We start from the raw sequence: 49,047 nt of genomic DNA, 5'->3' as shown, positions 1-49,047 counted from the left end.
CCCGCGTTTTGTTCAACCCCGACTCCCGAAGCGCGAATTTCATGGTGCCTGGGCTCATCGGCGTCATCCTGCAGGTGGTTGCGGTGGCTCTGACGGCTTTCTCGTTGGTGCGCGAGCGAGAACGGGGCACGCTGGAGCAACTCATGGTTACCCCCGTCGGCAAGGTGGGACTGATGCTCGGCAAAATGTTGCCATACGGGGTGCTCGGCTTCGCCGAGGTGATCACCGTGCTCGTGGCCGCGCGCTTGGTCTTTAATGTGCCAATCCACGGAAGCGTGCCGCTGCTTCTACTGATGTCACTCACGTTCCTCGGGGCTGCGCTCGGGCTCGGCCTGCTGATCTCCACCGTGGCGAGAACTCAGGCGCAGGCGCTAATGGGCACTCTCTTGATCATGCTCCCGTCCGTCCTGCTCTCGGGATTCATGTTTCCACGGGCTTCGATGCCGGCCATCGTGTACTATTTCAGCTTCCTGATCCCTGTCACGCACTTCCTAGAGATCCTTCGCGGCATCATCGTGCGTGGCGCGGGGTTCGGCGACCTCTGGCCATGGATGGCGTCACTGGTGACAATGTCGGTGGTAATCGTCGCCATCGCCTCGGCGCGCTTCCGCAAGTCGCTAGCCTAAAAACTCAACATGTTGAAGAGGCACCCGACATACTGATCCACCCGTCAACACAGCGACCGGCCAAGAATCAACAGATTTTCCTAACGAGGCCTTGACACGCCACGCGTTGTGTGATATGCTTGCCTAGCATCAATATATGGCGGTAGGCCTAGCACCGTGAAATGTCCCTATTGTGGTCACGATGATGACCACGTCCTGGACTCCAGACCGGTAAGGGAAGGCTCGGCGATACGCAGGCGTCGGGAGTGTCTGGGATGCGGCCGACGCTTCACCACCTTCGAGGAGATCGAAGAGAAGCGCCTCATGGTGATCAAGAGGGACGGTCGGCGCGAGCCATATTGTAGAGATAAGCTGCTCCGCGGGATGGAAGTTGCGTGCAGGAAGCGACCCATCGCGGTCGCGGTCCTTGAAAAGGCAGTGGACGATATCGAGAGTGCGCTGTTCAACAGCGGAGAGCCCGAAGTGCCGTCCACCGAGATCGGCAATCTGATCATGGAGCGCCTGGCCCTCATGGACCCCGTCGCCTATGTGAGATTCGCTTCGGTGTACCTGCAGTTCGAGGACGCAGCGCAGTTCCGAGACATCGTCGAGAACATGCGCAAGGGAAGGCGGTCGGCCACCTAGGCCGGTCACGCAAGCGGAGATTGGTTCAGGGGGCTGTATGTCACCTAAGGAAGGGGGACCCGTGACGGAGGGAGTCGATTCGAGCGGTACTGCCGCAATCAGTACCCACGCGGTTGTGAAGATGGGCAGGGAGGGCGACGGTGCGAACGGCAGCACAGCCCAAGCCTCCGGCGCAGGCACGGAGATGAAAGCGAAGCGTCCGACATTCGGCAAGGGCCCGGGCCTGTCCGTAACCCGCTTCTTCACCAAACCGGGAGTGGACCCATTCGATACGGTCGAGTGGGAAACCCGGACCGCGCGCATCAGCGGCGAGCGTGGCGAAGTCGTATTCGAGCAGCCCGACGTCGAGGTCCCCGTCACTTGGTCTCAGCTTGCCACCAACGTCGTGGCCAGTAAGTACTTCCGGGGCCCGTTGGGCAGTCCCTCGCGCGAGCGGTCCGTTCGACAACTCATCGGCCGCGTTGTGGATACGATTCAGCGTTGGGGTGACGAGTGCGGCTACTTCGCCACGCCCGAGGACCGAGACGCTTTTGGGGACGAGCTGAAGTACCTGTTAGTCCACCAGTGCGTCAGCTTCAACAGCCCCGTCTGGTTTAACATCGGTATCGAAAAGAAGCCCCAGGCTTCCGCGTGCTTCATCGTCTCGGTGAAGGACACCATGCAATCCATCTTGGAGCTTGCCAAGACGGAAGGCATGATCTTCAAGTTCGGGTCCGGGTCCGGCACTAATCTCTCTACCCTTCGCTCTAGCAAAGAGGACCTGAGCGGCGGCGGAAAGGCGAGCGGGCCGGTCAGCTTCATGCGGGGGTTCGACAGCTTCGCCGGAGTGATCAAGTCCGGCGGAAAGACACGCCGCGCCGCCAAGATGGTCATCCTTAACATAGACCACCCGGACATCGAGGAGTTCATCGAGTGCAAGGAGCGCGAAGAGCGCAAGGCTTGGGCTCTCATCGAAGCTGGCTACGACCCTGGCTTCAACGTGCCGGGCGGAGCCTACGACAGTGTCATGTTTCAGAACGCCAACCATAGCGTTCGCGTCACGGACGACTTCATGCAGGCAGTCGTGGACGACCTCCCTTGGCACACCCGCGCAGTTACCGACGGTCATCCGATGCAGGAGTACCGTGCTCGCGATCTGTTCCACCGGATGGCACAGGCGGCATGGGTGTGCGGCGACCCTGGAATCCAGTATCACGACACGACCAACCACTGGCACACCTGTGCCAATACGGCCCCCATCCGGGCCAGCAACCCGTGCAGCGAGTACGTCTTCCTAGACGACAGCGCCTGCAACCTGGCCTCCCTCAACCTGATGAAGTTCCGCGACGAACACGGAGACTTCGATATCGAACGTTTCCGCGCGGCAGTTCGAGTAACCATCACTGCGCAAGAGATCTTCGTGGATAACGCGAGCTATCCGACGGAGGCTATCGCTCAGAACAGCTATGACTACAGACCCCTAGGACTCGGCTATGCCAACCTCGGGGCCCTCCTCATGGCAAGGGGTATCCCCTACGACGACGACCGGGGCCGGGCTTACGCAGCGGTAATCACCGCAATCATGACCGGTGAAGCGTATCGCCAATCCGGTGTGATCGCGGAGAAGTGCGGCGGTCCGTTCCCTGGTTTCGCGAAGAATGCCGAACCGTGTCTGCGCGTGATGAAGCAGCATCGAGCGGCGGTGGAGGACATCAACTCCGCCCTCTGCCCCGAAGGAATGGTGGATGCCGCCCGGACAATCTGGGACGACGTCGTTCATGCGTGCTCTACCGTCGGCCTCAGAAACGCGCAGACCACCGTCCTGGCCCCCACCGGCACGATCGGCTTCATGATGGATTGCGATACCACCGGAGTGGAGCCCGATATCGCGCTGGTCAAGTACAAGAGCCTAGTCGGCGGCGGCCTCATGAAGATCGTCAACCAGACGGTCCCCGAAGCGCTGCGCACACTGGGCTACGAAGAAGACGCGGTCCAAGACATTCTGGACCACATAGACAAGAACGACACCATAGAGGATGCTCCGAGACTTCGCGAGGAGCACTTACCTGTGTTCGATTGCGCGTTCCGCCCTCTCAACGGCACTCGGTCCATTGCGCCAATGGGGCACATCCGGATGATGGCCGCCGTACAGCCCTTCCTGTCCGGGGCGATCTCCAAGACTGTGAACGTCCCGAACGACGCTACGGTGGAGGACATCCAAGACCTCTACATGGAAGGCTGGCGACTGGGGCTAAAGGCACTCGCCATCTACCGAGACGGTTGCAAGCGCACCCAGCCGCTGTCCACCGGCAAACCGGGGGAAACCGCAGGTCAGGCCTCGCGACCAGTTAGGCGGAGGCTCCCAGCGGAAAGGCAAAGCCTGACCCACAAGTTCAGCGTGGGTGGACACGAAGGCTACATTACCGTTGGGCTCTTCGAGGACGGAACGCCCGGCGAGATCTTTATCACCATGTCCAAGGAAGGGTCGGTGATCTCCGGCCTGATGGACTGCTTCGCTACCAGCATCTCGTTGGCACTGCAATACGGCGTGCCACTGAAGACGCTGGTCGAGAAGTTCAGCCATACACGCTTCGAGCCGAGCGGATACACGGGGAACAAGGAGATACCGTTCGCAAAGTCCATCATGGACTACCTGTTCCGCTGGCTGGCACTTCGGTTCTTGCCGAACGACCTGCCGACCCCGAGCCCGTCGCTGGAGGAAGTCTCTGCGATTGGCAAGCAGCGCGATCCGGAACACAAGGGCTCGGCGCTTATCGAGCAGGAGCGGCGCGTCTTCATGACGCAGGCCGACGCACCCCCATGCCCCGACTGCGGGATGATCATGGTACGTAACGCGGCCTGCTACCGATGCACGAACTGCGGCCTGAGTTATGGCTGCGGTTAGGACTCGTTGACAATAGATTTTCGTCGAGACCCCGTGCGGGAGGACGGGGCTCGCAACGACTGCTCGTAGCCACTCCCTGCAATTGCGGGGAGCTCTGTAGGTCGAGCTCCCCGCGTTCTTTTCTCGGCGGGTACGAGCACTAAATATCGCGCCGCCGAACACGAGTTATGATCCGCATCGTCGGGGTTCAGAGGTCCACACAGCCGGAAAAGGAGTTCGTGCTCCTACAAAATCAAGGAGTGCGACGTATACCGCTCCTCGGCTACCTTATCACCGATGACCTAGGCATTCACTCCACCGATCCGCGCACACGTGGAGACCGGCTGTATGTGTTCCGACACGATATCAAACTGCCCCCGTCGGCGTACGTCGCGCTGATCACCGGCTGGGGAGAGGACGGCTGGCGCCGACACCCCGACGGCACCAACGTGTTCCACGCCTATTGGGGTCGCGAACGCTCCGTCTGGTATGACCACGACGGCCCGATTCATCTGCTTACCATCGCCAACACCCACACCACCCACCCAGAAGGCTACCTGCTGAGAAGATAGGTACTTTGCGTGTGCTGCCGGCGTCACTCTTTGAGAACTTCTTGTGGTGGCCTTCTTGGGAGTGCATGTACGTGGCGGGGGATAGCCGGGAGGGATAGAAAGGGACCGACGAGCGTGAGGGAGTCTGAAGAGGGGTACTACGCCATGCCGTACATGGCGGCAAGGACGAGCAAGAGGCCGTTGTAAACCGCGTGCATCACCACACAGGGGATCAGGTTGCCGGTCTCGCGCAGCAGCACACACGCCACGATGCCCACGCCCATCAACGGTAAGAGGCCGCCCAGCAAAGTGGGATGCACTGCCGCAAACGCGAGTGAAGACAACACGGCAGCCCACCAGAACGACCCCAGTCTCCGCCACAAGCCCATGAACAACACGCCGCGAAAGAAGATCTCCTCCGCGATGGGTGCTATCACTACGCCACGCACCAAGGCCAAGATCGCACCCCAGATGCCACCGCTCGCCGCAAGTTCTGCAATAGGATTCGTGTCTTGCATCGAGCCGGGAAAAAGCAGAACCGTGATCAAGGCGCCGATGGCGAGCGCTCCCAGCGAAGCACATGCACCGAGAACGCCGATGCGAAGACTCACTAAGTCGAGTTTCCCCTTTAGTCCGATGTCCTGAACGAAGAACCCCACGCGATGGGCAAGCTTAACGAGAAACCATAGCGAGGCAACTAGCCCAGCAATCGCGGCGACGGCTTCCACGCTTAGGAGCAGAAGCCCGCTACCGGCCGTGTCCTGTGGCAACGCAGCGAGAGGCAGCGAGAACACCACACCCGCAAACAGATAGAAAAGGAACGCCGTGGCCATCGAGTCACCCGCACCTAGCCCCCACGGACCGTTGTACGACCGCAAGCGCAGGGGCTCCTCGGCCAGATAGCGGAGCATCAGTGCGAAGCCGAAGACCGCCAGACCAGTCAAAGCGATCAACATGAGCCCGGCCGGGAGCAACCTCCACGGTGACTTCTCGAGGCCCTTGCGCAGTTGCCCGGCCTCCTGCTCACGCCCCGTCTTCTCCAAGAGATGGATCTCCGTCAGACTCGCCACGGTCGGATACTTCAAGTCCTGAAGTAGCTCAGGGGCTTCGGCAACGTCGCCTGGAAGGAATCGCCGATCCCCATAAATGGCCTTCCAGATGCGGTTTAGGCGACGGTCGCGTTCGTCTTTCGCATCCCGGCTGAGGCCCCGAACGGTTCCCGCCGGGTCGCCGAAGCCGTACTCCCACTGCAGTACTGCCGCGACGCGTAGTGCGTGATCACGACCAGGCCCCTTGGTCTTCAGCAGTTCCTGCACTCGCTTCTTCGCTGTCGGCGCGAACTGCCGCGCGTCTGCTCGGCCGGTCGCCACTGCCAGTTCGAGTTCGCGCTCCGCATCCACCACCACACCGGGCAATCGTTCGGTTGTCAGCGAGGTCGCAGTGTTGAGCGTGAAGAGTAGCAGTACCACCAGTCCGACGATGATCCAACCGACGGGGTTGCCGGACTCGTGTGGCGCTTCAGGAAGCTGAAACTCTGGATCTGGGCTTGACGCCGGGCATTCTTCAACCATGCGAAACCGTGATACCACATTGCGTTTCAGCCACATGGGAGAGGTTGCCGCGGCGCCGGACAGGTTCGGATGGGTAATTGCGGAGATCGGCCACCCATCCGCTTGCTCCCCTGGTTACTGAATATGCTGCATGATCCAGGTTTGGTTGCCGTAGGGTCTTCGGTTCCTGAAGAACCTCGGCTCCCTTGTCGCGAATGGCCACAAAGTCTTCATCGCAGTTGGATGAGTCTGAAGAATAGTTGAATCCAGCCGAGCCCAGGGCGAGGCCCATCGTGGAATTTGTCGAAGCCGTAGTACATCTCCCCTACCATCACGTCAACATGGTCGTACCCCCAGGCATCTCCCTTAGGAAAGCCGAGCTTATCCTCGTACCAATTCGCGTGCGCTGCGGGGTCGTCGTGAAACAGCATCACAGCGCCGAACTTGAATGCCATAGCCGACTTCTGTCGTATTCATCCGCCACGAGGCAAATAGTAGACATCAGTATGCACGAAGACAATGCGGGGATAACGACACTGTGCCCTACGGCCCCTATCACAATGCCTCCTCGAAAAGGCGTCTGCCCTCCCGCTAGCCTCCGAAAAAGCTAGGCGCCTGCCGCGCGCAGCGCGGCAGGCGCCTCTCGTCCCCCGGTGCAACCTTACTCTCCGTCGTTCGGTGTACACCCCGCTGCGATGAGCGCCTCACGAAGCCTGCCCTCATCGAATGCGTTGTCGCGATAGGTGATTCGTCCCTCTCGGTCCACGATGAACACGGTGGGATAACGTTTCACCCCGAACATCCGCGCCGTTGCTCCCTGAGCCGACGCATCCACCGCGAACTCGAACGTGCAGCCAGTCTGCTTCTGCCAGTCCAAAGCGGCGGTGTCGGTGCCGTTGATGCACAACGCCACGATGCCGACGTCGGGAAAACTCGAAGTGTGAATGTTCTGCAGGGCCAGGAACTGGTCAGGATTGGCCCCGCGCTCAAACGACCAGAAGTACAGCACTGTTGCTGGGTGCTTCGACCACACCGTGCTCAGCTTGATGTTGGGACCGGTCGCCCTGGGCAGTGTAAGCTCTGGCACCTTCGAGCCCACTCCTAGCGGCGCGCCGCCGGACATGACACCGACCGTCAAGGCGGTGAGAATGAGGAAACCGCGCACTTGCCACCTCCGATATCGCGGGCAGTCACCGTGATTCTCGGCACAAAGGAGCCAAAGGTATAATCGCGGCCGTGCTGAACCTGCACATCCCCATTGAGGACCTGACCCCCAGACAGATCGTCGCGGAGTTGGACAAATACATCGTTGGCCAGGACCGGGCCAAACGCGCGGTGGCTGTCGCGATGAGGAACCGGTTCCGACGCGCACGCCTTCCCGAGGACCAGAGGGAAGAGATCCTCCCCAAGAACATCCTGATGATGGGCCCGACCGGGGTGGGGAAGACCGAGATCGCTCGCAGACTCGCCAAACTGGCCAAGGCCCCGTTCCTCAAGGTCGAGGCCACCAAGTTCACCGAAGTGGGCTACGTCGGCCGAGACGTGGACTCGATGATCCGCGACCTGACCAACATCGCCGTTCGCCTCGTGGAAAGCGAGCGTACCGCCGAGGTCGCCGATACCGCCCGCGAACGCGCCCTGGACCGCATCGCCGACCTCTTGATGGGCGAGGACAGAGACGAAGCCCGCCCGGCAGGCCGCCCCCACCCGCTATTCACCCAAGCGATGGAGATGCTGGGAACGCTCCGGCCAGAAGGGGCGACTGTGGCGCAGCCCGCAGAGCAAGAGGAACCAGAGCCTAGCGACCGTCGCGCCAGAGCCAAGTCCTTAATCATTCAGCAGATCCGAGAGGGCGCGAGAGATGACGACCTGGTCAATGTGGAGATCGAAGAACCGAGCAGCCCCTTCATCCAAGTCTTCTCGGCCCAGGGCATGGAAGAGATGGGAGTGGACATGGCCAACCCCTTCTCCGCCTTCGGGGGCCGGCGATCCTCTCAGCGCATGACCGTGAAAGAGGCAATCCCGATCCTCACGGAAGAGGAAGCCCGCAAAATGGTGGACCAGACGGCCGTGACCAAAGAAGCCATCGCGCGCGTCGAGCAGACCGGCATCATCTTCCTGGACGAGTTGGACAAGGTGACCGGTGCAAGCGGAGGCTCCGGACCGGATGTGTCACGCGAGGGCGTGCAGCGCGACTTGCTCCCGCTGATCGAGGGTACTACCGTAGTCACCAAGTACGGACCCGTCAAGACCGACTTCGTGCTGTTCATCGCCGCAGGAGCCTTCCACGTCGCGAAGCCTTCGGACCTCATTCCCGAGTTGCAGGGGCGGCTTCCAATCCGCGTGGAGCTCAGCTCGCTGAACGAGGAAGACTTCCTGAGGATTCTCACCGAGCCCCAAAACTCGCTGGTCAGCCAATATGCACAACTCCTCGGCACAGAGGGGATCACCCTACACTTCGAGCCCGAGGCGGTTCAGGAGATCGCCCGGATAGCCACCGACATCAATTCGCGAACCGAGAACATCGGTGCGCGAAGATTGCACACGGTGATGGAACGCGTACTCGAGCCCTACCTCTTCGAAGCCCCGGAGATTGACCCGCCGGTCGTAACTGTGACGGCAGAGCTGGTGCGCGAACGACTCACGGACATCGCCAGCGACACGGATCTGTGTCGCTACATCCTGTAGGGGCCGTGCGGTGTCCCCAGGCTTCGACCCAGCCAAGGTAGTCGCGTTCAACGAGGTACTTGCTTCTATCGCGGAGGAGATGGGTGTGCGACTGGAGCGCAGTTCCTTCTCTGCGAACACCAAGGAACGGCGTGACTATTCCTGCGCACTCTTCGACTCTGACGGGCGGCTGATCGCCCAGGCCGCACACATTCCGGTCCATCTCGGCGCCATGTCCGCGCTGGTCCGGGCGCTGATCCCGCGCGTGCGGTGGCGCGAGGGAGACGTTATCGCCTGCAACGATCCCTTCCTCGCCGGTACGCACCTGCCGGACATCTCGCTCGTGTCCCCCGTCTATCTCAGTGACCAGATCTTGGGCTTCGTGGCTTCCCGCGCGCACCACGCCGACGTCGGAGGAGTCACCCCGGGCTCCATGCCGAACGTGCCCGACCTGTTCGGCGAAGGTCTCCGTATCCCGCCGGTGCGGCTGGCTGCCAAAGACCGCCTCGTGGACGACGTGATCGACTTGGTGTGCAGCAACTCCCGACACCCTGACGAGCGGCGAGGAGATCTCCTTGCCCAGATGGCCGCGAACCGCTCGGGTGCCGAGGGCTTGCAGGCACTGGCTAAGCGATACGGCTCGACCGTCTTCCGCCAGAGCACGGACGAAGCCATCGCGTATGCCGAAGCGTTGGCACGCGGCGCGCTTCGTTCCCTTCCGAACGGAAAGTACACTTTCGAGGACTACTTGGACTCAGACGGCGTGACCGCTAGGCCAGTCCGCATCCGGGTTCGAGCAGAACTCTCTTCCGGCTCGGTAACCTTCGACTTCTCGGGAAGCGAGCCGCAGCGACCCGCCGGCATCAACGCCACTCTCGCAGTCACCGAGTCGGCGTGCCTCTATGCCGTCCGCTGTCTCTTGGACCCCGAAGCGCCCACCAACGAGGGCTGCCGCCAACCCATCCGGGTGCTGGCTCCGGAGGGAACGGTAGTGAACGCGTCGTATCCGGCTGCAGTGTCGGGTGGCAACGTGGAAACCAGTCAGCGAATCACGGATGTCGTCTTGGGCGCCCTTGCTCAAGCCGCGCCGGAGCGAGTGCCCGCAGCATCGCAGGGCACCATGAACAATCTGACCTTCGGCGGCTGGGACCCGCACCGCAAACGAGCCTTTGCATACTACGAAACGATCGGGGGCGGTGGGGGCGCATCTGCGCGCCAAGACGGCGCGACGGGCCTCCACTCGCACATGACGAACACTCGAAACACACCCGTGGAAGCCCTGGAGCAAGAGATGCCGGTGCAGATCATCGAGTATCGCGCGGGGAGACGAGGCGGAAAGGGTCGGCACCAAGGTGGGGCCGGTGTGCAAAAAACCTTTCGATTTCTGGTTCCCGTTACCGGGTCTCTCCTCGCAGACCGCCGCATCACGGCACCTTATGGGGCCGCTGGCGGAAACAGTGGGAGAACGGGCATAGACGTCATCGAGGAAGACGGCAAGCGACGGCGAGCACCTGCGAAGGGGTCCTTCACGATTGGCGCTGGCGGAACGCTGACGGTGAACACGCCTTCCGGCGGCGGATGGGGCACCCCGCCGTGACGCTCCCCGAGGGCGGCATTGGCACCACGCTCTTCTACGCCGCCGCGTTCGTCGCGGTGTCGTTGCTCTTCTTCGTCGGGCCCAGGCGTGGAAAGGCGGGTTCCCTGTGGTTCGGCTTGAGCTGCCTCTGCCTGGCGGGCTACGCGGTGTTCTCGCTGGGAATGGAGATACCGGCGGCGGACTGGACGGCGGCTGCGGGCGCCGCTGCGTGCTTCCTCATCGGCGTGTGGGTCAAGGCTAGGCACGCCCACGTGAAATGAAAGTCCTTTCCTGTGCTACGGCAATCGCATCCGAAGTCAGATGGCAGAGGCGTGGGGGTGGCACCTGGCCGGCGATTCCACGGAGTTTGCCAGTGCCGGCATCTACGGCGGGGGGAGCATTCTGCCCGAGACGGTCGCCGTCATGGCGGAAGTCGGTCTTGACCTATCGGGCAAGGTGTCCAAGAGGGTGACAGACTTAGACTTGGCTTCGTTCGACGTCGCAGTGTCCCTGTGCGACGTGCCTGCAAAGAGCATCGTCGGCCCGGGTTTCCGCGGCCGCACTCTGGACATTCCACTGCCCGACCCCTATGGCCATGGGTTGGATGTGTATCGCGACGTCCGCGACAAGCTGCGCACGCTCGTTCTCGAGCTGCTTCGCGACCTGTAAGCCAATGTGGACTGATTCGATGTGGCATGACGTACGCTGACAGGTGGGAGCTCTCTATCCCATGGCCCACGTCTACCGAGCCAGCACCGACCCTTCGCAAGTCACGACCCACGACGACCCCGGCGACATCTTCGCGCTCGTTCTTCTCTCTTCGCAGTCGCCACGCCCCTCTATTCGTGGGTGTCTGCTGAGGGCGACGTGCATCGCAGTCTCCCGCCAGGGCGTACGAGAATAGGAGGTATCGCGATGCGACGCAGATTTAGCAGCATTCCCGTGTTAGTGTTGGTGCTCGGCACCTGCTGCGAACCTCAGGCTGTCTCAGAACTCGACACTGTATCGCCGAGCACAACGAGCATCACTTTGCCGCCGCCAGCTACTGACGGAAAGACAAGTCTCGAGAAGGCGATCTATGAGAGAAGGTCTGTGCGCTCGTTTGCCGACTCCCCGCTTACCCTTGCTCAGATCTCCCAGCTGGCGTGGGCGGCACAAGGCGTCACGGACAAGGCTTCCGGCTTCAGGACTGTACCGTCGGCAGGGGCGCTCTTTCCACTCGAGGCTTACTTGGTCGTCGGGCAAGTGGATGGTCTGGAACCCGGCATGTATCGGTATATCCCCAAGGACCATGCCCTCCGGCTGATCACGAAGGGTGATCAACGTGCAGCGCTGTGCTCCGGCGCCCTCGATCAAGCCGCGATCCGAGAAGCGCCCGTCTCCTTTGTTATCGCCGGTATCTACTCCCGGACTGCCGGCAAGTACGGCCTGCGTGCCGAGCGCTTCGTGCACATGGAAGCGGGGCACGTCGGGCAGAATCTTGCTTTGCAGGCCGTTGCCCTCGGGCTAGGGTCGGTGTGCATCGGTGGCTATGATGACAGCGAGGTGAGGCGGGCCCTCATGCTACCGGACGAGGAGGTGCCCCTCTACATCATCCCCATAGGCCGCAAGAAGTAATCACCTACCACATACACCGTTGGGCCTGCGCCGGGCTTGGTGGAAATTCGAGGTGGCGCATGCTTCCTGAAAGCCTAGCAAAGAAAGGCCGATCGCTTCGTGGCAGCAGAGCACACGCGGTGAAACAGCATACTGCATCCGTCCTGGAGATCGCTCGTCTCCACATCCGTGTGTTCATGAGGTTCGCCAGGAACGACATTAGGACACCCGTTAGGTTCAGAAGGAAGGAGTCCGCACTACTAACTGCGGAAGCTGGGACATCGCAGGCAATCGGGGCGATGGCACTAAGGTCAGAATAGGACGATGTGTGGCGAAGGGCTCGCTGAGCTTCGGCTGGTACGTGACGGAAGCACATTCACCTTTTGAAGTCGGGGCGCCAAACGTAGACCCACGACCAATTCTTACCCTGGTTTCCCAGCCTACCGTTGACCGCCACGGCTATCAGAGGTGGCATACCGAAGGGTAGCACTACCGGCGGAAATATTTCGTGAATCGTTTCGGTTTCCACCTGCGGCTCCCTGCCAACGCCGTAGAGGTTAATCCCGAGATTGCCGCAGAAAGCGAAGAGAGAGGCGTCGCTGACGTTGCCACCAACCAAACCAAGGGGAGCCCGAGTTGCAGCCCACACGTATTCTGGTGTGTCAGTGGAGCGCGCGATGGCAACAATGCCATGTGCCAGATCCTCAGTCTCACCAGGCAGCTTGCGCGTCGGGTAGCCGATCAGACTGGCTCCTGTAGCTAGCTGGAACCCGTGAACCATACGGTCCGAGCACAGCGCATACACCCCGCGATCACCACTGCATATGGCCAGGACGCTCGATGGCAGCGAATTGACCCAAAATGGCATGCGAGCATCCAAGTCCAGCACTCCAACCCTGTTCGTCGTGGTAGCAAAAACGAGAAACCGCTCTGGCCCTGGGGCAAGAAACTGCAGCGGTCCCTGCCAGAGATGGGACACCCAGTGCAGTCTCATATCATGGCCTACGCAGACAACCGCGCCCGACTGGAGCCCGACGTAGACTAGTCCCTTGTAGGCTACGGGAGGAGTTGCTGCCTGACCCGGCAGGAGGAAGCTTGGACCCCAAGCACCGTCAAACGACACCTTTCGTAGCCTCCCGTTCGACAGCAAGACAGCGAAGCCGTCGGTGAGTGGAGCGGGGTCGCTGCTGACAGCAGCTTCTCCCGGAGGCACGTAGCATACGCCGCCAGACAAGCTAGTCGTGTGCGCGATGAACAGCCCACCGTTCGAGCTTTTCGCAGCGAGATAGCCGCCTGAAAATGTGGGTCGGCCAGTCAGTACGCATTTTTGTTCCGGGGTGTGTTCTGAGATTTCGCTCCAATCTGGGGACATGACATACATCTTCCCATTAGACATGGCGAGGTAAAGCCCCGTGGCATCAGCCGCAATTGCCGTAAGCTCGCTTTCCCCGAAAGCCTGGTTACACACGCTCCACCAGCCTTTTTCAGCATAGAGGACCTGCCTACCGAGAACTACGTCCTCACGCCACCATGTCACGAGCCCCTGCTCGTGAGCCGCGTGGACACTGCCCTGAGAGTGGGCGGATAGTGCCGCACGGAACCCGTCCATTCCCTCGGAGGTCCCGAAAGGCATCTGCGTCAGGTTGGGCGCCTTAAGTTGAAGCCTCAAGGATATGCTCTGATTGCGGTCGAGCAAGGTCGGTTTCGAAAGGTCATATCGCCCTCCTGGGCCGTATACTGGATAGCCAGAGTCCCTAACCCAGTTCTCGGCGTTACTCCCAAAACCAACCTGGAAATAGTCTCTCCCGTTGCCAGTATTCTTGAGCGTAAACCCGATATCAATATACTCGTCTAGTAGGTAGGACCTCAGGTTCTTGAAGCTCTCCCACTCCACGGCCAGGCCATAAACTTGTTCCACCAGGCTGCCTGTTGGCAGCGAGTAAGCCCGATATCTAGAGACACCGTAGGAGTACTCGACCTTAGCGCTCGAAGGTATCAACGTATAAGCCGGCGTCGCTCCATCGCCAAAGGCGGCAGAAGGGACAAAGCAAGCTAAGCAAACGCCCGCAACTATTCTCGACATCTTCCACACTCCTTTCGGCTATCCCACATCACACGTCCAAAACCGAGTACTCCTCGCGCACCGAATGCATCCACATCATAGAACTGGCGGGGCCCACCCAACTCCGTGCCGATTCGCGTTGCACACCGACGGACGGAGTGCTACTCGTATTTGTATCACGGAGATGAGCGAATGTCAAGTAGAATTTCTTGTGACGCACGCCGTGCAGAACATAGCTTTGCAGGCCGTTGCACTCGGGCTAGGGTCGGTGTGCATCGGCGGCTATGACGACAGCGAGGTGAGGCGGGTCCTCATGCTACCCGACGAGGAGGTGCCCCTCTACATCATCCCCATAGGCCGCAAGAAGTAATCACCTGCCATATGCAGCGTCCGTGACCTTAAGCTGTATAATAAACCAGGACCCCCGGCTACGGTGGCTGGTATCGGAGGCAGGCAGTGATGCTACTTCACCTGATCGTATCTGTCACGCTGTTCGCCGCGCAGGACACCAAGATGAGCCCCGAACAGCAGCTTCGTGCCGAGTCGGCCCTACAGGCAGTGTTCTCGCGCGATTTCGATCCCATGCCGATGTCTGAACTGATCGAGATTCTGTCCAAAGAGACAGGCGTCGGCATGTCTGCATCGAACAGGGCTGCAGACGACATGGTGCTCCTGTTCGTTCGGGAGAAGTCGTACGCCGAGGTCCTCCTCGAGCTCGCACGACACTTCGGATTCACCTGGGAGATCCAGCACGTCGGGAAGACGAAGCACTACCTGTTGACCCAGACATCCGCTGCCGCGGCCGAAGAGGCGAAGGGGCGCGATCGCTTCCAGCTCGAGCGCATCGAGAAGATCAAAGCCGATGCGCGAAAAGACGCGAACATCACCGCCGAGCAGATAGAGCAGAGGAAGGCCAAGCTGTTCGAGTGGTACCGCCGGCAACCGAAAGAGCCGGATACGGGACCGGAGGAGGACTCCAACTGGTATCGCAGTCCAGAGTGGCTGACGTACCAATCCTGGCTGGGCAGCGATGAAGCCGAGGATCAGGAACGGCTCAAACCCGACCGACTAGCCGTTGCAAAGTTCGTTGCATCGCTGAGTGACGACGTATGGCTTCGGCTCGCTCGAGGCGAGACGATCTCCTACCACACCTCTCCTCGAACCTACCAGAGCCGCCTGTCGAACTCGTGGCTGAAGGATGTGCGGGCTTGGTCTGAGGGAGCGGACAAGCCGCGGCCCGATGGTCAGGACCCCATGGGGCCTGAAACGCGGGCGGCACGCGCCGTTCTCCCTTCGGTTTACTGCACCCGGCTCGGTCGCGAGGACCCGACCCTGCCCATCACGAGCGTGGGCCTCGTCTTTCAAATCGAGGAACCGAGCGTCAACCTGTTCGGTGCCGGATTGGTGACAAATCTGCGTGTAGCCCTCAGCGCATACGATCCCGCCCGCAGACCCATCCGCTTCGCAGCGTATCAGTTCGGTGTGCCGATGCGTTGGGCGGAGGCCGAACGGGAAGCCCCCTCGCCACGGAAGGACTATTCCGAGGACTCAGTACTTGGCAGGTACGTAACGGTGCCAAAAGTGTTCTCGGCCCTCGGCTCACCCGATGAAGGGGAGCGCCGTGAGGCGATGCGGCAATACACCCGCGACATGCACGAGAAGGGCCCTCTCGCGCCCTCGGTGGCCCAGATCCGCAAAGCCATCGCGGATGCAACCGGCCACAGCCTCATTTGCGACGCTTACCAAGAGCTGCTCATCGCGAGCCTGGTTCGCAGCACGAGCCGACTTATTCCTGAGAAGCTCCGCGCGGGTGAACTGCTGGATATTCTCGAGCAGAAGGACGGTCAGACGTGGCGCATCGAGGACGGCTGGATCGAGATGCGCACCAAGGACTGGCAGTTCCAACGCTCATCAACGGCTCCGCCTTGGCTGGTGCGAAAACTGATGGACTTCGCTGGTGGCGAGCGCCCGACACTGGACGATCTGGCCGCGCTCGCCGCCAGACTAACCCCTGCCCAGTGTCGCGGACTGATTCCGCTTCAGCGTTACGAGGTGTTCGCCGGCTCGGTGGGCGCCAATAGCCTCATAGGGCAAAGGGCGCTCCACACTCTGAGGCTGTGGGCCGAGCTCTCGACCGCCCAGCGTGACACCCTACTTTCCCGCGGACCCGTCCCCTACGAAACCCTGTCGCCTGGTGCTCGGAAGGCGCTGGAAGCCCTCGTACAGTTAGAACCGATTGGTATGTCGGGAGGATTCGCCGAGTTCGGCTATCCTTTCGAATGGGATAAGGCCGACAGGATCCCAATGGGAAGACCCTATGGCGTGATTTTCGACTGGACCGAGTACCTTCCGCCGCTACCCCAACGGTTCGTATACCTGGCGGCCCGGACAAACGCCACTCCCTCGTACTACGTTCGGCTGGTTGCAGACGACGGCAGCGTAGCATTTGCGATGGAGCCACCCCCGTCGGGTGCCAAGCGGATGCTGCGTAGCTACTCGAAAACGAGCAGGGACATGGAGGCTATGGGCACGACCTACCGGTTTGGCAAGTTCTTTTGCGACAGCCTAATAGTGAGCGTGCACCTCGGCAACGACACTACTGTCACCGCCGCTGCGAGGACTTCTCGCAAGGCGGAAGGCGAGGAGTTCACGGGGGACGCCTTGCCCGACGAGGTGAAGCGTTTCTCAGCTGAGACCGAATCGTCTGGGGACCGATAAGGGCAGTTGCCGACGCCACCCTAGCCCACGTTGCGGCGTATACTAGTTGCCTATTCTCCTTTCGATGCTCGTTCAGGGGAGGGAACCGATGCTATCTCGATGGCCCATCCTATTGGCTGTGCTCAGTGTGGGTGCAACCTCTTCGGCTGCCCAGACCGCCGAGGACCAGATTCGCGCAGAGCCCAAACTGCAAGCGGTGTTCAGCCGCAAGTTCGACGCGCTTCCGATATCGGACCTGCTCGCTGCCATCGCGAAGGAAACCGGTGTGAATATCGCTGCAGGGAACCGAGTGGCCAACGATATGGTGATCCTCGTCGCTCGAGAGAAGAGTTATGCAGAAGTGCTCCTGAAACTCGCGGCGCACTTTGGTTTCACCTGGCAGGTGCAGACAGCGGGAACCGGCAAGCAGTACCTCCTCACCCAGTCTTCCGAGTCGGTCGCCGCAGAAGCCAAGCTGCGTTCCCAACAAGAGCTCGCGCGCATCGAGCCGCTTCGCAAGGCAATTGCAAAGGAAGCGGCGCTCACCGAACACGACCTCGCGACGTACCGCACAAAACTGCTCGAATGGTATCGCCAAGAACCCAAAGTGGATTGGCAGAAGCTCCACGAGTCGCGTAATCCAGACGAGCCGTGGCGCGAAACACCGGAGGAGAAGGCCTACCGAGAGTGGCAGGGTAAAGAGGAGGGGGAGTTCGGCCAATTCCTGCAGCCCGACCGGCGCGCTGTGGTCCAGTTCATCTCCACGTTGGGCGACAGGGAGTGGATGCAGCTCGCATCCGGCACGCCGCTCTCCTTCTGCACGACCCCGCGTACCACACAAGGCCGCTTGCCCGGCTCGTGGGTCGCGAACACCCGCGAGTGGCTTCGAATGTCCCAAGAACCCAACTCGTCCGGTGGACCCAACGAAGAATCGGACCAGGACGCGATTCCGGCGGAGCAGCGGTTGCACTGGGACACGATGCCCCGCTTCAGCCCCTCAACCGAAGGCGGGCCCGAAGAGATGGTGGCGCACCAGAACGTGGCGATCGTGTCCATCACCCTGTACATGCCAGCTGGCGGGAGCAGCTACTTCGGTGTCAGTGGCAGAAGTGGTATGGTGCAGGCCAAGCTGATCGCGATGGACGCGCGCCGGACTCCACTGTATTACTCCGAATACGGTTTCGGCGCCGAGAGCCGATACGCACGACGCAATCGTGAAGGCGACGACGAGGCAGGCGATACCCTGAAGACCGAGAAGGACTACAGCCACGATCCGGTGCTCGGCAAGCCGGTCAAGGTCCCACAGATGTTCCGCGGTCTCGACTCACTGGACGAAGGGGAGCAGGCTGAGAGCATGATGAACGTGCTCCAAGGCTTTCGGAAGCAGGGGTTATTCAGCGTGCTGGTTACCCCGGTCCGTCACGCTATCGCCGAGAGCGCGGGTGTCTGCCTGATCTCCGACGCGTACATCGGTACGTCTGCCATGGAGTTCGAGGCTCCCTTTGGCCCCATGGCGCGCGGAGAGCAGCAGGTGGGCCGCCTGCTGGACACGCTAAAGGCCTCCGGCAGCATCGAGTGGAAGTTCGAGGATGGCTGGATCACTCTTCGCACTTCCGACTGGGCGTACTGGCGTCCGAGGCAGATCCCACCTGCAGTGTACGCCAGGCTTCAGAATGTCGGCTACGGCGCTGAGATGTCCTTCGACGAGCTCGTGCAGATCGCATCCAGCCTGACTGAAGAGCAGTTCGAGGGCAGTGGGCCTTGGACGCTGACCGGGTTCTTGGCCCAAAGCCGAACGGCTGCCTCGCTGGCAGACGCGTCCTCGCGTTCCGTTCTTCGAATGTGGGGCGGACTGAGTGCGGCCCAGCGGAACGCCCTCGTCAGTGGAGGGCGTATCCCTCTCCAGGTAATGACACCTGCCGCGCGCGATGCGATCCACACCCTCGTAAAGCGGTACTCGGAAACCGGCGGCATGAGGCTGTTCCAGGAATGGGATTTCGAACCGGAGCCGCTGGGAACGCCTTTACCGCAGCCGGGTGAGGCCGCACCCCCCGAGCCGTATGACTGGACGGAGTACATCCCAGACAAAACGCCGATGCCCGTCGCCGTCTCACTGGAAAGAAAGACCACGAACGGCTTCTACATGGCCGCCACGATGGGTGCAGGAGGCGAGACAGTGTACCGGATGGAGATGCCGGAGGCGCAGTTTGCCGCCATGATGTCCGGAATGGAGGACAGTCTCGAGGAGATGGGGCGATTCGGTGTCGGTGCACGCTTCGGACGCGTCGTGTTCGAGGACTACCACTTCCGGGTTCACCTCGCGCCGGAGGTGGTGATCGCCGTGCGCGTGGGAGTGTCGCACGAGGTGCCCAACTCGTCCTTCGACCCGAAGGACCCGCCGCCGGATGTGAGGCGACTTATTGAGAAGTCGAAAGCGGAGAGGGAACGGATGATGCGGGAGTACGAGGACGAGGAACCGTGATCTACGCCGAATCCATTGTTGAGTAAGCTGTCCAACCTTCGGGTGCTGTTCACCAACGACCTGCACGGCAAGCTGTCCGATGCGGGTGCCGAGTACCTTGCGCGCCTGAAGGCCGAACGCACCGGCACACTTCTCTTGGACGCCGGCGACGCGATCCGCACCGGCAACGTCGGTATCCCGCTGCGCCCCGAGCCCGTGTGGCAACGAATGGAGGTGGCCGGCTACGACGCACTCACGCTCGGCAACCGAGAGTTTCACGTGACGGAGGGCGGACTTCGCGCCAAGCTCAAAGGCGCCCCGATGCCGGTGCTCTGCGCCAACATGTACGTTCAGCGTCCCGCGGAACCGAGGCTGGCACCATACGCTCTGCTGCGTCTTGGGATGGTCACGATCGGAGTGCTGGGGCTGTCGGTGCCGATGGTCACGCCTCGCATGGTGGCGTCCGCACTCAGCAACTTCCTGTTCGAAGACCCAGTAGCATCGGCAGTACGATTTGCGCCCGAGTTGCGGGACAGGTGCGATGTCCTGATCGCACTGACACACGTGGGACTCAAAGTGGACCGCAAGATTGCGGCAGCAGGTCTGGGCTTCGACCTCATCGTCGGTGGCCACTCGCACGACGCGCTGACGGAGCCCGAGATGGAAGACGGCGTGCCCATCGTTCAAGCGGGCTCCCACGGGCGCTGCGTGGGAGAGGCCGTTCTCATGCTCGGCCCTCCCGTGCGCCTCACCTCCTATCGCCTTCTGCCACTCTCGTAGGGCTGCCCGGCACCGTTGCACAGAGGTTGGCGTTCCCGCGAAGGCGGGAACCCACTGAGCCAACCCCGCATTGCTACCCGCATTCCCTACCTCTACGGCGCTGGCTTGCTCCGCGGCTCCCGACTGAGCCAAACTGGTAGCCATGCGACACCCTCAGCTCTTCGACAAGGACGCCTCCGCTCTGGTCGTGGTGGACATCCAGAAGCCCTTCCTCGACCCCTGCGATGACAAGGACCGCGTCGTTCGCCGGTCACGTTTCCTCATCCAGGCCGCGCGCGTGATGAGCATCCCCATTCTCGCAACGCTGCAATACGCCACGAGAATGGGAGGCATGGTCCCCGAGATTCAGGAAGTGCTGCCGGAGGACTGCCTGCCCACCGACAAGCTATGCTTCAGCTGCTACGGCGCCGAGAAGTTCGCGATGGACCTTCAGGCCAGCGGACGGCGCCAGGTGGTGCTATGCGGCATCGAGACGCACATCTGCATCAACCAAACGGCGCACGATCTGCTTCACGCCGGCTACACCGTCGGCATCCCGACGGATGCCGTATCCGCAAGGGGGAAGAAGAACCACAAGTACGCCCTCCATCGTATGGCTAATGCCGGCGCGATTCTCACCAACAGCGAGAGCGTCGTGTACGAGTGGCTGTATCAGAGCGGCACGCCCGAGTTCAAACAGATTCTGGAGTTGGTGAAGGGATTGGAGTAATTACAATGCTTGGCCCCCGCGGAGGGCTGAATCCACGGGGGCCGTTCGCTGCTCTACTTGATTAGAGAGAAGGAGAGAGAGTCATCTGTTAGGTCGCAGTTCCACGAAATCGCCCATCCGCTCCGCGACCCAATCCTCCAAGCCCTTCGCTTGCCGCAGGGCTTCCTGGATGGACCCCGAACGGCAATCCACCAACAGTTGACCGCTCGGCACGGTCCATCGAACAACGATCGGCACGTCATAGTGCGAAGCCGCCGTTAGCAGCACGGACAACGCCTCACCAGTAACCACCTCGGCTTTCACAGCCGGGCCGAATGGAAGAACGTAGAACTCCATCTGGTCGCGCCCGTCCGTCGTTGTGGTAACCCACAGCACAGTTGGTCGAGAAGCGTCTGCCAAGCTCTTCAGCGCAACACGGACGGTCTTGTCTTTGCCGACGCGAAACGAGTCCACTTCGCTCGCGTCGCCATATCCCGACAACTGCTGCAGCCGGACATCGGTCGCGGTATTCGCCGTGATCTCGAGGGCGGGCGCACGCTCGTTCCAGGAAAGGGATTGGACGGTGACGTCTAACGGCGTCGGTTCCTCCGTCCTGCCGAATAGGCCGCTTATCTGCAATCCCTCGGGAACCACGTTCATGTAGGCAATCACGAGCACGGCTGCCACCGCGCCCACGGCGGTCACATTCCGGACCCAACGAAGCCAGCTTCCGCGAGCCGCCTCGCGCGCCTGCAGAGCATCGTTACTGATCCGGGCCCGGATGTAATAGTCGAGATTGTCGGGGATCGGGGCCTCTTCGATCTCGCCGAGCATCTGCCACACTCGCTCGAACTCGGCAAAGGCGGCCCTGCACTCCGCGCAGGTTTCCATGTGGCGACGCAGATGACCCGCAAGACCCTCGGAGAGGTTGCCTTCGCGGTATTCGGAGAATCGATCTCGAGCCTGTACGCAGTTCATAGTCGCGATCTCCCGGTTCTGCTCGTCTGACTCGGCTACGGCTGGAAAAGTTCCGCCTGTCCCGACAGGATCTTTCTCAGGTTCATGCGAGCCCGATGCAATCGGCTCTTGACCGTGCCGATGGGGTGCCCGACCGCCTCCGCGATCTCCTCATAGGACTTGCCCTCGGTGTGATACATCAGCACCATCAGCCTCTGGTCGTGGGGGAGCTCACGGATCGCCTTCAAGAGCGCCCTCGACTGCTCTGAGAACTCTGCCAGTTCTTGGGGGTCCGAGCCCTCGTCGGCCACCTGCCGGTGCACCTCGCTGTCGCCGAGATCCTGTGCGGCTTCCAGCGAGACGTGCCTTCGGTGTCGCTCGCGCCGGCTCATGTCCAGATACACGTTAGACAGTATCTTGAACAGCCACGTCGAGAGCGCAGCATCGCTGCGAAAGCTCCGGATGGCGCGGAAGGCACGAATGAAGGTATCCGCTACCAAGTCCGCGGCGTCGTCGGGGTTCCCGCAGAGCCGTAGGGCGAACTGATACGTGCGGTTTTGGTAAAGGGCTACCAAACCGTCGAAGGCCGACCGTTCGCCCTGCTGCGCCCGCAGGATTAGCTCGGCTTCGTGTTCGGGTCTCGGGGGCCTCAGTCCCATCTCCCTGCCGCGGCAATCGCGGCGTCCTCTTCCGCCGTCGTAGCCACATCGGCGCGGCCGCCTTCGAGCCTCTTAGCGAACACCCGGCACTCATTCCTGCCAATCAGACTCGTCAGAACGGTGCCGTTCCCGGCGTCGTCCATCAGGGCGAGGGTGAAGCTCTGCTTGCCGCCAACGTCCTCGAAAGCGTCGTACTTCACCAGTCCGATCCGGCGCACCGAGTGTGCGAGACGCGAGGAGAGCGCGTCCACCCGAGCGTCCCCCCTGGCCAGGCGGTCCTCATGCTCCCGAAGCGTCTGCAAGTGGCGCTGAAGCATCTCCACGGCTCCCAGACCTTCGGCACCCTCGAGCAGTCCATCCCATCTCCGTGCCGAGCCGGCCGTGCGTCTCCACAGCACAGCGAGCGCCACCAGGGAGATCGCCTGGACCAAGATCACCGCCATAAGCCATGCGGCCAGGTTATTCGTCCCAATACCAAGAGATTCTGCGAAACTGCCCAAGGTCATGCCTCCGTGCTGCGCGAACGTCTCCGCGTCCGCGTCGTACTATTATGCGAGATGAAGCTGATCGAACTCAGTAGGGTCAGCCCGCCCGAACTGCCGCCGCGCCCCGAGCGGCGCCGTCCCGCGCCTATCGTGACCCTGGTTCTGCTTCTCGCACTGTCCGTGTTCACTTATCTGAACTTCCAAACCGTCGTCGTCGAAGGCCGGTCCATGGAGCCGAACTTCCACTCCGGCGAGCGGCTCTTGGTAACGCGAGCCTTCTGGCTATTCGGGGAACCCAACAGAGACGACGTGGTGGTCATTCGCGACAACGAAGGACCGCACGCTGGCTTCCTTATCAAGCGTGTTGTGGCACTGCCAGGGGATTGGGTCCCGGGTTCCCTCGCCCCCGGGAGGATGCCGATGATGGTGCCTCCCGGCCACGTATTCGTGCTCGGTGATAACCTGGCCGAGAGCGACGACAGCCGGCGCTTCGGTCCCGTGCCCGTGGTTCGCATTCTCGGAAAGGTTGTTCGGTGATGAGTGCAATCCCGGAAGGTCGGTATCTCAACGGACGCATTCGTTTCGAAGCGCTTACCGAGCCGGACCGACCGGTCTCCTTCGTGTTGGTGTTCGCGACGGATGGGGACCGGTTCGTGGTCTCCCGGATCCGAGGGCGTGGCTGGTGCATCCCCAGTGGCTCGGTGGATGAGGGTGAGACACCGGAGCAAGCAGCCGAGCGCGAACTAATGGAGGAGGCGGGTTGCACTTCGACGGACCTGCGCCCGTTCGGGTCGGTTGTGTGGGAGCGCCCTTCGGGCCTGCAGGTCGGGCTGGCGTTCGTTGGGCGTCTTCAGTCTCTGGCCGAACCGACGATTCCGTCCGAGGCCGACGACGTGCGGCTGATGAGCTTGGCAGAGCTTAGGGAGAACTACTTCGACTGGTCACCCTACTACGAGGCGATGTTCCAACGAGCACTCGAGGCTCTCCGTTAGTCGGCAGGCTCCGTTGCCGTCACCTCGAACCTGCAGCGGATGTTGCCGAATGCGATCTCATCCCCATCCGCGATGGGTGCTTCCTCGCCGACCCGTTCCGGCTGCACGTCCGGCCCGCGATAGAGGAACGTGCCGTTACCGGATCCGAGGTCGCTGAGCAGCCACTGCTCGCCCTCGCGCCGAATCCGTGCATGCCGCCTGCTCACGAACTTCGAGTCGGGGAACTCCGTGAGGTCCACGTCCACTTCGCAGACCGCTGGGTCGTAGCGGCCGATCAGGTTGTCGTCGCGCAACTCGAACACGCGCTCGGTGGGGCCGGTGGCGTCCATGTATCGCAGGCGCGCCACCCCCTCGGTCGCCGGATGCTCAATGGGAGCCTCCAGGGGCTCTTCTTCCACAAAGGACTCTTCTTCCATCATGCGCTAGCCGGTTCTCTTTCCCGGTAGCCGATTCCTCCCCATAGAGTCGTGAGAGCGTACACGAGAAGCGTAAGCAGCAGCCCAGGGTACATCGGCTCGACCCCGAGCGGGTACACCGGCCAGCCGTCCACCGCATGTGCCTTGCCTATCAGAAACCATGCCGTGGAGGTCACGCTGCCGCCGATCATCATCGCCACGGCTACCACGGGGCCAGGTCTCGCACTCGGGAAGAAGGCCAGTACCACTGGCAGTAGCAACCCTGGGATGATGCACGACCCGACGGTCCACCACAGCTCCACCACACTCTGGATGGCGAGCGCACCGACGAGCCCGATCACGGTCGCCAGCGCCACCCCCCAGCGCGTGTAGCCGGGCAACTTCTCCTCGCTCACCTCACGGCGCAGCCGCCACAGAATATCGCGTCCGAACGCCACACCGCCAAGGAACGCATAGCTGACCAAGGTGGACATGATGGTGGCGAGAAGGCCAACGTAGAACGCCCCTCGGAAACCGGGCGCGAGCACCGCATCCGCCAACTCCGGGAAAGCCATTTTCGGGTCGGCTAAGAGCGGATCGTGAAACACAGCCCTCGCGTAAAGCCCGACCGTCGTCGTGATCGAGTCGAAGACGAACCACAGCGCGACGCTCCAGAGGATCCCCTTGCGGGCGACCGATGGGCTCCTCGCTGCCGCGCAGCGCTGATGAAACGAGGGGTCCACGAGCGTCCAAAGCGCGATAAAGAACCATGCGATCACATAGGTGGCGCCGTGGCCTCCGTCCCACGTCCAGTGCAGGGGTGGAAGGTTCTCTCGAAGGAACTCCAACCCGCCATACCGAGCCACTGCGAACGGGAGGATGACGGCGATGCCGATGTACATCGCAGCGAACTGCACCAAGTTCACTCGAATGTCGGCGAGCAGCCCACCGCGATATAGGTACACGGTCGAGAGAATGCCTCCGACGATGCAGCCCTCCACCAAGCCCATCCCGAATACCCTCTGCAGCAGCACGCCTATCATCAACAGGTAGGGAGCAGGAGTTGTCAGCAGGAATGTCAGGATGCCGCCGATGACCGATGCGGGTCGTCCGTACGCCTGAAACAGGCGGTCCGAGAGGCTGTACACGTCCGACTCGCGGATGCGCGGGGCCAGCAGGTAGGCGAACAGCACCGCAAAGACGTAGTAAGGGAAGCCATTGACGAACCAGTTGGTGATACCGGAATTGTAGGTGAACTCCCCGACGCCCAAAATGCCGCCGTACCATGTCGCGACGAGGGTTGCAACCAGGGCCGGCAACGTGACCGCCCGACCGGCTACCATGAACTCGGACACGCCTTTGCGACGCGCGGCGAAGCCCGCGACAAACACCAACGCGAGGAAGAGCGCGACGACGACGTAGTCGGCTGTTACGAATCGGGCCAACGGAAGGGGTCGCTCCTATTCCTACACAGGAACACCCCAAGACAGCCCTCGCGGATAGAAAGGCGCACGGGGTTCTCCATCACCTCGTTGTGTACCCCGTCGCGCATGCCGAAACGAAGAGACTCCGCTGAAAGTGGCCACCGCAGGCCGTGAGTCTGAATCCTGTCCGCGGATGGAAGGCCCAATAACGACAGCGTGGTCCCCTGGGGGAGATGCAACTCCGCCTCGTCCGTTACGAAGTGGACCAGGCACCTATCCTCGACGATTCGCACCCTTCCCCGGTGTGCGTATTTGGCGCAAACACTGAAGGTGGCCAGCACGTGGTCAATCTCGGAACTCTGAGACGCCGTGAGAATGATGTCGCGAGCATCGGTACACTGCAGTACCCAGTAGAGAGCTTTCTCCGCGTCGGTGGTATCCTGGCTCGTGTCGTGGATGACCTCGAAGTCCTCGGTAGGGGACTGGAGAATGCGTTCGGGCGCGGAGTCTAAGTCACCGATGACTGCCTGGAAGGGAAGACCTGCATCTAACAGGGGTTTGGAACCTCCGTCCGCGGCGACCACGATATCCGCTGCACGAACTAAAGTTCGCAGGAGCCTTTTCGATGGAGGAGTCCCATTCAGAACTATGACAGCCTTCGATGCACTCACTTTTACCCGCCCTTGCTCGTCTCAAGCGCGAATCGGACATCGGGCATCGTGGGTCGGAGAACGCAACGTCTTCCCAATGTCCGGTACTCGTTATTGTAACGCACTTCTCGCGGAAAGTCAAAGATCATTATGTGATAACAGAGGTGCTCTCGCTCGTCCATGCTGAATCTTTCGCCAAAAGGCTTGATCAAGGCATACATGCATGGCATCTTCCCGATGGCCGACCCCGCGACGGGTGAGATTTGGTGGTTTCGCCCCGATCCTCGCGCTATTCTGCCCATACGTGCAATGCACGTCAGTCGCTCCTTACGACGAGTGCTGCGCTCCGGCAGATTCGACGTAACCACCGACCGCGACTTCGAGGGAGTGATGCGAGGCTGCGCCGACCGCGACGAGACCTGGATCTCGGAGGACATCGTCCGCGCCTACACGGAACTGCACCGAATGGGTCATGCGCACAGCGTGGAGACATGGCGCCAGGGCAAACTCGTCGGAGGCGTCTATGGCGTCTCCCTCGGTGCTGCGTTCATGGCGGAGTCCATGTTCCACCGAGAGACGGACGCTTCGAAGGTAGCCCTGCATGCGCTCGTCGAACGACTGGCCGAGCACGGCTATGAGTTGCTCGATGTGCAGTACCAGACCCCCCACTTGGCATCCCTGGGCGTGATAGAGATCCCCTTGGCCGAGTACCTACGAAGGCTTTCGGTCGCATGCCGCGAGACCCGTCACTTCGGCGACTGATCGGTGCCGGCAATCTGGCGGGTTAGCGCGCCTGTAGCGGTCTTCCCGCTAAGATGAACGGTTGTCACATCGCCTGCACGGCTGTACAGTGTGTGAAGTAGCCTGTTTGGCTACAAAGCGCGAGCGGCCCCGGACGCTCCGCAGCCCGCATGCGGAGATGTTCTTACGGGGAACCCAGCGCACGAAGCACGACTTTCCACTCGAGCGGTCGTGCCGCGACTAAGAAGAGGGGATGGTCGGTGAAGGGATGTCGCAATTCCAGCCTAAAGGCGTGAAGCGCCTGGCCGACTAGCGAAGACGCGACATCCCTTCCGGCCGATTGGGAACCGTACGTCGCGTCTCCCAGGATGGGCAGTCCAATGGATGCCAGGTGCACCCGCACCTGATGCGTCCGTCCGGTGTGCAGACGCGCTTGCAGTAGCGCAAAGCCCGGGAACCGCTCCACCACTTCGAAGTCAGTCCTTGCGGGTCTCGCCCATGGTGCATCCTGAGGCAGCACGGCCATCTTCTTGCGGTTCTTGGGGTGTCGTCCTATAGCCGCGTCGACAGTGAATCGCTCCTCTCGTGGGTTGCCTACGACAATACACTCGTAGAGCCGTGTCACCTCTCGCCGCGCGATCATGCGCGATAGCCTCCAGTGCGCCGCATCGGTCTTCGCGACGAGTAACAGCCCCGAAGTGTCCTTGTCCAACCGATGGACGATCCCGGGCCGAAACGGTGCGGAGCCCTCGGCGAGCGAGCCGCCTCGACCAAGCAGTGCGTGCACCAGCGTCCCGCGTCGCACGCCGGGGCCTGGATGGGATGCCATGCCCGGCGGTTTGTTGACAACCAGCAGGTACTCGTCCTCATACACGATGTCGAGGGGAATGGCCTCGGCTTGGAGCACTTCGGACGGTGCAAGGTTGGGAATGTCGTGACAGTGCACGATCTGGCCTTGGGTGAGTTGGAGGCCCGGCTTCGCAGTCCTCCCAGAGACCGTGATCAGACCCTCGCGAATTGCTCGTGCGATTCTTGCTCGACTGTGCTCCGGCAGCCGCCGAGCCACGTACACATCGAGCCGCTCTCCGGCCTCCGCAGGTCCGACCTCGAAACGCCGCACTGACTGAACTCCATGGTGCATGAGCTGCATGGGATGACCCCGACGGGTCGGGGCGCACTCGCCTTTGTCGCCCGCCGATACGGCGTCCGCGCCTCGACGGCTCCTTTCGGGAGTTCTGCGGCGCACGGAAAGGTCGGTTTACCGTTGCTTCCTTCCGGACCTGGCGGAGTTCGCCGAGATTCCGTCGCGCAGGGCCCGAACCTCGACACCGCCGATACGCGGCGTTTCGCACCGGAGAAACGCCGGGGGCGAGCATTCGACCCCGCTATAGCGGATTTCGGGTACAGGGCACCGCTGGCTCCCCGTCTAGCGCCCCGACCGATCAGGGCCACCCCATGCAAACACTACACTACTGATTCTGTTGTTCGGGGCCCGTCGGCGGACCCGGAATCTTGGACGGATCGACCCGGCGATATCGCTTTGGTGGCTCCGGCACCTCGACGAAGCCCTCCGTCTCCACCACCGGCACCTTATCCCTCCACTCGCCGGTGCGCAAGAGCTGCTCTCGGGTCAAGTGAATCACCGCTCGAATCTGACGTAGCCCTGGTACCGAAGTGTCCAGGTAGCGCTTGTCATCCATGCCTTCGCCATTCCAACCCAAACGGTCCTGCACGTGCGGTGGCGCCCACCTCGGAGACCACAAGAACTCCACGTCGTACTTGTCCGCAATGAACGGGTACATGACGGGGTCCTTGGACATGTTGATCGTTCGGGCGAAACGCTTCTTTCGGTTGAACAACTCGTCCTGCATGTACGTCACATCTTTGTCAATCTCGAACGTGAACTCCTTGGGTGAAAGGTCCAACACGTAGCCCGCGTCTTTCAGCGTGCAGCGGACGCGCGCGCCGATGGGGGCGAGGCCCAGCGTACCCACTACGCGAATTACCCCTGGCTCGATCACCGATACGCGTGCGCCGAAGTTCATCTGTTCCAACGGTGGCAGCGTGGTGTAGCGGCCCTCTTGGTTGTAGTCCCCACGCTTCATTGCGAAATAGCCACGCGCGGCCATTCGGATGATGTGGAGGTCCAAATTGCTTTCCACCGTGTCGCGGCCGATCTTGGCGGAGTCGGAATCCGGGAACTCCTCGACCAGCTCTTGATTGATGGCGTACAGCTTCTTGTAGTACTCCAGCGCCTTCCATATCTGGCCGTTCTTCTCGTAGGCATGCGCCAGAATGTTGCGACGTGCAAGCGGGATGTCGTCGAACGTCACAGCCTTCTCGAATGCGACGACCGCTCCCGGGAAATCTTGGATCTTGTGGTACTTCATCCAGCCCAACTCGAACCACATCTCATAGGTGTTGGGATTGTTCCGAATGCCCTCCTCCAACAGCATCAAAGCCGGGGCGAGGTATCGCCTATCGGACCGCTGATCCTCATCCGTGAAGTTGTAACCCATGTGCCACGCACCCGTGACGTAAACGTCGATCTGGTGCGGGTCAAGGATGGTCACGAGACGAACGATGGGCAGGATCGCGTCATAGTTTCCGCTGTGGAAGAACTCGTCCGCCCGTACCCACAGGATGCCGGCGAGCACCTCACGAAAGCCCACCAGCGCGAAGAGCATCTGCTCGGGCGAGAGCCCCACGGCGTACAAGTTCTTGGGCGCGTAGTACTTCCGCCACAACGGATCGATTGTCGCCTGAAGCCCGCCTTGGACGATGGCTGCCGCGATCAAGAGGCCGATGAGCAGCTTGCGCGACCTCAACTTACACCTCGCGCCTGTCGAAAATCAGCACCGAGCCCAACAGCAGGATGCTCGTGTATACCACCGCGTACAGCAGCACCTGAATGACGTACACCTGCGGGCTGCCCACCACCGACTCCGGGTTGATGATCGGATTCTGCACGTTGTAGTTCGCGAAGTTGGGCAGCACGTAGTGAATGAGCACAGCCCCCACTCGCGCAATCTCGCTCACCCCGCGACCGCTGGCAAGCGACTCGAACAACGGATTAGCCAGATTGCCCACCACGTACACGCCGAAGCTAAGGAAGAAGTTTACGAGCGGCGACACGAACGTGCTGAAAAACATCGCAACGGCCGCGAGGATCACCATCTGCAGGAAGAACAGCGTCGGGCCCTGCCACAGGTTCGGTGGAAGCTGCTTCTCTTGGCCGGGTGCAAAGTAGAACACCAGGATGAACACGACGGTCATCATCGCCATCAACACGAGGATGGTGGCCACGCTACCGAGGAACTTGCCGATGAGAAACTGATGGCGCTGTACCGGCTTCGCCAAGATGGTGTAGATCGTGCGGCGCTCTATCTCCTGAGGAATCAGGCTGATCGTGAGCACCACCGCGACCAGCGCCCCGACCATCTGAATCACCCCGAGACCAAACGCGATAACCACCGTGTTGGCCTGGCGCGGCGAGAGCTGCTGCAGCCCCGGGGTCACGATCAGGAGCCCCAGGCCGATGAGTAAGATGATCAAGAGCACCTTGCGCCGGATGGCCTCGCCGAGTGTCGTTCCGGCAATCGCCAGGATGGGGATCACGCACTCACCTCCTGCGCGGCGCCGACGGTCTCCACGAACCAGTCCTCTAGACGCTTCCTTCGCGGGATGATGCTGATGACGCGGCCCTGCTTCGACCGCACCAGGTCAACGGCTTCGTTTACCGACCCGTCGTCAGGGAAGTCAGCGATCAGCCTACCCTCACTAAGCGAAACGATCACGCCATCGCGGTGTAACCTGTCGTGAACCTCTTGCGGCACGCCCTCCGCAATCATCTCGATGCGCCCGCCGGCAAGCAGCGAATCGAGGGTTCCTTCCTTGATCACCCTTCCCTCGAACATCATCGCCACGCGGTCGCAGATTCGCTCTACCTCGGAGAGCTCGTGCGAACTGATGAAGACCGTCTTCCCCTCGTCGCGCAGCGCCAGGATCAGCGAACGAATCTGTGTGTGCGCGAGCGGGTCCAGTCCACCCGTAGGCTCATCCAAGAACAGAATCTTGGGGTCGTTCAGTAGGCACTGGGCCAGTCCGATGCGCTGTTGCATGCCCTTGGAGTACTGACCAATGGGCTTGTGCGCGTCCCCCGCGAGGCCGACCCGCTCCAACAGCTCAGCGGCTCGTCGGTCCCGCTCCTTAGTCGGGATGCGGAACAGTTTGCCGTAATAGTCCAGCACCTCGAGGCCGGTCATGTGCTCGTAGTAATAGGGCTTCTCGGGTAGGTAGCTCAGGTCGAAGTGGAGACGGATATCGCCTATGTCGCGCTCCATGATCCAGGCCCGACCCGACGTGGGGTAGATGATGCTCAGGAGCATTTTGATCACGGTGGTCTTGCCGGCGCCGTTCGGGCCCAAAAGTCCGAAGATCTCGCCCTCGCTTACCGTCAGGGTCAGGTTGTCAACAGCGTTCCGCTTCCCTTGCCACCGCGAGTTGTAAGTCTTGGTTAGGTTCTCGGTGCGAATGGCGGGCGTCAAACAGTTCCTCCTCGCTCCAGCACTGCGGGCGGGATATGATTATACTGGTCGCCTGGATCGAGTGTCAACGAATCTCCGGTGTGAACCGAGGAGAAGCGAGCGGGCAAAATATCGAGGATTTGTGCTGCTCGCTCTTTCTAGGTCGAACTAAATGCCCTAGTAAATACGTATAATAGATTGGCAAACAGAAAGCTAATCGAAGACCGCTCGGGCACTCTGCGGGACCCGTGCGCAGTGTCTCCACCGCGGACGCGAACGAGAGTGAACGAGCAAGGTCGGAAAGCAGATTGCGGGAATGTGCTTTGCTCTCCTTTCGGCATTCCCGCTCTTTTTTTGCCTCGCCCGCCCCTACCGAGTGTCGCCAGCGTCGTCGTCCTCCGGTGCGGACTGCGCGAACGTCCACGCCTGGTAGACCACCAGCACGATGAAGGCCAGAAGCGCTGTCACGAATCCGGCCTGGGCTAGGTTCCCCTTCGGCTCCAGGAGGCCGAAAGCAATCATGACCGACACGCCGACCAACGGGATCGTGGCGAGGGCAGCCGCACGCAGCGCGTAGGGGTTTAGTGCTTCGTGCCACACCAGGCCCCAACGGACGCATAGGTGTACGAAAGTCCTGTAACCCATGTACAGGAGGATTGCATAACCGAGGAGCGCGTACAGCAGAGCCGCAAGCTCCAGCGCGACCATTCGCTAGTCTGCGTCCAGTCCCACGGCTCGCAACGTGTGACGAACGTTCCTGAGGTGATGCTCCAGACTCAGGCACTCGGCGAGCTGCTCGTCGTAGAGCCTGCTCGAAACCACCGGGTCATCCTGCAGCGCAGCAGCAAAGTCCTCTCCTGCCCAAGCCCGCGCCGCCGCACGTTGCACGGCTGCGTACGCCTCTTCGCGCGACAACCCTGCCCGCACCAAGGCCAGCAGAACGTGCTCGCTCATCGGCAGGTCGCGCATCAGCCGAAGGTTGGTGGCCATCCGCTCTTCATCCACGCGGAGGCCCCGCAGGATGCTCGTGAGCTTCCGCAGCATGAAGTGCGCCAGGTGGAAGCTGTCCGGGAACACGATGCGCTCGGCGCTCGAGTTCGATAGGTCACGCTCATGCCAGGTCGCCACCGATTCCATCATGGCCAGTGCATTCCCTCGCAGAACCCGGGCGAGGCCGCACAGCGTCTCGCTGTTCCACGGGTTGCGCTTGTGCGGCATGGCACTCGACCCTGTCTGCCCCTTGGCGAACCCCTCTTGGACCTCGCGAATCTCGGTTCGCTGTAGGTTGCGTAGTTCGGTCGCGAAGCGCTCGATGGTCGCCCCTAGTCCCGCCAGGCAGCCCAGCACGAACGCGTGGCGATCCCGCGAGACGATCTGAGTGGAAGCCGGGTCGGGTCGGAGGCCGAGCTCGGCGCACACAGCAGCCTCGATGCCGGGGTCCAGTACTCCATGCACGCCGACTGCGCCCGACACCTTGCCGACGGCAACTTCCTCGCGAGCCGCCCGAAGTCGCTGCTCCCATCGCGACACCTCGGCGTACCAGCCGGCCAGCTTGAAACCGAAAGTGATGGGTTCTGCATGGACCCCGTGGGTGCGCCCCATCATCGGCGTGTCACGGTGTCGCGTAGCTATCTCGCCGATCACGCCCTTCAACTCGCCGGCTTCAGCGAAGAGAATGTCCAGCGACTGGGTGAGCTGAAGTGCCAGTGCGGTGTCTATGATGTCGTAAGAAGTGACGCCGTAGTGAACCCAACGGCCCGCCGGCCCGATGTTCTCCTCGACGTTGCGCACGAAGGCCATCAAATCGTGCCTGGTGACCTGTTCTAGCTCCGCCATCCGCCGCAGGTCGAATCGCGCCCCGGAGACGATTGCTTCGAAATCCTCGGGTGGGATGACACCTGTTGCCGAAAGGGCGCGACACACCGCGATCTCCACTCGGAGCCACGTGGCCGCGCGTGCCTCGTCGCTCCAGATGTCTCGCATCTCGGGTGTCTGATAGCGTTCGATCATGGCATGCTCTTCCCTCCGGGGCTCACCCTTGCCAGCGCCCACTTTGCCGCCATCCTAACTGGATTCCCGCCTTCGCGGGAATGGCAAGTCGAGCACCGGCGCAGAATCGTTACTCCCGCAGGGCGGAAGTCCAGGCACTTTGCCCCGACCGTTGCTTGGGATGTAACGCCCAAACGCCTACACGATCGGCGGCTTGGCAGCCATGGCCTCCGCCATCGCCCGCTTCTTCTCCTGCAGCAGCCCGGCCAGCCGCTCGTCGGACAGTGCCAGCATCTGAATCGCTAGCAGCGCGGCGTTCTTGGCGCCGTCAATCGCTACTGTTGCCACCGGCACTCCTGGAGGCATCTGTACTGTCGAAAGCAACGCGTCGTGACCCTCTAGGGCACCGGCTCGGATCGGAATGCCGATCACGGGCAAGTGCGTGTTCGCGGCAACGGCTCCGGCCAGATGAGCAGCCATCCCCGCCGCGCACACGAACACCTTCGTTCCTCGCGATGGCGCCGCTTTCACGTACTCTGCCACGAGATCCGGAGACCGATGGGCACTCAGCACCCGCGCCTCGAATGGCACGGCATACTCTCTCAGAGTATCGAACGCGGGCTCCAGCTTAGGGGTATCCGACTCGCTGCCCATCAGAACCGCGACCGTCGGTTCGCTCATACCGCGATGTCCCTTCTGTAGTGCATGTCCTCGAAGCGCACCAGCTCCACCGCTTCGTAAGCCCTGTTTCGTGCTTGCTCCAGCGTGTCGCCTGCTGCGGTGACCGAAAGCACACGTCCGCCGTTCGTCAGCAGCTTTCCGTCCTCTCGAACCGTGCCGGCGTGGAACACCATCACGTCGTCCAAGAGCGCTGCGTGCTCGAGGCCCGAAATCGGCAGTCCCTTGCGGACCTCACCGGGATAGCCCTTCGACGCGACGGTGATGGCCACGACGTGCCTCATCGGTTGCCACGTTGGCGCCGCGATGGGCTTGCCGGTAGCCAGACCGTACAGCATCTCGCCCCAATCATCGTCGCCGATGCGGACCAGGACCTGAGTCTCCGGGTCGCCGAAGCGACAGTTGTACTCCAGGCACCGTGCACCGTGGGCCGTGAGCATCAGCCCCGCATACAGTAGGCCCACGAACGGGTGGCCCTCTGCTTTGAGCGCCTCGGCAGCGCGGTCGCAGAACACTTCGTGCATCTCGTCCAACGTATCGGGCTGGTATATCCCGTGCAGCGTACGGGCGCCCATGCCTCCGGTGTTGGGGCCGCGGCCGCCATCCAGCGCCCGCTTGTAGTCGCGGACCGCAGGAGTAAGAAAACCTTGCCCGGCGGAGCGCAAGCTGAAGAGCGACAGCTCGGGGCCTTCCATGCGCTCCTCGATCACGACCGTTGCGCCCGCATCACCCAGCACGCGCCGGACCATCATGTCCTCGACCGCCTGCAGGGCTTCGGCTTCGGTGTCGGTAACTATTGCGCCCTTGCCGAATGCCTCTCCACTCGCTTTCACGACCAGCTTCGTGCCCCGGGCGTACGCCTGGGTCACGTACTCGCGAGCCAACGCCGGGTCATCGAAGGACTGAAACTCAGCGGTCGGAATCCCTGCCTTTGCCATCAAAGCCTTTGCGAAAGCCTTCGAGCCTTCCAGACGGGCGGCTCCCGCACCTGGGCCGAACACCGCGATACCCTCCGCACGCAGCCTGTCCGCAAGCCCTTGGATCAACGGTCCCTCGGGACCGACGACTACCAGATCAATCTGCAGCTCGCGGCTAAGACGCACCGCGTCCTCTGGCTTTGCGGGCACATTCTCCGCACACGTCCATGTTCCGCCATTGCCCGGCGCGCAGTACACCTTCCGCACCGACCTCGACTGGGACAGCCTCCATGCCAGAGCGTGCTCTCTTCCGCCTCCCCCGATCACCAGCACTCGCATCGGCCTACTCCGATCCTCGCGCGAACGATAGGAACCTTGCGTACTCGCGCTGGAAGGCGAGCTTCACGACGCCGGTGGGGCCGTTGCGGTGCTTGGCGATGTTGACCTCCACGGTGTCCGGCTCGCCGGGTGCCCTGGCGTCCTCCTCGGCCGTCTCCCCTTCTGCCTCCTGCTTGTAGTAGCTCGCCCTGTAGAGGAGCATGACTACGTCGGCCTCCGCCTCGATGGAGCCCGACTCGCGAAGGTCACTCAGCACCGGCCTCTTATTCTCACGATGTTCCACCAATCGAGAGAGCTGTGAAAGCGCGATGACCGGCACTTCCAGGTCCTTGGCGATCCGCTTCAGGCCGCGCGCGATCTCCGAGATTTCCTGTGTGCGGTTCTCATTGCGCTTCGCGCCGCGCATGAGCTGGAGGTAGTCCACAACGATGAGGCCAAGGCCGTGTTGCGCCTTGAGGCGCCGGCACTTGGCCATCAGTTCGAGTGTGGAAATGTCCGAGCTGTCGTCAATGTAGAGCGGAATGGTATACAGCTTGTCCGCTGCGGCGTGAATGCGGTCGAAGTCGTCCTCGCTGAGGTTCACGGTGCGCGCGCGCTGCGAGTTGATGCCCGCCACCGAGCACACCATTCTCTGCGCGAGTTGAGAGGCGGACATTTCCAGACTGAAAAAGGCTGTCGTGGCCTGGTGACGCATCGCGCAGTTCATCGCGATGTGCAGAGCCAGAGCCGTCTTTCCGACCGATGGGCGCGCAGCGATGATGATGAAATCGGAAGGGTACAAGCCCGTGGTTAGATCGTCTAAGTCTGCAAATCCCGTCGGCATTCCCATCTGCCTCTTGTGTGTGGCGTAGGCTTCTTCGACGCGCTCGAAATACTCGGTGATGAGATGCTTCGCTGGCTGGAAGTCCTTGCCCATCCGCCGCTGACCCACGGCGAAGATGCGTTGCTCCGCCTGGTCTATGACCTCAGCGACCTCGTCCTCACCGTACGCGAGCTGCATTACCTCCGCCCCTGCCGAGCGCAGATTGCGACGAATAGCGTTCTCCACGACGATGTTCGCGTAGTAGCCCGCATTCGCGGCGCTCGGCACAGACTCGGTGAGCTGCAGCAGGTAGTCCATGCCTCCGCACTCCTGCAGCTTGCCGACCCGCTGCAGTTCGTCCTTGACTGTAATCGGGTCTACCGCCTCCCCTCGATCCACCAAGGACGCGATGGAGTCGAAGATCGCGCGGTGGGACGGGCGGTAAAAGTCCTCCGAGCGGCAGTGTTGCAGCACGGCTTCCAACGCTTGGGCACTGAACATCATCGCGCCCAGCGCGGACATCTCGGCGTCCAAGTCTTGCGGCGGAACGCGCTCGGGGACTGAGACCATCCTATGCCTCGACCGGGATGATCTCTACGGTCATGTTGGCATCCACGTTACGATGCAAGTGCAGCACGACGGGATGGCTCCCGACGCTCTTCAGCGGGTGAATCAGCCCGATGACCCGCTTGTCCACCTCGACGTGGAACCGCTCCTTGATGGCCTCTGCGATCTGCGTCGTCGTAATCGTCCCGAAGAGCTTTGTCGAGTTCTTGGCACAGCGACCCTCCATCGTCAGGACCTGCCCATCCAGCTTGCTTTTCAGCTCCTCGGCCTTTAGCTGGATCTCGCTAGACTTCTTGTCCAGCGCCTTGACGAGTCCCTCGTGCGCCTTGCGGGTGCCGCGTGTTGCCGGTTGAGCAAGCCCGCGAGGGATCAGGAAGTTCCTCGCGTAGCCGTCCGACACTCGCACTACGTCGCCCGCGTGCCCCACTTTTGCGATTGTTTGGTTGAGAATAACGTCCATAGCCACAGCCCCTCGAGTCAGGTTGGGATCACCGCCACACGGACATCCCGAGGATAAGGCTGTTGTCCTCGAAGATGCGGTCTACTCCGAAGAAGCCGCCCCAGTTGGGACCTATTCCGAACCGAGCGCGTACGTTGAACGACAAGTCGTTGGGGTCGAACGCATCGGCCTCCAACCACATGCGCGGTGACAGCGCGAAGTCTACCCCAACCCCTGGCTTGGAGGCGTAGAGACCATACCGGCTGGAGACCCTCGGCGAGTGCCGAATCCCGTATTGCAGGGTGATGCTGTTATCCTCGGTCGCGTCGTACACCCCTCCGAAAAGTCGGGTGCTCGAGGTCAGCGGATAGTCCATGAAGATATCTGTCCGAAAACGCGACAGGCCCGTGTCCCGAAGGAAGTCTAACCGGGTCTGGGGCTCACCGAAGCGAGGCGGGCGGATCGTCGGCACCCCCTGCACGATCTCGTTGAGGCGATTCAGGAGTGTCTTCGCCTCTGCAGCTATTTCGGATGCATCGTCTGCCAGCACGTTGGCCTTTTCGGAGAACAGCTTCACGTTCTCGGCGATCTCCTTGCCCGTCGCCGCCATCTCCACGCCGCTCTGCGTGATGCTGTCCACGTTCTTGGCCGTCGAGCGGATATTGGCCTGAAGCTCCCGATCGCTCACCAGTTCGTCCACCGAGGCGACGAGCTGTTGCGTTCGGTCTGCAGTGAGCTGGAGCGAATCGAGAAGGGCCTCGGCCCGGCTCTTCCACTGCGGATCACTGATGAAGTCCGTGGCGGCGGCGACAGCCACCTTCACATCTGCGGTCGCGGCTGCTGCATCCCGAATGATGCGGTTCAGAATGGCCTCGTTGTCCGAAGCAAAGCGATTCAGCCTCCGGGACAGCAACGCAATCTGCGCACTCGTCAGATCGGCGTTGGCTAAGATGCTCTTGAGCCGAAGCTGATACTCTTGGTCCTCCACGACAGCCTGCAGCGCCTTGATTGCTTCCTGCACGGCGACTAGGGTTTTGCGACCTTCTGGCAGGATGCTCTCGAGCGTCTCTCCCAGCGTGCCCCTCATCACCTGGCCAGGCTCGAGGAACCCCACGATCTCGGTCGGCGGAATGAGGTCAACCTTTTGGTCCGCGGGCAGGAACACCGAGCCGGGCAGGCGTGCGGTAGTGCCTTCCGGAATGCGAACGCCGCGGCGGATGGCGAGAGTGGCCCGGGCGCGGTGTGCAGACATCAACTCGATGGCCTCCACCATGCCCACGTCCACGCCGGCCATCATCACCTTGGCGCCTTTGGTGAGCCCTCCGATGTTCTCGAAGTCCGCGTACACTCGGTACACGTTCTCGCCCGTAAGTCGCGCGCCGAACAGCACGTACACGCCGTACGCCAGTGCAGCGAAGACGACAACCAGCAAGCCCACTTTCCATGTCGCCGACTGCATCGGATGCCGCCTCCTTACTCCAGAGAAGAGGCCCCGTACGCCGACAGAAGCTCCACGACGTCCGGCTGCCTGCTCGCCCGTATTGTAGCCGGGTCCCCCATCTCCACGATACGCCCTTTGGCCAAAACCGCCACCCGATCCGCTACCCGAAACACGCTGTTCACGTCATGCGAGACAACTACGGACGTGACGCCGAGCCGTGTCTTCAGGTCCCGGATGAGCGTGTCTATCGTATACGCCATTACGGGGTCGAGGCCGCTCGTCGGCTCGTCGTAGAACAACACTTCGGGCTCGGTCGCGATGGCTCGCGCTAGGCCGACGCGCTTTCTCATGCCGCCCGAAAGCTGGCTGGGGTAGAGGTGCTCCGTGTCCTGCATCCCGACGAGGGCGAGCTTCTCCTTCACCAAGTCTGGTATACGCGAGCGCGGAGTATGCCCGAGACGCTGCGCGCCGAACGCGACGTTCTCGCCGACGGTCAGGTAGTCGAACAATGCCGCGTACTGAAACACGAAGCCCGTCCGCCTCCGGAAGGGTAGCAGCTTCCGCTCGGGCAGCCTGGTGACATCCGTACCATCGAAGAACACACGGCCCTCGGTTGCAGGGATCAGCCCGGCGATGCAGCGAAGTAGGGTGGTCTTGCCTCCACCGGATGCACCCATGATTGCCGTGGTCTGACCGCGCGGGAAATCGAGGTCTATGCCGTTCAGGACCTCCCGGTCTCCGAAACGAACTGTCAGCCCTTCCACTCGGATCATGCCCGTTCCATCACGTGAACAGCCATGCGGCCAAGAAGTAGTTGACGATATAGATCAGTACCATAGAGTACACCACGGCGTTCGTGGTGGAGCGTCCAACACCGACCGCGCCACCTTCCGTCACCAAGCCCTGCCGGCAGCTCACTATCGCGACGATGAGGCCGAAACACACCGACTTGATCAACCCTCCATAGATGTCCCATGGCTCGACGAACTGCGTGAGCGTGCGCATGAACGCCGCCGTCGGTACCCCCAGCGACTTCCCGACGACGAGCCCACCGATCACGCCGCCGTACATGCCGAGCAAGCACAGTACCGGCAGCATCAGCACGCTGGCGAACACTCGCGGCACAACCAAATAGCCGATGGGAGATACCGACAGCGCACGGAGCGCATCCACTTGCTCGGTCACCTTCATCGAACCAATCTGCGCGGCCATCGCAGAGCCGCATCGCGCCGCCACCATGATGCCTGCCAGAACCGGGGCTAGCTCCCGCGTGACTGCAAGTCCGACGGCTCCGCCGGTCAGCGAGCCGACGTTGAACTTGACGAGCAGCAGAGAGCTGTAGAGCGACAGCACTGCGCCGCTGAAGGCGCTGGTTACCACTACGATGGGTACGGATGCCACCCCAACGAAGGCCATCTGCAGCATCAGCTCACCGACTTCATACGGCGGGCGTAGCGCCCACCACACGGTTCTGCCGGTGAGCAGCGTAAGGTCGCCGACGAACTCGAAGAAGCCCTTGATGGGCGACGCGCCTTTCGCTACGATCGCAAGCTGTGTCGCTGCCCGACTCATTGCCGGGTGGAAGTATAGCCGAGTGGCACGCCGCAGTAAGCACCGTCTACGGGGCGTCGGATACGCCGCCGGCCTCGTTCCGGCCCGATGTGTCACTTGGCCGCACAGCCCGGACCTGAGAGCCGCGCTGGTGCACGATGGGCCGGTACGGAATGCTGAACGAGCCTGCTCGTGCCTTTGGATCACGTGTTAGTCCCCCCATCCGAGGGCGGATGGGGAGATAGATATCGTGGCATCGCCGTCTCGGCGATGGGTTCGGAACCGGCGAGGACGCCGGAACCACGGGGGGTTACAGCCGTGGCATCGCCGTCCCGGCGATGAGTATCGGAACCAGCGAGACGCCGGAATTACGCGGCTACGCAATCTCGCAACAGCTCGGCCGGGCGGAGAGGGTGGGTTGCGGTCACCGACCGGAGCCGGCACGGGATACAATAGGCTATCCGCTCGGGGGGTGTCGGGTGAATCGTAGCAGGGTAATCGTCGCGCTAGACACGAGCTCTCTCAAGGATGCCGCGGCCCTAGTGCACAGCCTGTCCGAGAGCATCACGTCGTTCAAGATCGGACCGGCGCTGGTGGTGAATCACGGACTGGACGTGATCGCCCGCCTGCGCGACGCCGGTGCCGAACGCATCTTCCTCGACCTCAAGTTCCACGACATCCCGAACACCGTCGCCCTCGCGGTGTACGAAGCGGCACGTTACGGCGTGTGGATGCTCACCCTGCACACCTCGGGTGGCAGCGCCATGTTGCGCGCAGCGGTGGACGCCGCCGTGGACGCCGGGCCGCTCGAGAGGCCCTTCTTGGTCGGCGTCACCGTGCTGACCAGCCTCACCGACGAGATTTTGCGCGAGGAGCTGGGTATAGGTCGCAGCGTGGACGACCACGCCGACGCGATGGCGCGGCTGGCCCTGAGTTCGGGGCTGGATGGCGTGGTCTGCTCGGCTCACGAGGCGCCGCGCATACGCGCCTTCGTCTCCCCCGACTTCCTCATCGTCTGTCCGGGAGTGCGGCATCCAGGCGCCGAGGTGCACGACCAGCGGCGCACGGCGACCATCGGCGAAGCGTTCGAGGCAGGAGCGAGTTACGTGGTGGTGGGTCGGGCGCTCACCGCGAGCCGTGACCCGGTTGCGGCACTGGAGCAACTGCTGGTCACCCCGGAGCCCTCGGCCTAGCGGATCACACCGCCGACAAAGTTACGCCCAAACGCTCGAAGCGAGCCCGCCGCTCACTCAGCAGATCCGATGGTGGTACCTGTGCCAGCTCGGATAGCGCACGGGACAGCGCCTCTCGAAGTGATGTAGCCACGTCCAAGGGGTAGGTATGCGCTGCGCCGGGAGGCTCGGGAACCACCTCGTCGGCCAACCCGAAGTGCAGCGCGTCGTCCGCGGTGAGACGCAACGCCGCCGCGGCTTCGGCCCGCCGGTTGGGATCACGCCAAAGGATCGCCGCGCATCCTTCGGGTGGAATCACCGAGTAGATGGCGTACTTCAGCATTAGCACCTTGTTCGCGCAGGCCAGAGCGATGGCGCCTCCGCTCCCCCCCTCGCCCAGCACCGCCGACACCACGGGCACCTTCAGTCGGAACATGCGCGCCATGCTCTCCGCAATTACCCAGCTTATGCCCGCTTGCTCCGACTCCACTCCCGGATCCGCGGCGGGCGTATCCACCAGCGTGATCAACGGGAGGTGGAAGCGATCCGCCAGGTCCATCATCCGCATCGCCTTGCGATAGGCGCCAGGTCTCGCCATGCCGAAGTTACGCAGCTTGCGTTCCTTCGCGTCTCGACCTTTTTGCTGTGCGACGACGGCCACGCGCCTGCCATCGAGTCGAGCGAGGCCAGCTACGATCGCCCCCTCCTCGCTGCCCTTCCTATCACCGTGCAGCTCGGTGAACTCCTCGAACATATTGCGCACGAAGTCGAGTGCTTGCGGACGCTGAGGGTGGCGTGCGATCAGCGTCTTGTCCCACGCAGTGAGGTTCGAGTAGACCCGCTCCTCGAGGCGGCGGAGGTGATCTCGATGGCGTGCCAGCTCTGCAGGCTCAGGCAGGTTGCTGTCGCGAGCGAACTGCTCGATCTTCTGAATCTGCTGCCGCAGCTCCTGTAGCGGCCGCTCGAGCTCCGAGAAGTCCAAATGGGCCATTAGCTGTCTTCAGCCCCCTCGCTCGCTGTCGGCTCCGCGGCTTCCTCCATCGGCACGCGCATGTGCACGACCGCACGGACCGGCTCTTCGTCCAGGGCGTCGCCTCGCTCGTGCATCAGGCGCCGCACATGCTCCACCTTCTCGCGAAGCTCCCTGAGCAGTTCCTGCAGTTCGGTCTCGGCCTTGGACATCGGTTCACTCTCCCACCAGCAATGAGATGAGACCGTTCAGTGTACGCCGCATGTCCTTCCGGTGCACGATACGGTCAATCATGCCGTGTCGGTATTGAAACTCCGCGGTCTGGAAGTCCGGCGGGGGCTTGCCCACGGTCGCCTGGGCCGCAACCCGCTCGCCTGCGAAGCCGACCTTGGCCCCCGGCTCTGCGAGGATGATGTCGCCGAGCGATGCGAACGAAGCGAGCACGCCTGCCATTGTGGGGTTCGTGAATACCGAGATGTAGGGAACGCCGGCCTCGTTCACTAAGTTCACGCCCGCCGCGGTCTTGGCCATCTGCATAAGAGCGATCAGGCCTTCTTGCATCCTAGCCCCGCCGCTCGCGGCGAACACGATCACCGGCAGCTTCTCCTTGGCAGCGAGCTCGAATGCGCGGTACATGCGCTCGCCCACCACCGAACCCATGCTGCCGCCCATAAAGCCGAACTCCATGACGCCTAGCACCACACGTCGCTCGTTCAACAGGGCGGTGCCTACCAGGAGCGCATCGCTGCTACCCGTCGAGGACTCGGCGGCCCTCATCTTTTCGGCATAGCTTGGGAACTGCAAAGGATCTGCCGAACGCAGTTCGCCGAACAACTCCGTGAAGCTGCCCTCGTCGGCGGTAACCGCAATGCGTTCTCTGGCGGACAGGCGCGAATGGTGCCCGCAATGCTTGCAGACCTTGAGACTCCGCTCGAACTCACGGGCGAAGAGGGTCTTCTTGCACTTCGGGTTAGCGCAATGGAGCCACGCGTTCTCCACGGTTACGCCCTCCACCTGTGTAGGGGCGGATGCGCCGTTCATCTGCGTCTTGTCCTCCGCTCAACCGGTGTCCGCTCGTCCGGCGCGTCGCTGCGCCACCTGAAAGGTTCCCCGCACGGCGCGGCAATCCTGTGCGCGACCTCCAGGTATACCCCGCTGGAGTGACCGGGGGCATCCGCGCCCTACTTCGCAACCACCACCCGCCCATGAGATGGCGCTCCCAAGTCGGCATTCGGGATGCCTCGTGGTGCATCATTGGGGGCATGGCAACACGTGCGTCTCAGCTTAGGGCGCTGATGAACGGCATCGGTGTCGTCCTGCCCGGCGTGTACGATGCGGTCACCGCCCGTCTCGCCACGGCAGCCGGATTCGAGGGGTTGTACATCTCGGGGGCGGGGGTAACTAACTCGCTCATGGCCGTGCCAGACATCGGGCTGCTCACTCTCACCGAGATGGCGCGCCAGGCAAAATACATCACCGATGCCACGCCCCTTCCGTGTCTGTGCGACGCCGACACGGGCTATGGTGAGGTGCACAACGTGATGAGAACGGTCCGCGAGTTCGAGGCGGCAGGCTTGGCCGGACTACATCTGGAGGACCAGTTGTTTCCCAAGCGCTGCGGTCATCTGGACGGTAAGCGGGTGATTCCCGTCTCGCAGATGCAGCAGAAGATCGCGGCGGCATGCGAGGCGCGGTCCGACCCCGACTTCGTGATCATGGCGCGAACAGATGCAAGAAGCGTCGAGGGAGTGGAGGCTGCGGTGCGGCGTGCACAGGCCTACGTCCAGGCAGGCGCCGACGCCATCTTTCCCGAGGGGCTGGAGGGTGAGGAGGAGTTCGCAGCGTTTCGCTCTGCACTCGACGTGCCGCTGCTCGCCAACATGACGGAGTTCGGCAAGACGCCAATCATCCCGGCCGAGCGCTTCGGGGCCCTTGGGTACAATCTCGTCATCTTTCCCATGACCGCTTTTCGCGTGATGCTGGCAGCGGTAGGGGAGACGTACACAGAATTGAAGCGCTCCGGGACCCAATCCGAGTTGCTGGATCGGATGCGCACCCGTCAGGAGCTTTACGAGCTGATCGACTACGCAGCATTCGATCAGGCGGACCGGGCCTTGTCGGAACGTTTTCCTGGCTAACGTTGGGGGGAAGGTATGGCGTCAGAGTATAGCCCTGGGCTTCAAGGGGTCGTTGCAGCCGTCTCCGGTATCTCGGACATAGACGTCGAGCGGAGCGTCTTGACCTATCGCGGCTACGACGTGCACGTGCTCGCCGAACAAGCGAGCTTCGAGGAAGTCGCTTTCCTCGTGCTGAACGGCGAGCTTCCGAATCGCGACCAGCTCGCGAACTTCTGCGCTGCGATTGCAGAAGGCCGTTGCGTTCCTGCCGCAGTGTACGACGCCTTACGCTCGTTCCCCAAGGAAGCGCATCCGATGGACATACTGCGGGCAGGCGTGTCGTTGCTTGCACTGCACGACCCGGACCGTACGGACCACTCCGCCGAAGCCAACATGCGGAAGGCGATTCGGCTCATCGGGCAGATCGGGGCACTCGTTCCAAACGGCTATCGCATCGTTGTCCAGGGCGAGCCACCGGTGCAACCGGATTCCTCCATCTCGCACGCCGGAAACATCCTCTATATGCTTACGGGCCAGAGGCCCGACCCACTCGCTGAGCACGTCATCAACGGCTCGCTGATCCTCTACATGGAGCATGGCCTGAACGCTTCGACCTTTGCCTCCCGCGTGGTAGTGAGCACGTTGAGCGACCTCTACTCCGGCACTATCGCGGCCATCGGTGCATTGAAGGGGCCCTTGCACGGAGGCGCAAACGAGGCAGCCATGGAGTTGTTGCTCGACGTCGGCACGCCGGACCGGGCGAGGGAGTACATCCGCGAAGCACTTGCCGCCAAGAAGAAGGTGATGGGCTTCGGGCACCGCGAGTACAAGCACTCGGACAGCCGAGCGGGCGTGATGAAGGAGTTCGGCAAGCGGGTGTGCGAGCAGAAGGGCGACTGGAAGTGGTTCGAGATCGCGGAGGCCATCGAGCAGGAGATGTGGGAAGCGAAGAAGCTGTTTCCGAACCTGGACTTCCCCTCGGCATGGACCTACTACCTTCTAGGCCTGCCTATCCCGCTGTATACGCCCCTCTTCGCGGCGTCGCGGACCGTGGGCTGGTCGGCGCACATGATCGAGCAGTTGTCGGCGAACCGCATCATCCGCCCGACCTCGCTCTACAACGGACCAGCGCCTCGGGAGTTCGTCCCACTATCGGATCGCTAGGGTTCGATGTCGTCGGCCGGGATGCCCGTCCGTCCGAACGTGTGGATAAAGCCGAGACCGAACCAAGCGCGGCTGTCGGACATAAAGAGCCGGATTCCGAGCCCCCTCGACGGCGTCCACTGAGCGCCGGCATTAATCCGTCTGCTGTCGTGCTCCCCCCATAGGGTGAAGTTGTTGGTCAGCGGGAACTCGAAGCCCGCGAAAACCCCTCCGATCGCCCCGCTGCCGAAGCCGAAGTGCAGCAGAAAATCCTTCTCCCACGCGGCCGCGTTCATCATCGGTAGCGAATAGCTGAATGCCAGATAGGGCGCGCGCCCGGCCTTGGTGTGCCCCAACACGTCCAGAACGCCGACGCTGATGCCGGGGAAGCGTTCGGTGATCGGAGGGACGTAGTTGTAGTGGAAGTCGAGGCTTTCGCGGGTGTGGATGCCGGGAAGCGCTTCGCGCGAGACCGTCAGCTCCACGTTCTTCGTGGCAGTCACCTGCAAGCGTTGCCGGTTGAGATCCAAGTCGGAGGTTGCGGCGAAGAAGTCCATCCGCAAAGTTCCGCGCTGAGCAATGGAACCCGTCGGGATGTCGAAGAGCCGGTCGCCATGGACGGTCACTGCCGCCATTGCTGCAATCACCAGCGCCGCCGTTCTCATGCCGTCCTCTCCTCCGTGAATCCGCTGAGCGCACCCTCAGGCGCAGCGTACTGTACCCCCGCGGGTACAACGCATCGCATGGACCGCTCCCCATCCTTATCCCTTCGTCACATCTACGCTCCAGCTCGATCTGGGAGCCCACCCCATCCGGCGGTCGTGTTTCTCCACGGCCTAGGGGCTGACGAGTACGACCTTCTGCCGCTCGGCAAGCTGTTGCCAGAGCGTGTCGCGGTAGTTTCTGCAAGGGCTCCCCGGCCGTATGGCTTCGGCGGTGCGACCTGGCATGAGATTGACGAGCGCCTCACTCCCGACATACCGAGCTTCTTGGAGTCGCTGGGGCTGCTGGTGCAGTTCCTGGAGCACTTGCCGCGCACCTACCCGGTGGATGCAGAGCGCATGTTCCTGTACGGCTTCAGCATGGGGTCGGCAATGTCGCTAGCCGTCTCGCTTCATCGGCCGTCTCTGGTGGCCGGAGTGATCGGTCTCAGCGGTTTCCTCATCGAGACCGAGGCGCTCCCGTACCGATGGGAGGAGGTTCGCGCGAAACCCTACTTCATCGCCCACGGTACTGCCGATCCGCTGGTGCCTCTCACTGCCGGGCACGCCATAGCGGCTGCCCTCCGCGACGCCGGTGCGGACCTCACGTACCGAGAGTACCCTGTCGCACACGGCATCTCGGACCGAGAGGCCACCGATGCCGCTGAGTGGCTCGCGGAGCGGCTTACCAAGGCCTAGTCGCACGCAGGTCTCGGCACCAGCACGTCGAAAAACGGAGCAGAAGAACTGCCCCGAAAGGAGCCGCTTCGGTGATAGACACTCGCTCTTTCGCTCTAGGGCTGGACTTCGGCACTAACACAGTCCGTGCACTGATCGTGCGCGTCTCCGATGGGGCCGAAGTCGGCACGCACGTGGCCGCCTATCCCCACGGAGTCGAGGGAATCATCCTCGACGAGCGCGACCCGGATCTCGCCCGCCAGCACCCAGACGACTACCTCACCGGCATGGACGAGGCCGTTCGTGGTGCCATACGGGACGCTGCAGCCAATGAGCCGGGCTTCGACCCGACGCAGATTCTGGCCATCGGCGTGGACACCACAGGCAGCACTCCCTTGCCCCTCGATGCAGAGGGCACGCCTCTCGCTTTCCACGAGCGATTCCGCGACAACCCCAACGCGATGGCGTGGCTTTGGAAGGACCACACGAGCACCGCAGAGGCTGCGGAAATTACTGCCAAGGCCGCCGAACTACGCCCCCACTACCTGCTGAAATGCGGCGGTACCTACTCGTCCGAGTGGTTCTGGTCCAAGATCCTGCATTGCCTTCGCGTCGCGCCGGAGGTGTTCGACGCGGCCCACATCTGGATAGAGTGCGCGGACTTCGTGCCTGCCGTGCTGACGGGAACTTGTCGCCCCGGAGCCTATCGCCCGAGCGTGTGTGCCGCTGGTCACAAGGCGATGTACAACGACGGGTGGGGTGGGCTGCCGGATGCGGATTTCCTGAGCACGCTGCACCCGAAACTCGGCGACCTGCGTCGGCGGCTCTTCGACAAGGCATACACGGTGGACCAGCCCGCCGGCGTGTTGGCGGAAGTGTGGGCGCGGCGTTTCGGGATTCCCGCAGGCATTCCGGTCGCAGTGGGAGCCTTCGATGCACACCTCGGCGCAGTGGGAACGGGCATCCGACCCGGAACGTTGGTCAAGATCATCGGCACTTCCACCTGCGACATGATGGTCGCACCCAACGATCGACCACTGCCCGACATCCCGGGGCTGTGCGGCATCGTGGACGGGTCCATTCTGCCCGGTCACTTCGGCATGGAGGCAGGTCAATCGGCAGTAGGCGACATTTTCAATTGGTTCGTGTCGCACATAGGCGGCACCCACGAGGAGCTAACCGCGGGGGCCGCACGGCTTCGGCCGGGGGAGTCCGGATTGCTGGCGCTCGACTGGAACAACGGCAACCGCACGGTGCTGGTGGATCAAAGATTGACCGGGCTCCTCGTCGGGCAGACTCTGCATACCAGGCCCGAGGAGATCTATCGCACACTGATCGAGGCTACGGCATTCGGCGCGCTGGTGATCATGGAGCGCTTCGAGGAGTATGGCGTGAAGGTGGAGCGCGTGGCGAACTGCGGAGGGATTGCCGAAAAGAACCCCCTCGCGATGCAGATATACGCCGACATCACCAACCGACCGATGCACGTCTCGCGTTCCGCGCAGACCTGCGCGCTGGGCTCGGCGGTAGCTGCCGCGGTGGTCGGGGGCGCATATCGCAGCGTGCCGGAGGCGCAGGAGGCGATGACCGCGCTGCGCCCGCAGCCGTTCATGCCCGATCCTGCCGCACATGCTGTGTATAAGAAGCTGTTCTCACTCTACCGCGATCTGCACGACGCCTTCGGGCGCAAAGAGTGGACGGGAAGCCTGTTCCACGTGATGAAGCGACTCATCGAGATTCGAGATGAAGTGAGAGGCACGGCTTGATGCGTTGCGCGCAACTTTGCTGGGCCGGCCGAGTGCAGGAGGGGACCCTGGATGAGGTTCCACGGCGCGAAGGCTCGGTTCGCGTGCGGGTGACGCACGTCGGAATCTGCGGTTCGGATCTTCATTTCTTCCGTCACGGTGCGATAGGCTCCGCCAAGGCAACCTATCCGATGGTGCTGGGCCATGAGGGGGTCGGGGTGGTGGAAG

At 62.2% G+C, this 49,047-nt stretch carries 50 protein-coding genes and 1 other RNA gene; 23 read left to right on the top strand and 28 right to left on the bottom strand.

The annotated features are described in order from the left end of the window. The 4 genes from HRF45_07755 to HRF45_07740 form a co-directional block, all read left to right on the top strand. A partial coding sequence (locus HRF45_07755) for an ABC transporter permease (GenBank protein MEP0766416.1) occupies window positions 1–626 on the top strand: 626 nt, incomplete at its 5' end. A gap of 156 nt (window positions 627–782) precedes the next feature. After that, window positions 783–1,250 carry a transcriptional repressor NrdR gene (nrdR, locus tag HRF45_07750; protein MEP0766415.1) on the top strand — a complete coding sequence of 156 codons (468 nt, stop codon included), beginning with the start codon at window positions 783–785 and terminating at the stop codon, window positions 1,248–1,250. A 184-nt stretch (window positions 1,251–1,434) separates the two neighbouring features. After that, entirely contained in the window at window positions 1,435–4,134 is a 2,700-nt protein-coding gene (locus HRF45_07745) for a vitamin B12-dependent ribonucleotide reductase (GenBank protein ID MEP0766414.1), read from the top strand. 167 nt (window positions 4,135–4,301) lie between these two features. Further along, window positions 4,302–4,685 (top strand): hypothetical protein, encoded by a 384-nt coding sequence (locus HRF45_07740; protein MEP0766413.1) that lies wholly within the window; start codon window positions 4,302–4,304, stop codon window positions 4,683–4,685. 137 nt (window positions 4,686–4,822) lie between these two features. Here the strand turns inward: HRF45_07740 and HRF45_07735 are convergent, their stop codons facing one another. The 3 genes from HRF45_07735 to HRF45_07725 all read right to left on the bottom strand — a co-directional run bounded on the left by HRF45_07735 (window position 4,823) and on the right by HRF45_07725 (window position 7,379). Continuing rightward, entirely contained in the window at window positions 4,823–6,235 is a 1,413-nt protein-coding gene (locus tag HRF45_07735; GenBank protein ID MEP0766412.1) for a CPBP family intramembrane metalloprotease, read from the bottom strand. Between the two features lie 209 nt (window positions 6,236–6,444). After that, entirely contained in the window at window positions 6,445–6,669 is a 225-nt protein-coding gene (locus HRF45_07730) for a hypothetical protein (protein MEP0766411.1), read from the bottom strand. A 206-nt stretch (window positions 6,670–6,875) separates the two neighbouring features. Next, window positions 6,876–7,379 (bottom strand): redoxin domain-containing protein, encoded by a 504-nt coding sequence (locus tag HRF45_07725; GenBank protein ID MEP0766410.1) that lies wholly within the window; start codon window positions 7,377–7,379, stop codon window positions 6,876–6,878. 86 nt (window positions 7,380–7,465) lie between these two features. On the opposite strand from HRF45_07725, the gene hslU reads away from it, so the two are divergent. From hslU to HRF45_07700, 5 genes are all read left to right on the top strand, one after another. Continuing rightward, the gene (gene hslU / locus HRF45_07720) at window positions 7,466–8,902 is read left to right on the top strand and encodes an ATP-dependent protease ATPase subunit HslU (protein ID MEP0766409.1); all 1,437 of its coding nucleotides are present in this window, start codon (window positions 7,466–7,468) and stop codon (window positions 8,900–8,902) included. Window positions 8,903–8,912: 10 nt separating this feature from the next. Further along, window positions 8,913–10,478, top strand: coding sequence for a hydantoinase B/oxoprolinase family protein (locus HRF45_07715; GenBank protein ID MEP0766408.1), 1,566 nt, complete (start codon window positions 8,913–8,915; stop codon window positions 10,476–10,478). After that, a complete protein-coding gene (locus tag HRF45_07710) occupies window positions 10,475–10,738 on the top strand; it encodes a hypothetical protein (GenBank protein ID MEP0766407.1) in 264 nt (87 codons plus the stop codon). Before HRF45_07715 ends, HRF45_07710 begins: the two co-directional genes overlap by 4 nt. A gap of 40 nt (window positions 10,739–10,778) precedes the next feature. Further along, the gene (locus HRF45_07705; protein ID MEP0766406.1) at window positions 10,779–11,126 is read left to right on the top strand and encodes a hypothetical protein; all 348 of its coding nucleotides are present in this window, start codon (window positions 10,779–10,781) and stop codon (window positions 11,124–11,126) included. A 246-nt stretch (window positions 11,127–11,372) separates the two neighbouring features. Next, window positions 11,373–12,074 carry a SagB/ThcOx family dehydrogenase gene (locus HRF45_07700; GenBank protein MEP0766405.1) on the top strand — a complete coding sequence of 234 codons (702 nt, stop codon included), beginning with the start codon at window positions 11,373–11,375 and terminating at the stop codon, window positions 12,072–12,074. 355 nt (window positions 12,075–12,429) lie between these two features. Here HRF45_07700 and HRF45_07695 read toward each other — a convergent pair whose 3' ends face one another. Then, window positions 12,430–14,136, bottom strand: a complete 1,707-nt coding sequence (locus HRF45_07695) for a hypothetical protein (protein MEP0766404.1) — start codon at window positions 14,134–14,136, stop codon at window positions 12,430–12,432. 64 nt (window positions 14,137–14,200) lie between these two features. On the opposite strand from HRF45_07695, the gene HRF45_07690 reads away from it, so the two are divergent. The 5 genes from HRF45_07690 (at window position 14,201) to HRF45_07670 (ending at window position 20,762) form a co-directional block, all read left to right on the top strand. Then, window positions 14,201–14,485 carry a nitroreductase family protein gene (locus tag HRF45_07690; protein MEP0766403.1) on the top strand — a complete coding sequence of 95 codons (285 nt, stop codon included), beginning with the start codon at window positions 14,201–14,203 and terminating at the stop codon, window positions 14,483–14,485. A gap of 89 nt (window positions 14,486–14,574) precedes the next feature. Beyond that, window positions 14,575–16,833, top strand: a complete 2,259-nt coding sequence (locus HRF45_07685; protein ID MEP0766402.1) for a hypothetical protein — start codon at window positions 14,575–14,577, stop codon at window positions 16,831–16,833. Window positions 16,834–16,921: 88 nt separating this feature from the next. Continuing rightward, window positions 16,922–19,294, top strand: coding sequence for a hypothetical protein (locus HRF45_07680; protein ID MEP0766401.1), 2,373 nt, complete (start codon window positions 16,922–16,924; stop codon window positions 19,292–19,294). 18 nt (window positions 19,295–19,312) lie between these two features. After that, window positions 19,313–20,053, top strand: a complete 741-nt coding sequence (locus HRF45_07675; protein ID MEP0766400.1) for a metallophosphoesterase — start codon at window positions 19,313–19,315, stop codon at window positions 20,051–20,053. A 142-nt stretch (window positions 20,054–20,195) separates the two neighbouring features. Beyond that, window positions 20,196–20,762, top strand: a complete 567-nt coding sequence (locus HRF45_07670) for an isochorismatase family protein (protein ID MEP0766399.1) — start codon at window positions 20,196–20,198, stop codon at window positions 20,760–20,762. Window positions 20,763–20,843: 81 nt separating this feature from the next. Here HRF45_07670 and HRF45_07665 read toward each other — a convergent pair whose 3' ends face one another. Genes HRF45_07665 through HRF45_07655 form a run of 3 tightly spaced genes read right to left on the bottom strand, consistent with a single transcriptional unit; the run spans window position 20,844 to window position 22,857 of the window. After that, complete coding sequence (locus HRF45_07665) at window positions 20,844–21,719, bottom strand: hypothetical protein (GenBank protein ID MEP0766398.1); 876 nt, start codon at window positions 21,717–21,719, stop codon at window positions 20,844–20,846. 35 nt (window positions 21,720–21,754) lie between these two features. Next, on the bottom strand, window positions 21,755–22,357 hold the full coding sequence (locus HRF45_07660; protein MEP0766397.1) for a sigma-70 family RNA polymerase sigma factor: 603 nt from the start codon (window positions 22,355–22,357) through the stop codon (window positions 21,755–21,757). Beyond that, window positions 22,348–22,857, bottom strand: a complete 510-nt coding sequence (locus HRF45_07655; protein MEP0766396.1) for a DUF4446 family protein — start codon at window positions 22,855–22,857, stop codon at window positions 22,348–22,350. The genes HRF45_07660 and HRF45_07655 overlap by 10 nt, the downstream gene beginning before the upstream one ends. A gap of 57 nt (window positions 22,858–22,914) precedes the next feature. Here HRF45_07655 and lepB point away from each other — a divergent pair, with 57 nt between their 5' ends. Both lepB and HRF45_07645 read left to right on the top strand, forming a co-directional pair. Then, on the top strand, window positions 22,915–23,379 hold the full coding sequence (gene lepB, locus HRF45_07650; GenBank protein MEP0766395.1) for a signal peptidase I: 465 nt from the start codon (window positions 22,915–22,917) through the stop codon (window positions 23,377–23,379). Continuing rightward, window positions 23,379–23,834, top strand: coding sequence for an NUDIX hydrolase (locus tag HRF45_07645; protein MEP0766394.1), 456 nt, complete (start codon window positions 23,379–23,381; stop codon window positions 23,832–23,834). The genes lepB and HRF45_07645 overlap by 1 nt, the downstream gene beginning before the upstream one ends. On the opposite strand, the gene HRF45_07640 is transcribed toward HRF45_07645, so the two are convergent. From HRF45_07640 to HRF45_07630, 3 genes are read right to left on the bottom strand one after another with little or no spacing between them, the layout of a single operon-like run. Further along, complete coding sequence (locus tag HRF45_07640; GenBank protein MEP0766393.1) at window positions 23,831–24,232, bottom strand: FHA domain-containing protein; 402 nt, start codon at window positions 24,230–24,232, stop codon at window positions 23,831–23,833. The genes HRF45_07645 and HRF45_07640 overlap by 4 nt on opposite strands. 17 nt (window positions 24,233–24,249) lie before the next feature. After that, window positions 24,250–25,674, bottom strand: a complete 1,425-nt coding sequence (locus tag HRF45_07635) for a sodium:solute symporter family protein (GenBank protein ID MEP0766392.1) — start codon at window positions 25,672–25,674, stop codon at window positions 24,250–24,252. After that, window positions 25,659–26,324 (bottom strand): thiamine diphosphokinase, encoded by a 666-nt coding sequence (locus HRF45_07630; protein ID MEP0766391.1) that lies wholly within the window; start codon window positions 26,322–26,324, stop codon window positions 25,659–25,661. The genes HRF45_07635 and HRF45_07630 overlap by 16 nt, the downstream gene beginning before the upstream one ends. Before the next feature lie 159 nt (window positions 26,325–26,483). Here HRF45_07630 and HRF45_07625 point away from each other — a divergent pair, with 159 nt between their 5' ends. Further along, entirely contained in the window at window positions 26,484–27,065 is a 582-nt protein-coding gene (locus HRF45_07625; protein ID MEP0766390.1) for a leucyl/phenylalanyl-tRNA--protein transferase, read from the top strand. Window positions 27,066–27,228: 163 nt separating this feature from the next. On the opposite strand, the gene HRF45_07620 is transcribed toward HRF45_07625, so the two are convergent. The 14 genes from HRF45_07620 to HRF45_07555 all read right to left on the bottom strand — a co-directional run bounded on the left by HRF45_07620 (window position 27,229) and on the right by HRF45_07555 (window position 40,314). Further along, on the bottom strand, window positions 27,229–28,164 hold the full coding sequence (locus HRF45_07620) for an RluA family pseudouridine synthase (protein ID MEP0766389.1): 936 nt from the start codon (window positions 28,162–28,164) through the stop codon (window positions 27,229–27,231). Window positions 28,165–28,214: 50 nt separating this feature from the next. Next, an RNA gene (ffs, locus tag HRF45_07615) (signal recognition particle sRNA large type) lies at window positions 28,215–28,479 on the bottom strand. 34 nt (window positions 28,480–28,513) lie between these two features. Continuing rightward, window positions 28,514–29,872, bottom strand: coding sequence for a tetratricopeptide repeat protein (locus HRF45_07610; protein ID MEP0766388.1), 1,359 nt, complete (start codon window positions 29,870–29,872; stop codon window positions 28,514–28,516). Between the two features lies 1 nt (window position 29,873). Next, complete coding sequence (locus HRF45_07605) at window positions 29,874–30,662, bottom strand: ABC transporter permease (GenBank protein ID MEP0766387.1); 789 nt, start codon at window positions 30,660–30,662, stop codon at window positions 29,874–29,876. Continuing rightward, window positions 30,659–31,591: an ABC transporter ATP-binding protein gene (locus tag HRF45_07600; GenBank protein ID MEP0766386.1), complete on the bottom strand. Its 933-nt coding sequence runs from the start codon at window positions 31,589–31,591 to the stop codon at window positions 30,659–30,661. The genes HRF45_07605 and HRF45_07600 overlap by 4 nt, the downstream gene beginning before the upstream one ends. Before the next feature lie 348 nt (window positions 31,592–31,939). Beyond that, entirely contained in the window at window positions 31,940–32,278 is a 339-nt protein-coding gene (locus tag HRF45_07595; protein MEP0766385.1) for a hypothetical protein, read from the bottom strand. A 3-nt stretch (window positions 32,279–32,281) separates the two neighbouring features. Then, entirely contained in the window at window positions 32,282–33,580 is a 1,299-nt protein-coding gene (locus tag HRF45_07590; GenBank protein MEP0766384.1) for an adenylosuccinate lyase, read from the bottom strand. A 177-nt stretch (window positions 33,581–33,757) separates the two neighbouring features. Then, on the bottom strand, window positions 33,758–34,240 hold the full coding sequence (gene purE / locus HRF45_07585; GenBank protein MEP0766383.1) for a 5-(carboxyamino)imidazole ribonucleotide mutase: 483 nt from the start codon (window positions 34,238–34,240) through the stop codon (window positions 33,758–33,760). Continuing rightward, complete coding sequence (gene purD, locus HRF45_07580; protein MEP0766382.1) at window positions 34,237–35,493, bottom strand: phosphoribosylamine--glycine ligase; 1,257 nt, start codon at window positions 35,491–35,493, stop codon at window positions 34,237–34,239. The genes purE and purD overlap by 4 nt, the downstream gene beginning before the upstream one ends. Window positions 35,494–35,497: 4 nt before the next feature. Further along, window positions 35,498–36,865: a replicative DNA helicase gene (gene dnaB, locus HRF45_07575; GenBank protein ID MEP0766381.1), complete on the bottom strand. Its 1,368-nt coding sequence runs from the start codon at window positions 36,863–36,865 to the stop codon at window positions 35,498–35,500. A 1-nt stretch (window position 36,866) separates the two neighbouring features. Next, entirely contained in the window at window positions 36,867–37,322 is a 456-nt protein-coding gene (gene rplI, locus HRF45_07570) for a 50S ribosomal protein L9 (protein ID MEP0766380.1), read from the bottom strand. 28 nt (window positions 37,323–37,350) lie between these two features. Then, window positions 37,351–38,760 (bottom strand): MCE family protein, encoded by a 1,410-nt coding sequence (locus tag HRF45_07565; GenBank protein ID MEP0766379.1) that lies wholly within the window; start codon window positions 38,758–38,760, stop codon window positions 37,351–37,353. A gap of 14 nt (window positions 38,761–38,774) precedes the next feature. Next, window positions 38,775–39,515 carry an ABC transporter ATP-binding protein gene (locus tag HRF45_07560; GenBank protein ID MEP0766378.1) on the bottom strand — a complete coding sequence of 247 codons (741 nt, stop codon included), beginning with the start codon at window positions 39,513–39,515 and terminating at the stop codon, window positions 38,775–38,777. 10 nt (window positions 39,516–39,525) lie between these two features. Beyond that, on the bottom strand, window positions 39,526–40,314 hold the full coding sequence (locus HRF45_07555; protein MEP0766377.1) for an ABC transporter permease: 789 nt from the start codon (window positions 40,312–40,314) through the stop codon (window positions 39,526–39,528). Window positions 40,315–40,631: 317 nt separating this feature from the next. Between HRF45_07555 and pyrF the strand changes: the two genes are divergently transcribed. Then, window positions 40,632–41,486, top strand: coding sequence for an orotidine-5'-phosphate decarboxylase (gene pyrF, locus HRF45_07550; GenBank protein ID MEP0766376.1), 855 nt, complete (start codon window positions 40,632–40,634; stop codon window positions 41,484–41,486). A gap of 4 nt (window positions 41,487–41,490) precedes the next feature. Here pyrF and HRF45_07545 read toward each other — a convergent pair whose 3' ends face one another. From HRF45_07545 to accD, 3 genes are read right to left on the bottom strand one after another with little or no spacing between them, the layout of a single operon-like run. Further along, window positions 41,491–42,456 (bottom strand): acetyl-CoA carboxylase carboxyltransferase subunit alpha, encoded by a 966-nt coding sequence (locus HRF45_07545; protein ID MEP0766375.1) that lies wholly within the window; start codon window positions 42,454–42,456, stop codon window positions 41,491–41,493. Then, window positions 42,456–42,647 (bottom strand): hypothetical protein, encoded by a 192-nt coding sequence (locus HRF45_07540; GenBank protein MEP0766374.1) that lies wholly within the window; start codon window positions 42,645–42,647, stop codon window positions 42,456–42,458. Before HRF45_07540 ends, HRF45_07545 begins: the two co-directional genes overlap by 1 nt. Window positions 42,648–42,651: 4 nt before the next feature. Further along, on the bottom strand, window positions 42,652–43,476 hold the full coding sequence (accD, locus tag HRF45_07535) for an acetyl-CoA carboxylase, carboxyltransferase subunit beta (protein MEP0766373.1): 825 nt from the start codon (window positions 43,474–43,476) through the stop codon (window positions 42,652–42,654). Window positions 43,477–43,697: 221 nt separating this feature from the next. Here accD and prpB point away from each other — a divergent pair, with 221 nt between their 5' ends. Together prpB and HRF45_07525 are read left to right on the top strand one after the other, a co-directional pair. Beyond that, a complete protein-coding gene (prpB, locus tag HRF45_07530) occupies window positions 43,698–44,573 on the top strand; it encodes a methylisocitrate lyase (GenBank protein ID MEP0766372.1) in 876 nt (291 codons plus the stop codon). Window positions 44,574–44,588: 15 nt separating this feature from the next. Continuing rightward, complete coding sequence (locus tag HRF45_07525) at window positions 44,589–45,716, top strand: citrate synthase (GenBank protein MEP0766371.1); 1,128 nt, start codon at window positions 44,589–44,591, stop codon at window positions 45,714–45,716. Here HRF45_07525 and HRF45_07520 read toward each other — a convergent pair. Next, window positions 45,713–46,360: a hypothetical protein gene (locus HRF45_07520; GenBank protein MEP0766370.1), complete on the bottom strand. Its 648-nt coding sequence runs from the start codon at window positions 46,358–46,360 to the stop codon at window positions 45,713–45,715. The two genes, HRF45_07525 and HRF45_07520, sit on opposite strands and share 4 nt — an antisense overlap. A 78-nt stretch (window positions 46,361–46,438) precedes the next feature. Between HRF45_07520 and HRF45_07515 the strand changes: the two genes are divergently transcribed. The 3 genes from HRF45_07515 to HRF45_07505 form a co-directional block, all read left to right on the top strand. Continuing rightward, window positions 46,439–47,095 carry a dienelactone hydrolase family protein gene (locus HRF45_07515; GenBank protein MEP0766369.1) on the top strand — a complete coding sequence of 219 codons (657 nt, stop codon included), beginning with the start codon at window positions 46,439–46,441 and terminating at the stop codon, window positions 47,093–47,095. A gap of 74 nt (window positions 47,096–47,169) precedes the next feature. Next, a complete protein-coding gene (locus tag HRF45_07510) occupies window positions 47,170–48,840 on the top strand; it encodes a ribulokinase (protein ID MEP0766368.1) in 1,671 nt (556 codons plus the stop codon). Further along, the coding region (locus HRF45_07505; GenBank protein MEP0766367.1) for an alcohol dehydrogenase catalytic domain-containing protein at window positions 48,840–49,047 on the top strand (208 nt) is incomplete at its 3' end. The genes HRF45_07510 and HRF45_07505, both read left to right, overlap by 1 nt.

The organism is Fimbriimonadia bacterium (assembly GCA_039961735.1).
Lineage (GTDB): Bacteria > Armatimonadota > Fimbriimonadia > Fimbriimonadales > JABRVX01 > JABRVX01.
This window is presented reverse-complemented; position numbering and strand designations above follow the sequence as displayed.

Coding starts and splice junctions, on each gene's coding strand:
- HRF45_07670 (MEP0766399.1), top strand. CDS start 20,196: ATGCGACACCCTCAGCTCTTCGACAAGGACGCCTCCGCTCTGGTCGTG.
- accD (MEP0766373.1), bottom strand. CDS start 43,476: ATGAACGGCGCATCCGCCCCTACACAGGTGGAGGGCGTAACCGTGGAG.
- HRF45_07685 (MEP0766402.1), top strand. CDS start 14,575: ATGCTACTTCACCTGATCGTATCTGTCACGCTGTTCGCCGCGCAGGAC.
- HRF45_07735 (MEP0766412.1), bottom strand. CDS start 6,235: ATGGTTGAAGAATGCCCGGCGTCAAGCCCAGATCCAGAGTTTCAGCTT.
- HRF45_07545 (MEP0766375.1), bottom strand. CDS start 42,456: ATGGCCCATTTGGACTTCTCGGAGCTCGAGCGGCCGCTACAGGAGCTG.
- HRF45_07515 (MEP0766369.1), top strand. CDS start 46,439: ATGGACCGCTCCCCATCCTTATCCCTTCGTCACATCTACGCTCCAGCT.
- HRF45_07525 (MEP0766371.1), top strand. CDS start 44,589: ATGGCGTCAGAGTATAGCCCTGGGCTTCAAGGGGTCGTTGCAGCCGTC.
- rplI (MEP0766380.1), bottom strand. CDS start 37,322: ATGGACGTTATTCTCAACCAAACAATCGCAAAAGTGGGGCACGCGGGC.
- HRF45_07740 (MEP0766413.1), top strand. CDS start 4,302: ATGATCCGCATCGTCGGGGTTCAGAGGTCCACACAGCCGGAAAAGGAG.
- purD (MEP0766382.1), bottom strand. CDS start 35,493: ATGCGAGTGCTGGTGATCGGGGGAGGCGGAAGAGAGCACGCTCTGGCA.
- pyrF (MEP0766376.1), top strand. CDS start 40,632: ATGAGTATCGGAACCAGCGAGACGCCGGAATTACGCGGCTACGCAATC.
- HRF45_07520 (MEP0766370.1), bottom strand. CDS start 46,360: ATGAGAACGGCGGCGCTGGTGATTGCAGCAATGGCGGCAGTGACCGTC.
- HRF45_07565 (MEP0766379.1), bottom strand. CDS start 38,760: ATGCAGTCGGCGACATGGAAAGTGGGCTTGCTGGTTGTCGTCTTCGCT.
- HRF45_07540 (MEP0766374.1), bottom strand. CDS start 42,647: ATGTCCAAGGCCGAGACCGAACTGCAGGAACTGCTCAGGGAGCTTCGC.
- prpB (MEP0766372.1), top strand. CDS start 43,698: ATGGCAACACGTGCGTCTCAGCTTAGGGCGCTGATGAACGGCATCGGT.
- HRF45_07695 (MEP0766404.1), bottom strand. CDS start 14,136: ATGTCGAGAATAGTTGCGGGCGTTTGCTTAGCTTGCTTTGTCCCTTCT.
- dnaB (MEP0766381.1), bottom strand. CDS start 36,865: ATGGTCTCAGTCCCCGAGCGCGTTCCGCCGCAAGACTTGGACGCCGAG.
- HRF45_07730 (MEP0766411.1), bottom strand. CDS start 6,669: ATGGCATTCAAGTTCGGCGCTGTGATGCTGTTTCACGACGACCCCGCA.
- HRF45_07555 (MEP0766377.1), bottom strand. CDS start 40,314: ATGAGTCGGGCAGCGACACAGCTTGCGATCGTAGCGAAAGGCGCGTCG.
- HRF45_07680 (MEP0766401.1), top strand. CDS start 16,922: ATGCTATCTCGATGGCCCATCCTATTGGCTGTGCTCAGTGTGGGTGCA.
- HRF45_07660 (MEP0766397.1), bottom strand. CDS start 22,357: ATGGGACTGAGGCCCCCGAGACCCGAACACGAAGCCGAGCTAATCCTG.
- HRF45_07705 (MEP0766406.1), top strand. CDS start 10,779: ATGGCAGAGGCGTGGGGGTGGCACCTGGCCGGCGATTCCACGGAGTTT.
- HRF45_07745 (MEP0766414.1), top strand. CDS start 1,435: ATGAAAGCGAAGCGTCCGACATTCGGCAAGGGCCCGGGCCTGTCCGTA.
- HRF45_07700 (MEP0766405.1), top strand. CDS start 11,373: ATGCGACGCAGATTTAGCAGCATTCCCGTGTTAGTGTTGGTGCTCGGC.
- HRF45_07625 (MEP0766390.1), top strand. CDS start 26,484: ATGCTGAATCTTTCGCCAAAAGGCTTGATCAAGGCATACATGCATGGC.
- purE (MEP0766383.1), bottom strand. CDS start 34,240: ATGAGCGAACCGACGGTCGCGGTTCTGATGGGCAGCGAGTCGGATACC.
- HRF45_07560 (MEP0766378.1), bottom strand. CDS start 39,515: ATGATCCGAGTGGAAGGGCTGACAGTTCGTTTCGGAGACCGGGAGGTC.
- HRF45_07645 (MEP0766394.1), top strand. CDS start 23,379: ATGAGTGCAATCCCGGAAGGTCGGTATCTCAACGGACGCATTCGTTTC.
- HRF45_07595 (MEP0766385.1), bottom strand. CDS start 32,278: ATGGTCGCGCTGGAGCTTGCGGCTCTGCTGTACGCGCTCCTCGGTTAT.
- HRF45_07690 (MEP0766403.1), top strand. CDS start 14,201: ATGCATCCACATCATAGAACTGGCGGGGCCCACCCAACTCCGTGCCGA.
- HRF45_07665 (MEP0766398.1), bottom strand. CDS start 21,719: ATGAACTGCGTACAGGCTCGAGATCGATTCTCCGAATACCGCGAAGGC.
- lepB (MEP0766395.1), top strand. CDS start 22,915: ATGAAGCTGATCGAACTCAGTAGGGTCAGCCCGCCCGAACTGCCGCCG.
- HRF45_07590 (MEP0766384.1), bottom strand. CDS start 33,580: ATGATCGAACGCTATCAGACACCCGAGATGCGAGACATCTGGAGCGAC.